This is a genomic window from Plantactinospora sp. CNZ320, assembly GCF_002846275.1.
In genome coordinates this window covers 2,758,162-2,813,338 of the sequence record NZ_PJMP01000001.1, presented here as the reverse complement: position 1 = coordinate 2,813,338, position 55,177 = coordinate 2,758,162, and the positions used below count along the sequence as shown (strand labels likewise).

Here is a 55,177-nt window from a genome sequence, read left to right as displayed (position 1 = left end):
CCCGGGCGCCGTGCTGCTCGCCGGGATCGCCGCGCTGCGCGCCGGTGCCGGGGTACTGCAACTGGCCGTCGCCGAGTCCACCGCCGCGGTGCTCAGCATCGAGGTACCCGAGGCGCTGGTCATCGGCCTCGGCGAGACCGGTGACGGGGCGGTCGCCGGCCGGGTGGACGACCGGCTGGCCGAACTGGCCAGCGAGGCGCAGGCCATCGTGGTGGGACCGGGACTCAACGACATCGACGAGACCCGTGCCCTGATGCGCGCCCTGCTCGCCGTCACCGACCCGAAGACGGCGCTGGTGGTCGACGCCTACGCCCTCGGGGCACTGAGCCACGAACCCGAACTGCTCGCCGGGCAGAACCGCCCGGCGGTGCTCACCCCTAACCTGACCGAGGCCGCACACCTGCTCGGCCGCGAACCCGGCCCGGACGTGGACGCGGAGGCGGTCGAGGTCGCCCGCCGGTACGACTGCGTGGTGTCCCTGCACGGGCACATCGCCACCCCGGACGGTCAGGTGTGGCGGGAGGAGAGCGGCGACAGCGGTCTCGGCACCTCGGGCAGCGGCGACGTGCTGGCCGGTGTCCTCGCCGGCCTGCTGTCCCGGGGTGCCGAACCGGCCCAGGCCGCCTGCTGGTCCGCCTGGGTGCACGCGGTGAGCGGGCAGCGGCTGGCTCCCCGGTACGGCCGGCTCGGCTATCTGGCCCGGGAACTGCTGGACGAGGTGCCGCACACCCTGGCCCAGATCTGACCCGGCCCGTCGCCCGTCGCCTCTACCCTCAGTTGACCAGGGCGGACACTCGAAAACAAGACTGGAATTCCGCCCGGAACGGGCACACGATTCTGGGCATGCGATGGGACCCTCTCAGCACCCTGCGGCGGGCGCTCTGGATCGGCGGCGGTCAGTGGGCCGGCAAGTCGACGGTGGCCGGAATCCTCGCCGAGCGGTACGGCCTGACGCACTACCACTACGACTACCACGACGCGCGCGGGCACGACGATCGCCGGATGGTGCGTCGGATCCGCAGTGGTGAGCCGCCGGAACGCGACTGGGAGGCGGTCTGGGTCCGTACGACGCCGGAGGAGATGGCGCAGCAGGTACTCGTGGACTTCGCCGAGCGGTTCGAGTGGGTACAGGACGACCTGCGTGCACTCGTCTCGCCCCGGCCCCTGCTCGCCGAGGGCTGGGGGCTGCGCCCCGATCTGGTGGCACCGGTCGCCGGCTCGATCCGGCAGATGGTGGTGATAGTGCCGACCGAGGAGTTCCGGCAGCGGCAACTCGACCGGCTGCCCCGAGCCGGCCGGCTTGGCCACCAGGTCAGCGACCCCGAACTCGGGCAGCGGAACAGGGTCCAGCGCGACCGCCTGCTCGCCGAGGACGCGGTGAGTGGTGCCCGGCGGCTGGGCATCCGGGTGATCGAGGTCGACGGCAGCCGGGACGCCGAAGGGGTCGCGGATCTGGTGGCCGAGCACTTCGCGCCGTTCCTGCCGTAGCCCGGCTGCGCACTGCCGGCAACCACAGCCACAGTCACAGTGCCGCGACGACTGCGTGCTCCGACGGTTGCCGTGCCGCGACGGCTGCCGGGCCTGGGGGGATTGTGGGCTGGGGCGGGGTGGGTCAGGATTCCGGGCCGGGGGAGGCGTCCAGGAGCAGCCGGCGGGCGGCGGTCCGGGATCTGATCCGGACGAAGGACAGGTGACGCCAGGCCGGATCGGTCGAGGCCGCGACGTAGCGTGTCCGGTAGAGCGAGTGCCGCTGCCAGGCCCAGACGATCACCGACTCCTCCGGATCGGTGGCGAAGAAGTTGCGCCAGCGTTCCCGGTTGCCGTTCCACAGTTCGACCCGGAACGCCGCCCGGCGGAACGTGCGCCAGGCGACCTGCCGCAGCACCGTGTAGCGGCCGGGGTCGACCCAGATGACGGTGTCGGCACGGCGCCACACCAGGTCCCGGACCGCCGAGTAGTTGCCGTCCACCACCCAGCCGTCGCTCGCGGTGAGCGTGTCGACCCTGGCCCGGAACTCGGTGGCGGGCAGCGGCCGCCAGCCGGGTTGGTGGTGGATGGCGTCGAGTTCGACGTACGGCACGCCGAGCCGGGCGGCCAACGCGCGGGCCAGGGTGCTCTTGCCCGAACCCGAGTTTCCGACCACCGACACCCGTCGCACAGTCTCCGACCGTAGCCCGACTGTCTCCGACCGGGTATCCCGGCAGACCGGGTGGCGGGTGGCGTCCACAATGAGAGCGATCATCGGAGGCACGATGGACATCGAGCAGGATCTGCCGGTCGTACCGGATCTGGCCCCGGTCTGGCTGCTGGACGTCGACGGTGTGATCAACGCCCGCAGGCCGGGTTGGGGCCGGCCGCCCCGGCGGGCCGACGTCTGGTCCCAGGCCGACCGGTGCGAGTACCCGATGCGCTGGGCGGGTGGGCTCGTCGACCGGATCCGCAGGCTGCACGAGTCCCGGGTGCTGGAGGTGCGCTGGTGCAGCACCTGGTGCCCGGAGGCGGACGTGTTGGAGCGGCTGTGGCGGTTGCCGGTGCTGGAACGGGCCCTCGCCTGCGATCCGGTGCCGGCCGGCGAGTTGGGCTGGCCGATCAAACTGGCCGCCGCACACGCGGTGCTGGCCGCCGGGCGTACCCTCGTCTGGACCGACGACGAGGCGATCCCGCAGGGGGACGGGAGGCTGGACCGGGCGGTGGCCCGGGGCCACGCCCTGCTGATCGCGCCCGACCCGGGGCGAGGACTCCGCCCCGCCGACCTGGACGCGATCGAGGCGTTCGCCTGGCGACACACCGTTTCGTGACGCCGTTTTGCACGGCTACTGACAGCTTCCCGCAGGCTCCCGGACGGCGCTGAACCGTCGGTCCGGGTTTACCCGGTGCCGGGTATGGGGACATTTGCCACTGTCGGCCGCGCGCCAGAATCTGCGGTCGCCGTCCCAGCACCCGAGGAGTAATCGAGGAGCAACCCGATGCCCGACCAGAAGGCCGAACCGCAGCAGCAGCCACCCGGCACCCTCGACGGCATGCGTTCCAAGCCCGATCACGGCGAGGACTCCTACCGGGGAGCCGGCCGGCTGACGGGCAAGAAGGCGGTCATCACCGGTGGCGACAGCGGCATCGGCCGTGCGGTCGCCATCGCGTACGCCCGGGAGGGCGCCGACGTGCTGATCTCGTACCTGAACGAGCACGACGACGCCCGGGAGACCGCGAAGTTCGTCGAGGACGAGGGACGCAAGGCCGTACTCGTCGCCGGGGACGTCGGCGATCCGGCGGTGTGCCGGGCGGTGGTGGACCGGGCGGTCGAGGAGTTCGGCCGGATCGACGTACTCGTCAACAACGCCGCCTACCAGATGACGCACGAGACCGTCGAAGAGGTCACCGACGAGGAGTGGCAGCACACCTTCGACGTCAACATCACCGCGATGTTCCGGCTGGTCCAGGCGGCACTGCCGCACCTCGGCGAGAACGCGTCGATCATCAACACCAGCTCGATCAACTACGACACGCCGCGTCCGACGCTGCTGCCGTACGCGACCACCAAGGGCGCGATCGCGAACTTCACCGCCGGGCTGGCCCAGATGCTCGGCGAGCGGGGGATCCGGGTGAACGGTGTCGCGCCCGGCCCGATCTGGACCCCGTTGATCCCGTCCACCATGCCACCCGAGCAGGTGGAGCAGTTCGGCAAGAACACTCCACTCGGCCGCCCCGGCCAGCCGAAGGAGGTCGCCCCGGCGTACGTGCTGCTCGCCTCGGACGAGGCCAGCTACATCTCCGGCGCGATCATCCCGGTCACCGGCGGCAAGCCGATCCTCTGACCGCATCGAATCTCGTTCACCTTCTCCCGGAAGGAGTTCCGTCATGCCCGCAGGGTCGAGTCCGAAGCGGGAACGCCAGTACAAGCACATCAAGGCCAGCGCCAAGAAGCGCGGCGAGTCGACCGAGCGCGCCGAGGAGATCGCGGCCCGTACGGTCAACAAGGAACGTGCCCGGGCCGGCGAGTCGAAGACCGCCAGCCGATCATCGATCAAGGATGTCTCCTCCGGGCACCGGGGCGGCAAGCGGTCGCACACCGGCGCACAGGGGCGTACCAAGGAGCAGCTCTACAACGAGGCGAAGAAGCGCAACATCAAGGGCCGGTCGAGCATGTCCAAGGCCCAGTTGGAGAAGGCGCTCGCCCGCTGAGCGGCGCGGTTCGGCGGCGGTCCGGCTCTGCCCGGCCCGCCGCCGAACCCGTTTCCGCCGCCGTTGCGCTCAGGTCCGGCCCGCCGCCGAACCCGTTTCCGCCCACCTCCGCCGACGAGCGGACGGCGCTTGCCACCGACCTCGCCACCGCCGCCGAGATCAAAGCCGAGGTCAGCCCCGGGACCAGGGCATAGGCCAGCCCGGGATCGCGGTCGAGGCCAGTGTGGAAGTCAGCGCCCGACCGGGTCGCCGGCCACGGCCGGGGCGGCGGCGAGCCGAGCCACCCGGCGTTCCCGGGGTGGACCGGCGAGCAGCCCGGCCAGCGCCGACGCGCCCGCCATGCCGAGGTTGAACGCCCAGAACTGGAGGTTGAACGCGCGGGAGCGGCGGTGCGGCGGCACCACGTCGACGATCGCCGCGACGAAGGCCGGACCCGGCATCGAGTGGGCGATCCCGACGAGCGCGGCGAGCAGGGCTATCGCCGACAGGCTGGTCACCACCGCCATGCCCGCCATCAGCGCCGACGCCGCCAGGTGTGCCCAGAGCAGGGTGCGGCGCCGTCCCCAACGGTCGGCGAGTACGCCGCCGAGCAGCACCCCGGCCACCCCGCCGAGCCCGTACGCCCCGACCACCAGGCCGGCGAGCGCCTCGCTGGCCCCACGCGCGTCGGTGAGGTAGAGCGGCAGGAACAGCATGGCGAACGCGCCGATCCGGTTGATCAGCAAACCCGACCAGAGGTACCAGAAGACCGCAGGCAACCCGCCAGCCGTGTCCCGCAACCACGCGCCTACCGCCCGCACCCGTCCCCCGGTAAAGCTTGTTTCCAGTAGCGCCGCAGTAGACGCTAGAGACCGGGCCGCCCCACTCGCCAGGTGTCCCTCGTCACCACGGGCGACATGTGCAGGTCCTCGGCACAGGCGCCCGGAACGGGCCGGAATATCGGTCGCGGTGCAGAGCGTTGGTGGCTAACGTGATCGTCATGTTCGGCACGGCTGGGTTCGGGTGGCTCGCGGGGTTCTGCCCGCTGAGCCCCGTCGCCGTGTCCGTGGCGTCGACCCTCCTGACCGTGCCGTCGATCCAGCCGAACCGGCTGGATAGCGGCGCGCGAGGCTGACCCTCCTCCCGCACCAGCAGAACCCACGGAGGAGGGTGGCCCGAATTCCGGTGCCGCCCTTCCTGGCGTACCGGATGCGCGGTTCTGGCGCGGCTTTCCCTCTCGCGGTCTGGCACCCGCCCGCGCTCGTCGTCCGCCGACCCGTCTCTCCAATGAGGACAGTCCGATGGCCAAGAGCCAGTTCGTACGCACCAAGCCGCATCTCAACATCGGCACGATGGGACACGTCGACCACGGCAAGACCACGCTCACCGCCGCGATCACCAAGGTGCTCGCCGACCGGGACCCGGCGGTCAACCGGTTCGTCGCCTTCGACGGCATCGACCGGGCGCCGGAGGAGGTCGCCCGGGGCATCACCATCACCATCGCGCACGTCGAGTACGAGACCGCCAACCGGCACTACGCGCACGTCGACATGCCCGGCCACGCCGACTACGTGAAGAACATGATCACTGGGGCGGCGCAGGTGGACGGGGCGATCCTGGTCGTCTCGGCGCTCGACGGCGCGATGCCGCAGACCCGGGAGCACGTGCTGCTCGCCCAGCGGGTCGGCGTGCCGTACCTGGTGGTGGCGCTGAACAAGGCGGACGCGGTCACCGACCCCGAACTGCTCGACCTGGTCGAGTTGGAGGTACGGGAGCTGGTCAGCGAGTACGGCTTCCCCGGCGACGAGGTGCCGGTGGTGCGGGTCTCCGCACTGCGGGCGCTGGAGGGCGACCCGAACTGGGTCAGCTCCATCGCGGACCTGCTCGACGCGGTCGACAGGTACGTCCCGGTGCCGCCGCGCGAACTCGACAGGCCGTTCCTGATGCCGATCGAGAACGTGCTGACCATCTCCGGTCGGGGCACCGTGGTCACCGGGGCGGTCGAGCGCGGCTCGCTGCGCGCCGGTGACCCGGTCGAGGTGGTCGGGCTGGCACCGACCCTGTCGACCGTGGCGATCGGGCTGGAGACCTTCGGCCGGTCGCTGGAGTCGGCGCAGGCCGGTGACAACGCCGCCGTACTGCTGCGCGGGGTCAAGCGCGACCAGGTGCAGCGGGGACAGGTGGTGGCCCTGCCGGGCAGCGTCACGCCGCACCGCAGGTTCACCGCGCAGCTCTACGCGCTGACCACCGCCGAGGGCGGTCGGCGTACGCCGTTCCACGCCAACTACCGGCCGCAGTTCTACTTCCGGACCACCGACGTGGTCGGCACGATGGACCTGGGCGGACTGCCCCAGGTCGCTCCCGGTGACACCGTGACGATCACGGTGGAGCTGGGCAAGCCGATCGCGATGGACGTCGGGCTCGGCTTCGCCGTCCGGGAGGGCGGCCGGACGGTCGCCGCCGGCACGGTGACCGAACTGCTCGACTAGGTACCCGCCTGGCGCACCGGGGTTTCCGACCGGTCGGTTCCCACACCGGGTCCCGACCGGTCGCACCCCGGCCGGCAACTCAGCCGGCGGTCCGCTCCTCGGACCGCCGGCTGAGCCGGACCAGCCGGTCACCGTCGGGGGTGCGGAAGTAGAGCACGTACCGACCGGAGCGGCGCCGCCGCACGAGCTGGGCGTCGAGGAGTACCCGAAGGTGCCCGCCGACCGAGCCCAGCCCGTGCCCGGTCGCGGCGACCAGCCCGGTGGTGCTGGTCGGCGAGTCCAGCCGGGCCAGGATCTCCGCCCGGACCGGGCCGAGCAGTCGGCGCAGGGCAGCCGGCGGGGCACTCCGGACCGGTTCGGCGAGCACACCCCGGCACGGGTACACCACCGCGTGCCGGTGGTGACTGTCGGAGCCGACCCAGCCCCGGGTCGACGTACTCGGCACGAAGAGCAGCTTGGCGTCGCCGAGGTCCTGCGCCGGCAGGTCGTACGTGTTGACCTGGAGCCGGCCGTGCCCCAGCCAGCGCATCCCCGGCCGCATCCCGTCCAGGGTGGCCGCCCAGCCACCCGAGCTGAGCAGGTGGGTCCGGGACACGATGTCGGCCTCGAAGAGCCGTTGCCGGCGCGGCCAGTCTGGACGCAGGGTGCGCTCCCAGACCCATTCCAGCAGCTCGGTGACCCGATCCGGCAGGTCGGCACCGTACAGCTCGGCCGGGAGCGGCCTGCCGAGCCCGGCCACCAGTTCGGCCCGGACCGTCTCGGCTGGCGTCCCACGGATCCGGCGCAGCTCACCGGCGAACGTCGCCTCGGCGTCGCCGGCCGACGGACCGAGGAAGTCGGCGGGCGTGGCGAGGAAGTCGGGCAGCCAGCGCGGTGGGAAGGCGGCCCGGACGAAGGCCGAACCGATCGGGTCGCCGGCCAGCCGGGACCGGTACGCGGCCGAGTGCGCGTCGAGCCAGTCCCGCTGGCCGGGCAGCGTCGGGTGCCCGGCCAGCGCCTTGAGGGCCGCGACGGTCTCGACCAGCGGGGAGACGGCGAACCGGCTGCGGGCCAGTACGTCCGCGTCGAGCAGCCAGAGCCCCACGACCGACCACCTCCGGTTTCGTCTCGAGATGAAAAGGTAACGGCTCGCCGGGCGGCACACCCAGACTGCCGTCCGTGCGTACCTATCGGGATTTGTTCCGGGTCACCGAATTCCGTCCCCTCTTCCTGGCCACCGCCGCCCAGGTGGCGGCCGGCACCGTCAACGGGCTCGCCCTCGGCACCCTGGTGTACTCCGCCACCGGGTCACCGCTGCTCGCCGCGCTGAGCCTCTTCGGCCCTCCTTCGCCCAGATGCTCGGCGCCACCACCCTGCTCTCGATGGCCGACCGGGTGCCGCCGCGCGCCGCGCTGGTGAGCGTCAAACTCCTGCTCTGCGCCGGTACCCTCACGATGGCGCTGCCCGGCATGCCGATCTGGGCCATGTTCGTGGTGATCGGGCTGATGGGGCTGGCCGGCTCGATGGGTGGCGGGGTCCGCTGGGGCCTGCTCGGCGAGATCCTGCCGGACGGTGGCTACCTGCTCGGCCGCTCGGTCATGAACATGTCGGTGGGGGCGATGCAGATCACCGGGTTCGCGCTCGGCGGCGTCCTGCTCACCGTCGTCGCACCGCGCCAGGTGCTGCTGATCGGCGCCGGCCTGCATCTGGGCGCCGCGCTGGTTGCCCGGTTCGGCCTGTCCCGCCGCCGGCCGAGGGCGTCCGGCCGGCCGTCGATCCGGCGGACCTGGCAGGTGAACGCCACGCTCTGGGCGGCACCCGCCCGACGGTACGTCTACCTCGCGCTCTGGCTGCCGAACGGGCTCGTCGTCGGCTGCGAGGCGCTGTTCATCCCGTACGCCCCGGAATCCGCCGGGGTGCTCTTCGTCGCCGGTGCCCTCGGGATGCTCGCCGGGGACACAGGCGTCGGCCGGTTCGTTCCGGCCCGGTGGCGGCAGCGGCTCGTCACGCCGCTGCAACTGTCGCTCGGGCTGCCGTACCTGCTCTTCGCCCTGCCGATCCCGCTGCCGCTCGCCGCGCTCGCCGTCGCGGTGGCCTCGGCCGGGTTCGGCGCCGGGGTGCTGCTCCAGCAGCGTCTCGTCGACCTCACTCCGGCACAGATGCGCGGGCAGGCGCTCGGGCTGCACTCCTCGGGCATGTTGACCATGCAGGCGGTGTCGGCGGCACTGGCCGGTACCGTCGCCGAACACCTGCCGGTCGGTGCCGCCATGGCCGTGATGGCGGTGCTCTCCCTGCTCGTCACGCTCCTGCTCCGCCCGGGGTTGCGCAGCCGGGTCGAGCCCCGGATGCCCGAACCGGTCACGCTCGATCCGGCCCGCCGCTAGCCATCGCCGGGCGACCCGTTCCGGGTGGTGTTCAGGGAAGGGCGTGCACCCGCCGCTCGGCAAGATCCGGCAGGTTCCGCGCCGCTGCCTCAAAGTCGGCGTCGTCGTGCAGTACCACCAACCCCCGGACGGCCGCGCATGCGCAGACCAGCAGGTCCACGCAGGACAGTGCGCGATGCGCCCCGGCCCGCAGCAGCCGGTACTGCGCCGACTCGATCCACTGCCAGGCCGTCTTGGGTACCGGGACGTCCGGGTACAGATCCGTGAACATCGAAGTCATCTGCTCGTACTCGGCGAGATTGCGGGCTGAGCGACGAAACTCGGTGCGTTGGGGCTGGCACGATCCGATCGCGTGATCGGAGATCACGTCGGCCCAGCCGGCACGCACCTCGGGGTCGCGCAGCAGCCGCCACAGCGCCGACGAGTCAGCCAGGTAGCGGATCACGCCGCAGGCGACTTGCCAGCCGAACGCATTTCCTGCCATCCCTCGAAGTCCCAGGACCGCGCAGCGGTCACATAGTGATCGAGCGCCGCGATGCGGCGATGGCGGGCCGCGTACTCCCGCAACGCGAGGTTCACCGTCTCCTTCTTGCTCCGGGCGCCGGACAGCCGCATCGCCTCGGCCAAGGCGTCGTCGTCAAGGTCGATCTGTGTGACAGCCATGGCGCCTCCTGTTGCTGATGTATGAACCCACGATACATCGCCAACATGGCGGGGATCGGCGCCACTGGCGGGTACCCCGCCTGCCGGGTGTCGTGGCCGGCCGGCACTTGGTGGCGCGGGCGTCCGGGCGGGCCGTCCGGCGGCGGCTCGTCTAGGGTGGGAACCCCGTTCTGGTGGAAGGAGCGCGATGGTCGGCGTACGGCGACGGGTGGTCGGCGTGGTCGCGGTGCTGGCGACGGTGCCGCTGGGCCTGGCCGGCTGCGGCCCGTTCGACGGGCTCGTCGGGCAGGGCGCCGAGCCCACTCCCACCCCGGACGAGGGGCCGCAGCGGGCCCGGGAGCGGGTGCAGGCATATCTGGACGCGATGCAGGCGAAGAGCGTCGCCGACGGCCGGGAGCAGTTCTGCGAGCCGCTGCGGGAGTCCTTCGACCAGGCGGCCACCGGCCCGAACGGCGACTTCGCCAAGCACTTCTCGGTGCCGGCGGCGACGATCACCGACGTCCGGGCAAACGGCGCCGACCAGGACGTGAGTACGTCGATCACGGTCAAGGTCGGCGGCAAGTCCACCCCGACCAAGGTCCTCTTCACGGTCGCCCGGGCGGACGGGCAGTGGTGCATCGCCAAGACGACGATCGGCGGGCACACCCCGGCCCCGTCCGGCTCACCGACCGAGCCGACCTGATCATCTCCGCCCGGTCCCGTGATCCGGGACACCGCCGGGTGGCGCCGGCTGCCGATCGAAGGGCTCCCACGAAGCGGACGGGCGTACCTCGCTCCCGGCACCGTGCGGATCCCGCCGTACGCTTTCTGACATGCGCCATGAGTGGCATCAGTTGAGCTACCCCGCAGTGGGCAACACCGCGTTGCAGACCAGCCGGCCGACCGAGGACTCCGCCGAGGACGAGGCGCTCGGCCTGGACCGCTGGCGGGAACTTCCCCGGGCCCAGACGCCGCCGTGGCCGGACCAGGCGGTGGTGGACGGGGTCTGCAAGATCCTCCAGAACGTGCCCTCGATCGTCGCGCCCTACGAGGTCGACCAGCTCCGGCAGCGGCTGGCACTGGTCTGCGAGGGGCGTGCGTTCCTGCTCCAGGGCGGCGACTGCGCCGAGACCTTCACCGACAACACCGAGAGCCACCTGCTGGCCAACGCCCGGACACTGCTCCAGATGGCGGTGGTGCTGACGTACGGGGCGTCGCTGCCGGTGGTGAAGGTGGCCCGGGTCGCCGGGCAGTACACCAAGCCGCGCTCGCTGCCGACCGACGCGCGAGGGCTGCCGGCGTACCGGGGCGACATGATCAACTCGCTGGAGGCGGTGCCGGAGGCCCGGGTCGCCGACCCGCAGCGCATGATCCGGGCGTACGCGAACTCGGCCGCCGCGATGAACATGCTCCGGGCGTACCTCGCCGGTGGGCTGGCCGACCTGCACGCCGTGCACGACTGGAACAAGGGCTTCGTCAAGAACTCCCCGGCCGGTGAGCGCTACGAGGCGATCGCCCGGGAGATCGACAGGGCCCTCGCCTTCATCCGGGCCTGCGGGCTGACCGAGGACGAGGCGCTGCGCACCGTCACCCTCTACTGCTCGCACGAGGCGCTGGCCCTGGAGTACGACCGGGCACTGACCCGGGTCTCCGACGGCCGGGCGTACGGCCTCTCCGGGCACTTCCTCTGGATCGGCGAGCGCACCCGGCAGCTCGACGGCGCTCACCTCGACTTCATCTCCCGGATCGCCAACCCGATCGGTGTCAAGCTCGGCCCCACCACCACCCCGGACGAGGCGATCGAGCTGTGCGAGAAGCTGAACCCGGAGAACATCCCGGGCCGGCTCACCCTGATCAGCCGGATGGGCAACGGCCGGGTCCGGGAGGTGCTGCCGCCGATCGTGGCGAAGGTCACCGCCGCCGGTGCCAAGGTCGTCTGGCAGTGCGACCCGATGCACGGCAACACCCACGAATCGTCGAACGGCTACAAGACCCGGCATTTCGACCGGATCGTCGACGAGGTGCTCGGCTACTTCGAGGTACACCGGTCGCTGGAGACCCACCCCGGCGGCCTGCACGTCGAGCTGACCGGCGAGGACGTCACCGAGTGCCTCGGCGGCGCCCAGGCGATCGAGGACATCCACCTGCCGGACCGCTACGAGACCGCCTGCGACCCCCGGCTAAACACCCAGCAGTCGCTGGAACTCGCCTTCCTGGTAGCGGAGATGCTTCGTGGCTGAGGACCCGATCACCCGGCTCGTTCCGTTCGGTGCCCGCAACGCGTCGCCGCCCCCGGATCCGGACCGCCCGGTCGACCTCCGGTCGGACACCGTCACCCGGCCCACCCCTGGGATGCGCGCCGAGATGGCCGCGGCCGAGGTCGGCGACGACGTGTACGGCGAGGACCCCACGGTCAACGCCCTCGAGGCCGAGGTCGCCGCGCTCTTCGGGCACGAGGCGGCCCTCTTCGCCCCGACCGGCTCGATGGCCAACCAGATCGCCATCCAACTGCTGGTGCCCCCGGGCGAGGAACTGCTCTGCGACGCCGACGCGCACGTGGTGACGTACGAGATCGGTGCCGCCGCGGCGATCGGCGGCGTCTCGACCCGGACCTGGTCGCCGGTCGGCGCCGACGTCGACCCCGAGGTGGTCGCGGCGATGATCCGGCCGGACGGGTACCACGCGGTGCCGACCCGGGCGATAGCCGTCGAGCAGACCCACAACCGGGGCGGTGGCGGGGTGATCCCGCTGGCCACCCTCGCCGAGCTGCGTCGGGTCGCCGACGACGCCGGGATCGGGCTGCACTGCGACGGCGCCCGCATCTGGCACGCGCACGTCGCCGACGGGGTGCCGCTGGCCAGCTACGGCGCGCTCTTCGACACCCTGTCGGTCTGCCTCTCCAAGGGGCTGGGCGCGCCGGTCGGCTCGCTGGTGATCGGCAGCGCGGAACGGATCGCCCGGGCCCGGGTGATCCGCAAGCGGATGGGTGGCGGGATGCGCCAGGCGGGGATCCTCGCCGCCGCCGGCCGGTACGCGCTGCGGCACCACGTCGAGCGACTCGCCTCCGACCACGCCCGGGCGGCCCGGCTCGCCGCCGCGCTCGCCCCGTTCGGGGTACTCGCCGGCCCGGTACGCACCAACATCGTTCCGCTGGACCTGACCAAGTGCGGGTTCGACGCCCCCGAGCTGGGTGCGGCGGCCCGGGAGCGGGGCGTACTCGTCTCGGTGCTCGGCCCGCGCATCGCCCGACTGGTGACCCACCATGATCTCGACGACGACGGAGTGGACCGGGCCGTCGAGGTGCTCACCGAGATCTTCCGACGCTGACCCGGGCGGCCTCTGCTGCCTGTCGTCGTGGGTCAGCCGCCGGTGCGGGTGAAGTGCTGGTAGTCGGGGGAGCGCCACCGCCCGCCCCACTCCCAACCGGCGGTGGCGAACGCCTCGACCAGTACGCCACCCGGCACGGCCATCCCGGGGCGGTGGCCGGAGCGGTCCCGGTACGCCGCCCCGGCCGGTGGCAGTACCCGCCCGTCGAGCAGGTACGGATTCTCCACCGGGTTGACGTCGATCGCCTTCCCGTAGGCGTGCGCGGACCACTTCACCCTGCCCGTGGAGACCGCCCTTCGGCAGTTGAAGCCGGAGGTGTTGTCGTCGGCCATGGATCGGTCGTCGCTGCCGGCGTACGCGTCGACAGGTTGTAGCCGCCGGATCGGGAAACGTTCCCGGTAGAGGGTGCCGAAGATCTCGACCACCTCGGCGGTGACCGACCGGTGCACGACGATGGTGCCGACCTGGGGTCGTCCCTCGAAGTCCCAGTAGCCGAGCCGGATCCGCCGGAGCTGGTCCGGGCCCACCGGGCAGCCAGATCGCCAGCTCTGGCCGAGGTCGGCGGCGGTGACCGGGGAGATGTCGTGCGCGAATGCCGGGGCGGTGGTCGACGGGTCACCGGGGCGGCTCGTCGTCGGCCCGACGGGCCCGCCCGACGGGTCCGCCCTGCCGGCCGGGTCACGCGCCACCCCGCCGCAGCCGGCCGCCGCCACCAGCGCGGTCAGCAGCCCGACCAGCAGCAACACACCCCGTACACCCCGGCTCACCGCCGCCACGCTACGCCGCGCCGACCCGCCGCCCCAAACGGAGATCCGGACGGAGATCCCCGAGGAAGCAGGGGCCGAGGTCAGGGGCGGAGGCGCTTGAGGGTGGCGATGTCGTCGGCGTGCCCGTGGTTCTCGCTCGGCGTCTCGACGACCACCGGGATGCCGGCGGTCGCCGGGTGGGTCATCAGCTCGGCGAAGGCGGACTCGCCGATGCTGCCCTTGCCGATCGTCTCGTGCCGGTCCCTGGTCGAGCCGCAGAGGTCTCGCGAGTCGTTGGCGTGGACCAGCCACAGCCGATCCCCGACCGCGTCGACCAGGGTGTCCAGCGTCTCCCGCATGCCACCCTCCCGGGCCAGGTCGTGCCCGGCCGCCCAGGCGTGGCAGGTGTCGAAGCAGGCACCGAGCCACGGGTGCCAGTCGACGGCGGCGAGGTACGGCTCCAGGTGTTCGACCCGGGAGGCCAGCGATCGCCCGCCACCGGCGCTCGGCTCCACCAGCAGTTTCGGTCCGCCGCTGGCCGCCGCCGAGTCGAGCAGTGGCAGCAGCGCCTCGCGTACCTGTCGCATCGCCGCCTCGGCGTGCCCGGCGTCGACGGCGCTGCCGGCGTGGAAGACCACCCCGGCGGCACCGATCGCGGCGCCCCGGTCCAGTGCGTGCGCCAGGGTCGCCACCGACCTCTCGACGGTTGCCGGGGTGGGCGAGCCGAGGTTCACCAGCAGCGACGCGTGGACGTACGCCAGCAGCCCGCGTTCGGCACAGCCGGCCCGGAACGCCGTGTCCTGTCCGGGGTCGCCCGGCGGCAGCGCCCAGCCCCGCGAGTTGCCGACGTAGACCTGCACCACCTCGGAGCCGATCGCGTCGGCGTAGGGCAGGGCCGCCCTGGCCAGCCCGCCCGAGGTGGGCGTGTGCGAGCCGACGGGCCGGCCGCCCGAGCGGGCGACGGGGCCGGTGGCGTGGTCAGAGGCAGGTGATGACAACCTGGGTCCCTGGCGGTACCGGGGTGTTCTCGGGTGGGTTCTGGAACCGGACCGTCCCGTTCGGGTTGAACTGCACCCCGACGGGCAGACCCTGGCTCTCCAGGATCTGCTTCGCCTCCTGGCAGGGCCGATCGATCACCCGGGGTACGGGGATGGCCGGCGGGCCGTTGCTGACCTCGACCTTGATCTGCGCGTTCTTCTCGACCCCGGCGCCGTCCTGCGGGGTCTGCGCGATCACCTCGTCCTTGGGCTTGTCGGAGTCCTTGTACTCCTCGCTGAGCTTGAGGCCCAGATCCCTGATGATGTTGCGTACCTCGTTGATGTTCTTGCCGACCAGGACCGGGACGCTGATCGGCGCCTTGCCCTTGCTGACGATGACAGTGATCTTGTCGCCGGGCTTGACCTCGGCACCGACCTTCGGGGTGGTCGCCATCACCACGCCCTTGGGCAGGTTGTCGTCGTAGCGGTCGGTACCCCTGACCAGGACCAGGTTGGCGTTCTCCAGGTCGAGCTGGGCCAGGTCAAGCGTCTTGCCGACGATGTCCGGCAGCGGGAAGCGCTCCGGGCCGAGGGAGAGGGTGAGGGTGATGGTCCCGCCCCGCAGGATCCGGCTCGTCGACTCGGGGTCCTGGGCGAGCACCTTGTCCTTGGCGACGTCCTCGCTGTAGCGGGGGTCGGCGTACTTCACCACGAAGCCCGACCGTTCGGCCTGCGTCTGCGCCTGCGAGCCGGTCAGCCCGGCCAGGCTCGGCGTCTCCGTGTAGCGGCCGAACCCGAACCACCAGCCGGTCATCGCGACGACCAGGGCGAGCGCGACCACGGTCACCACCACCGAGGCCCGGCCGGCGAAGAGCTGCCCGCCGATCTCGCGGACCCGGTCGAGGAAATCGGAACCCGGGCCGGCGGCCGCGCGGCGGCGGTGCGGGGTGGTGTGTTCCCGTGGCTGGTCGGGCAGGCGGGCCCAGGCGGGACGGGCGGTGGATTGCACCGAGGAGACGACCATGGTCGGCTGCTGCACCACCATGGTCGGGTGGTCGGCGGCGGGGATCTGCCGCAGCACGGTCGTGTTGGCGTTGGCGACGGTGCCGAGGTCGTCCCGGACCACCTGGACCTCGGTCTGGAACGCGCCCGCGTCCGTCGGCCGGGCTCCGGGATCGCGCCGGGTCGCCCGGCGGACCAGCTCGTCGAGGACCGGCGGCAGGCCGGGGACCAGCCCGGAGGGCGGGGGTACGTCCCGGTCGACGTGCTGCCAGGCGACGTCCACGGCCCGGGCACCGTCGTACGGGACCCGGCCGGTGAGCATCTCGAAGAGCACGATGCCGGCGGCGTAGACGTCGGTACGCGGATCCGCCCGGCCCTCGGTGACCAGCTCCGGCGCCACGTAGGCGACCGTTGCCATCAACTGGTTGCCGCCGTCGGTGTCGGTACTCGCCTCGACCGCACGGGCGAGCCCGAAGTCGGCGACCTTCACCACACTGTCGACCAGGTTGCCCGCGCCACCGCTCGGCGCCTCGGCGACCAGCACGTTCTCGGGTTTCACGTCCCGGTGCACCAGCCCGGCCCGGTGCGCGGCACCGATCGCGGCGAGCATCTGCTCCAGGATCGCCAGCGCCTCGCTCGGGTTGAGCCGCTTACGCTCGGTCAGGATCTCACGCAGGGTCCGGCCCCGGACGTACTCCATGACGAGGTACGGCAGGCCGCCGTGGGTGCCCTGGTCGTAGACGGCCACCACGTTCGGGTGGGTCAACCGGGCGATGGTCTTGGCCTCGTCGGTGAACCGCTCCAGGAAGTCGGTGAGCTGCACCTGCGCGGCCTGTGCCTGGTTCGGGTGGATGATCTTGATTGCGACCGTACGGTCGAGCCGCTCGTCGATGGCGGTGTAGACGGTCGCCATCCCACCACGGGCCACGCGACCGCGGATGCGGTAGCGCCCGTCGATCAGCGAGTTCAGCAGCGTGTCGGCGACCTGTATGTCCATCGGCAGGCAGTCTATGTCTCCAGGGGGCAGCGGCAGAACAGGATGACACAGCCGACGCCGAAGCGAAAAGTTCGTGTCGCCCGCCGCACGCTTACGGAGATCACTTCGGCAGGATTTGCCGGTGTCGTCCCGCCCGGCCGCCGGAAACTGCCTCCTTTTCCGGTCGGCCGGAGCTGGCAGGGCTCGCGGGGGAGCCGTTCGTCGGGGTCGGCGGCGGCGTGGCAAGGTGAGCGGGTGACCGAATCCTCACCCGCCGACCCGCAGCCGACCGAGCCGTCCGGCTGGCTGAGCCTTCCGGACGTCGCCGAACGGCTGGAGGTGTCGATCAGCAAGGTGCACCAGATGATCCGGGACCGGGAACTGCTCGCGGTCCGTCGGGACGGTACCCGGGTGGTCCCGGCCGAACTGGTGGCGAACCGGACCGTACGCAAGCACCTGCCGGGCATCCTCACCCTGCTGCACGACGCCGGGTACGACGACGAGGCGACGCTGCGTTGGCTCTACCTGCCCGACGACACCCTGCCGGGCGTCCCGGCGGAGGCACTCGGCGACGACCGGGCCCGGGAGGTCAAGCGCCGGGCCCAGGCCACCGGCTTCTGAGCCGGGTCCCGCCGATGGAGCGATTCGCCTACCTGACGGTGCTCACCGGGTGCCTCGGTGCCGCGCTCTGGCTGGAGCCGGTACTGCGGGTCAACGTGCTGCGCCGGTGGCGGCGGCTGCTGCTCACCCTGCTGCCGGTGGTGGTGATCTTCGCGCTCTGGGACCTGGCCGCGATAGCCGCCGGGCACTGGACCTTCGATCCGGAGCAGACCACCGGCGTACTGCTGCCCGGCGACCTGCCGCTGGACGAGCTGCTCTTCTTCGTCGTCGTACCCTGCTGCGCCATCCTCGGCTTCGAGGCGGTACGCGCGGTGCTGCGCTGGCCGGCCGGCGACGAGTCACCGTGAACGTCGACGAGTCGTCATGAGTTACACGGTGGCCGCCCTGCTCGGAGTGGTCGGCGCGGTGCTGGTCGACCTCTTCGTGCTGCGTACCCGGCTGGTCCGTCGGCCGGTGTTCTGGGCCACGTACCCGATCATCGTGTTCTTCCAGCTGATCTCGAATGGCATCCTGACCGGCCGGAACATCGTCCGGTACGACCCGGACGCGATAATCGGCTGGCGGCTGGTGTACGCACCGGTGGAGGACCTGCTCTTCGGCTTCGCCCTGGTGCTGCTGACCCTGAGCGTCTGGGTCAGGCTCGGTCGGGCCGGCGTACAGCGGACCCCGGCGGCAGGCGAGGGCTCCCTGTTGCTCCGGCTGCTCCGCCGGCAACGATCGAACCGCTGACAGCTGGCACCGTTGACGGTCAGCCTCGAGGGCGGGCGCGCCACCTCCGGTACGCCAAGCCGGCCAGCACCAGCACCAGGAGCACGTCGAAGAGCGCACCGGGCAGCTTGGTGATCACGGCCAGTCCGAAGCCGTTGGGCAGGACCAGGAAGCTGAGTACGGTCACCGCGACGGCGACCCGGTTGACCTGGCGCCACGTGTGCAGGCCCGCCGCGAGCACGGCGACGGCGACCAACCCGTACCAGGGGTAGAAGATCGGGGAGAGCAGCGCCAGGGCGGTGAAGGCCAGGCCGGTCAGGGTCACCAGTCGACGGCGGGCGCCGGTCCGGTCGGGTGCCGGGACGGCCCGACCGGCGCGGACCAGCAGCACCGCGATCGTCCCGGCCAGCGCGACGAGGCCGAGGAACCGGGCCACGGCCACGGCGGCGTCGACCGCCTCCGGGTGCCCGGCGAGCCGCAGCAGGTATCCGGCCGCCATGCCCAGCCCGGTCGGGACCGAGGTCCACTGCACCAGCCGGCCGGTGTCGGAGAGCGCGGAGATCCAGCCCAGGTCCAGCCCGCTGGCCAGGGTCACCCCGGCGAAGGCCAGGCCCGCACCGGCGGGCACCGCGACCAGCCGCCGATCGAGGAGTACGCGTGCCACGCCCGCCCGCCAGGCACCGCCGGAGCCGGAGGTGCCCGGGATGTCGGCCCGCCGGGCGCCGTCCGAGCTGCCCGGGACGTCGCCGCCCGGGACGTCGGCCTGCCCGCCGTCCGAGCCGTCCGGGGCGTCGTCCTGCCCGCCGTCGCGGTGCCCGGTGCGGCGGCTGGAACCGGGCTGGACGATCGTGAGCAGCATGGCGAACGGCAGCGCCACGATCGCGGTGACCTTTATCGCGACCGCCAACCCGAGCAGTGCCCCGGCGGCGAGCCCGGCCCGACCGGCGCCGAGCGCCGACGGCCGGCCGGCAGCCAGGGCCAACGCGGCGACGACCAGCCCCAGCACCAGGGCGTCGTTGTGTGCACCACCCAGCGCGTGGACGCCGACCAGCGGGGAGACCAGCCCGAGCCAGGTCGCCCGGACCGGATCGACCCCGGCCGACCGGGCCAGCCGGGGCAGGCAGGCGACGGCGAGTACGACGCCGGCCAGCGCCGCCGCCCGGAGCAACCCGATCGCGACCAGCAGTTCGCCGTCGATGGTGGTACCGGCCAGCCGGGCCAGCGCCACCGCCCCGCCGGCCAGGGCCAGCGCCAGCGGGCCGTACGGGGTCGGAGTCTCCTGCCACAGCGCGGGTACCGTGCCCGACCAGACACACCCGCCCGGCAGTACCCCGACCGAGTACGGGTCGACCCCGTCGAGCCAGAGGGCGCCCTGGCAGGCGTAGGCGTACGCGTCCCGGCTGCCGAGCGGAGGTGCCAGCAGCAGCGGAGCCGCCCAGAGCAGCCCGGTACGCAGCAGCCATCCCAGCGGTACGCTCGCCGGCCGGCGTCGTATCCGTACCCCGAGCCGCCACCAGACGACCGTCAGCGCCACCAGCCCGGCGATCCAACCGGTGAGGCCGAGCCAGTCTGCCCAGTTGTCCGGCAGCGGCTCCGCCTCGGCGGCACCCGTCGGCAGCGCCCCGACCCGGTAGGCGCTGACCGCCAGAGTGGCGCTGGCGGCGAGCCCGGCGATCCGCAGCCAGGTGGGCCGGTCCGGGGCGGGCAGCTCTGCGGCGGGTCGCACCAGACCAGCATCCCCAGCCGCCGGTACCCCGGACCGCCGGTTCCGGCTCAATCCTTGCGGCGGGTGGCCACGATGGCGAGGTCCACCAGGACCTCGCGCGCCTCGGCCTCCAGGTCGGCACCGACCAGCGCGGCCAGGGCGGTGTCGGTGAGCGTGGCTATCCGCCGCTCGGTGCGGTCCAGCGCCCCGCTGCTGGTGATGACCTCGCGCAGGGCCTCGATGCCGGCCTGGTCGAGTCCGGGGTCGCCGAGCCGGCGCTCCAGCAGCTCCCGTCCGGCCGGAGTGGTCGCCTCCAGCGCCGCCGCCACCAGGTAGGTCCGTTTGCCTTCCCGCAGGTCGTCCCCGGCCGGCTTGCCGGTCTGGCCGGGATCACCGAAGACACCGAGTACGTCGTCCCGGAGTTGGAACGCCTCGCCCAGCGGCAACCCGTACCCCGAATAGGCGGCCCGCAGCTCGGCGGGCGCGTCGGCGAGCGCGGCGCCGAACAGCAGCGGTCGTTCGACCGTGTATTTGGCGGACTTGTACCGGGCGATCTTGCTCGCCCGCTCGACCGAGGTGTCCCGGGTCGCCTGCGCGAGTACGTCGAGGTACTGCCCGAGGGTGACCTCGGCGCGCATCTCGTCGAAGACCGGCCGGGCCCGGCTGACCACGATCGGGTCGATCCCGCTGCCGTGCAGCAGTTCGTCGGACCAGACCAGGCAGAGGTCGCCGAGCAGGATGGCGCTGGACTCGCCGAAGCCGTCCGGTGCACCGCTCCAGCCGGCGGCCCGATGCTGGGCGGCGAACCGGCGGTGGATCGACGGTTCGCCGCGCCGGGTGTCGGACCGGTCCATCAGGTCGTCGTGGATCAGGGCGCTCGCCTGCACGAACTCCAGCGCGGCCAGCCCGCTGACGATCTCGTCGGAGTCGCGCCCACCCGCACCCCGGTAACCCCAGTAGCCGAACGCCGGCCGCAGTCGCTTGCCGCCGCCGAGTACGAACGCCTCCAGCGCGTCGGCGACCGTGCCGAGCCCGTCGTCGACGCTGGTCATCCAGGCGCGCTGTCTGACGAGGAACCGGGCCAACGAGTTGTCGACCCGCTGGCGTAGGCCAGCGCGGTCCACCGGTGGGACGGGGGCGGATTCGGTCACGTCATGACGCTAGTGGATCGACCAACCGAGTGCTCGGTACGGCCAGGCCCCCAGCTTTCGGAGACGGCTGGTATCGGGCCGCTCGTCCGAATATCCGCCCTGGTCAGCGCAGCGTCGATCGACTCGAACCGCCGTTTGGTGGGCGTTCCAGGAAGAGAAACTTGTCAATGACCGAAGGAGGGCTAGGCTACGTGACATGTCGTAAAGGGTGGCCCGTCGGAAGGTCTGCCGGTGACCGAGGAAGTGATGGCGATGGCTGAGATTGCCGACTTCCTCGGTATCTCTCGGCAGCGGGCCAACGCCCTGGCGGACCGGGACGACTTCCCAGCGCCGATCGCACACCTGACGGTCGGCCGTGTCTGGGCTACGAAGGATGTCCGCGTGTGGGCCGAGAAGCGCCGTAAGGATCTTGAAGGCGAGCACGGCTGACCGTAGGTAGTGCCAGGGGTTCCGGCAGATAGCAGTACGCGGACTGCTCGCGGCATCGCCGGAGTCCTCAGCGCGGCGGTGACCGCTGGATGGGACCGAAAAGCGGACTCCTCGCCGCTAACCGGACCCAATGGTGCGGGAGCGGGCCCGGCCGACCGGTAGAGTCGCGGCGTGGCGCTTGGTCTTCCCTCCGTCCTCCCCGACTCGCGGCCGTCGATCGGGGACCTGGTTCGTGGTCCCTCGCCGACCTTCTCCTTCGAGTTCTTCCCGCCGAAGACCGAGAAGGGCGAGCGGCTGCTCTGGCAGGCGATCCGCGAGCTGGAGTCGCTGCGTCCCTCGTTCGTCTCGATCACCTATGGCGCCGGCGGGACGACCCGGGACACCACCGTCGCGGTTACCGAACGGGTTGCGACCGAGACCACCCTGCTGCCGATGGCGCACCTGACCGCGGTCAACCACTCGGTCGCCGAGCTGCGCAACGTGATCGGCCGGCTGGCCGGCGCCGGGGTGCGCAACGTGCTCGCGGTGCGCGGCGACCCACCGGGCGACCCGATGGGTGAGTGGGTGCAGCATCCGTCCGGCGTGCTCTACGCCGAGGAACTGGTCCGGCTGGTCCGCGAGGCGGGCGACTTCAGCGTCGGTGTGGCCGCGTTCCCGTACAAGCACCCCCGTTCGCCGGACATCGCCACCGACACGCAGTACTTCATCCAGAAGTGCCGGGCCGGGGCGGACTTCGCGATCACCCAGATGTTCTTCGACGCCGACGACTATCTCAGGTTGCGTGACCGGGTCGCGGCGGCCGGCTGCGACACCCCGATCCTGCCCGGCGTCATGCCGGTGACCCAGCTCAGCACGATCGAGCGCTCCCAGCAGCTCTCCGGGGCACCGTTCCCGCCCGCGCTGGCCGCGCAGTTCGAGCGGATCGCCGACGACCCGGAGGGGGTCCGCCGGCTCGGTGTGCAGCAGGCCAGCGAGATGTGCCGCCGACTGCTCGACGAAGGTGTGCCGGGGATCCACTTCATCACTCTCAACCGGTCCACGGCGACCCGGGAGGTCTGGCAGAGCCTCCAGGCCGGCGTCGGAGTCTGAGCGGTGCGGCCCGAGCCGGCCCGGGGACGCTGGCGGCGCCCTCCGCCGCCGCGCCTGCCGCGCCAACGACCCGATCGGGAGCCGCAGGCGCGACCTGGCCCGCCGTCCGGCGGTTGAGCCAGCGTGGGTAACCGGTTGACCTGGGACGAGTACGCCAACAAGTGGGCGCGGCTGCACGGCGGCTTCGACCCCCGGATGGCGACCACGTCGGTGCGCCGCTGGCTGCGGATGTCGTACGTCCTGGGTTGTTTCCTCGCCCGACTGCACGTGTCGCCGACCGCGGTGACGGTACTCGGGGTGCTGCTCTGCGTCGCCGTGCCCGTGTCGGTCGGCCAGTCCCGCCCGGGGCCGGTCGGGCCGCTCCTGGCGGCCGGTTTCGTGCTGCTGGCCGCCGTGGCGGACAGCATCGACGGCGCGGTCGCCGTGGTCACCGGCCGGACCACCCGACTCGGGTACGTCTACGACTCGCTCGCCGACCGGATCGGCGAGGTCTGCTGGCTTGTCGCCTTCTGGCTGGTGGGCGCCCCCGGCGTGCTGGTGGTGGCGGCCGGTGGGCTCTCCTGGTTGCACGAGTACACCCGGGCCCGTTCGGTCTCGGCGGGGATGAAGGAGATCGGCACCGTCACCGTGGGGGAGCGGCCGAGCCGGGTGAGCGTCGCCGTGGTGGGACTGCTGGTCGCCGGGCTGGCGCATCTGGTGATGCCGGAACTGGCGGCCGGCACGATCACCGTGGCGACCGCGATCTGGGTACTGCTCGGCTTCTTCGGCATGGTCCAGTTGCTCTCGGCGGTACGCCGGTCGCTGGACACCGGCAAGGCGCCGGACGGTCGCGAGGCGGGCGGTGCCGGGCCGGCCGGGCAGCCACCGCCCGCGAACCGGCCGGTGGCCGGGGAGTCCTCCGGCCGGCAGTCGATCGGGGAGGAGCCGACCGGCAACGATGCGCCGGGCCGGGAACTGGCCCGCCGCGAGCCGACCGGAGTGGAACTGAGCCGCCGCGAACCGCCCGAGTGACCGTCGCGAACCGCCCCGGATGATCGCTGCGAACCGCCCGGGTGATCGCTGCAAACCAGCCGAGTGACCACTCGCAGGGTCGGGTGAGCTGGTCGGGCGTCGACGGTGATGACCGACTTTGGTCGACCCCGAGACCGACCGAAGCACGATGAGATCCGACAGCGCGCCTTGGTTGGCTGTCGGCATGACAACCCTCCGCCGGCCGGACGCGACGGACGACCACCCCCGGACCGTCCCGGATGCTCCCCGACCGGGTCCGGTGTCGACCCGTGCGCTGGGCCCCGATCTGGCCCGTGGCTTCATGCTGCTGTTCATCGCCTTGGCCAACTCGCACTACTTCCTGCGCGGCGCGTCGGTGCTCGGTGGCTACCCGCAGGACGGCTCGACCCTCGACCGGGCCGTCACCTGGCTGATCGCGGCCTTCGTCGACGGTCGGGCGTTCCCGATGTTCGGGCTGCTGTTCGGGTACGGGGTCGCCCGGATCGCGCACCGGCAGGAGGCACTCGGGCCACGGGCCGTACGCCGGCTGCTCTGGCGGCGCAGCCTGGTACTGGTGGTGGTGGGCTTCCTGCACGCGGTACTGCTCTACGTCGGCGACATCCTGGCCGCGTACGGCGTACTGCTCTTCGTGGGCGCCTGGTTGGTGCACCGCCGGGACCGCTGGCTGCTGTTGACGGCCCTCGCCTTCTTCCTGCTCAACGCGCTGCCGGGCGATGACTCGCTGGCGGTCAGCAGTACGCCGCCGCAGCTCTCGATGCTCCCGCCGGACCTGGCCGCCATGGTTGTCGAGCGCCCTCCCGTCTCGCTCCAGGTCGCACTGCTCGGACCGCTCGGCTTCGCCTGTCCGTTCGCGCTCGGGCTGTGGGCGGGGCGCCGACGTGTCCTGGAGGAGCCGCAGCGGCATCGGGCGCTGCTGATCGTTACCACGGTGCTCGGAATCGGTGCCGCCGTGCTCGGTGCCCAACCGGTCTCGCTGATGCTTGCCGGGGTGGTGCCGATCCCGGACCGCAGCACGCTCGAACTGCTGGGTTCGCTGCACGACACGACAGGGCTGCTCGGCGGTCTCGGGTACGCCGCGCTGCTGTCGCTGGTCGCGGCCCGGCTCCAGGCCCGGCAGCCCCGGCCGGTGGTCGACGCGATCGCCGCGGTCGGCCAGCGCTCCATGACCTGCTACCTGGCCCAGTCGATCGTCTGGGCCGTCGCCTTCACCCCGTTCCTGCTCGACCTCTCCGGCACCCTCACCATCGCCGGTACGGCGTTGCTGGCCACCCTGACCTGGCTGAGCACGGTGCTGCTCGCCGACTGGATGCGTCGGACCGGACGCCGTGGACCGTTCGAGATCCTGATCCGGCGGGTCACCTACCGGCAGCCCCCGCGCTAAGCGGCCCTGACCGCGTACCGGAATCGCGCACTCGCAGGAGGAGGCGCTCGGACGGCGGCGCCGCTGCCCGGGTCAGCGCGGCGCGGCCTCCCAGACGAACCCGTCCGGGTCGGTGAAGGTTCCGGCGTCGCTGGCGATGGCGAGCCGGTGCGATCCGGTGCCGTCCGGGGAGACGCCCGCGACCTTGGCGAGGGCGCGGCGCTTGTAGAGCGTCAGCTTCACCGGACCCGTGGCGAACTCGACGTACTTGGAGCCGAAGCTCTTCGCCACGGCGAGACCGTGGTCAGCGTAGAACCGCTTGGTCGCGCCCACGTCCGAGACCCCCAACTGGAGCACGAGGTCGTCGATCTGCCGGGTGGCCGGGCCGGTGTCCTTCTTCGACGACGACGCGAGCGTCACAATCGTGCCGTCCGGTGCCTGTACAACGCCGCCGTAGCCCCAGAGCGACTTCGTGGCCGGCTTGAGCACCGTACCGCCGGCGTCGAGAGCGCTGTCGACGAAGCCGTTGACGGTGGCGGGCTGGGACACGATGAGCGAGAGCGTGAACCCGCGGAAGCCGGTCGTCGGTGCCTCCGATGCGCGCAGGCGCACCCGGGTGCCCAGACCGAGCGCCTCGGTGTAGAAACGATCGGCGACCGTAAGGTCGGTCACCTCGATGGTAGCGAAGTCGATGGTAGCCATGACCTCACGCTAGTAGCGGCCGGGGAGCACATACTTCTTGATTCCTGACCAACTCCGCCGGCTCCGATCGCCGGACGCCTCAGTGGAGTGAGCACGGACGCGCCCGGCGGGAGCGGACCGATCAGGCCCGGCCGATCTGGCCCGCGACGATCTGCGCGGAGAGCGCCACCATCGGGAGGCCGCCGCCGGGATGGGTGGAGCCACCGACCAGGAACAGGCCCCGGGCCGGACCCCGGTTGGCGGGTCGCAGCAGCCCGCCGACGCTGCCGTGGATCGCCCCGCCGGGGGCGCCGGCCGTGCCGACCAGGTCGGCCGGGGTGAGCACCTCCCGGAAGAGCAGCCGGTCCCGCACGTCCACGCCACGCTCGGCGAGCACCTCGAGAACCCGGTCGGCGTAGGCGTCCGCCAGCCCCGGCCGCCGCCAGTCGACCCCGCTCAGCGTTCGCCCGTGCCGGGGGGCGTTGACCAGCACGAACCACGCCTCGTGCCCGGCCGGCCGGACCAGCGGGTCGTCGGGCACGCTGACGAAGACCGTCGGGTCGGCCACCGGGCGGGCCGGTACGCCCCGACCCGGGTCGCCGAAGACCGCGTCGAACTCGGCGTCGTAGTCGGTCGGGAAGAAGACATTGTGGTGGGCCAGTCCGGAGTCGCCACGCACCCCGAGCAGCAGTACGAAGCCGGCCAGGCTGCGGTCGGTCAGCCCGGCCAGCCGCTCCGGGGTCGGCAACAGGTCCCGGTAGAGGGTCAGGGCGTCGGTGTTCGCCACCACCACGTCCGCCGGTACCGGACGTACGGCACCGGCCAGGCGTACCCCGTGCACCCGGCCACCGGCCGCCTCGATGCCGGTGACGGTGCTGCCGGTCGCCACCACCACACCCAGGTCGAGACAGCGGGAGAGCAGCGCGTCGGCGATGGTGCCGAGCCCACCGCGCGGGTACCACCCGCCGAAGGTCAGCTCCGCGTACGGGATGGCGGCGAGCGCGGCCGGCGCCCGGCGCGGATCGGCTCCGGTGTAGGTGGCGTACCGGTCCAGCAGCATCCGGAGCCGGGGTTCGCGCAGGTAGCGCCGGCCCAGGTCGCGCAGGGTCCGGCCGGGGGCGATCGCGGCCAGGTCACCGAGTCGCCAGGCCAGCCTCGCCAGATCCCGGGGCGAGTCGACGGGCCGGCGCAGCACGTCCCGCCAGGAGGCCACCCAGATCCGCTCGGCGCGGCGCCACAGCCGTCGCCAGTCGTCGGCGGCCGGCCCGCCGAACCGCTCGGCGATCCGGGCCGCGAAGACCTCGGGATCGGCACACGAGTCGAGCACCGCCGCCGGGGAGGTGTCCGACGGTGCGAAGACGTGCCGGACGATTGTCGGGTCCAGCGGCATCAGGTCGAGGTACTCGTCGAGTTTGGCGCCGGTCGCCTCGAACAGGTCGGCGAAGACCTGGGGCAGGGTGAGCAGGCTCGGGCCGGTGTCGAACCGGAACGCACCGACAGACGTCTCCCGGGCGTACCGGCCGAGCTTGCCGCCGACCACGTCGGAGCGCTCGTAGATGGTGACCTCGTGGCCGAGCGCCGCTGACCGGGCCGCGGCGGCCAGCCCGCCCACCCCGGCACCGATGACGACCACCCGACTCACCTACGTACGCCCCCTCGTCAGCGCACCGGTCGGCCCCGCCAGCTGAGCCGTCCCCGCCTCCGCAGATGGTACGACCGGATGGTGAGCCAGCCGAGGACCGCGACCGACAACGGATGTGTCAATGCGTCAGGCCAGCCCCGGCCACCTGTCGCACGGGCGCTGACCAGGCGCCCGAGCACCCCGAGCAGATAGCCGAGCAGCGCCACCAGGGCGAGCGTCGGCGCGCCGGCAAGCGCCGCACCGACGGCGAGCAGCGGCGGCACGACGTAGAGCAGGAACAGCAGGAGCACGACGGCGGCGGCCCCGGCCGGCGACCCGAACGCCGCCCAGAGCGACTTGGAGTAGCCGTCCCGCAACTCCGGCCAGGAGCCGTACATCCGGCACCGGGCCAGCCGGGAACCGTCGGCGAGGGCGATCCGGCCGCCGGACCGCTTCACCGCCCGGGCCAGCTCGATGTCCTCCAGCACCCGGTCCCGGACCGCCGCGTGCCCACCGGCCCGCCGGTAGCCGGCCCGGTCCAGCACCAGGAACTGGCCACCGGCGGCGGCCAGGCTCGGCCGGGGCGAGCGCTCCATCGCCGCCAGCGGCAGGAAGGTCAGCCAGAGCCACTGCAACAGCGGCTGGACCAGCCGCTCACCCGCCGAGCCGGCGACGATCCGGGGGTACGCGGAGAGCAGCACCGCCTCCGCCGACCGGAGCGTGTGCACGGCGGCGGCGACCGCGTACGGGTGCAGCGTCACGTCGGCGTCCACGAAGACGAGTACCCGTGCTCGCGGCCCGGCCCGGTCGGCGAGCTGCTGGCAGGCGTACGGCTTGCCGAGCCAGCCCGGCGGCAGCGGCGCGCCGTCGAGCAGGCGTACCCGCCGATCACCGGCCGCGACCGCCCGGACCACCTCGGCGGTACCGTCGGTCGAACCGTCGTCGAGCACCACGATCTCCAGTTCGGGTACGCCCCGCTGGGCGAGCAGTGCCCGCAGGCAGGGCCCGACCCGGGTCGCCTCGTCGCGTACCGGCAGCAGCACCGTGACCGGCTCGTCGACGTCGGCCGGGCCGGCGGGCGGGCGGCGCAGCCAGCGGGAGGCGTTGAGCCAGGCATGCCCGGCGAGCACCCCGACGACCCCCACCAGCACCCAGCCGCCCAACACCCCCCACATCACTCAGCCGACCGGTCCGGGTGTAAGGAAGGGCCCCTTCTTATCGTTTTCTGTTGTAGAAGGGCCCCTTCCTTGCAGGCGAGCGGGATGGCGACGACTGCCATGACCAGCCCGCCCCAGCCGGCCGACGCGGGCAGGTCGAGGAAGACCGCGTGCGCGAGGACACTGCCGACGTAGGTCCAGAGGTAGAGGGCGTACATCGGGGCGTCCCGGCGGGTGGCGAGCCCGGCGGCCCGGCCGGCGACCGGCCCGAGCAGCGCCATCAGGAGTACGGCGAAAACCAGCCAGCCGAGGTAGTTGCTGACCGGTACGTCCGGCACCCCCGGCAGGGCCGGATCCGGGTCCCGCCAGCTCCAGTAGCCCTCGGCGACCATCTGCGGGTCGAGGAACAGGTCCCAGGCGGCCAGCCCCAGCGCGGCCAGCGCGATCCGACCCGCCCCGGACCGGGTCAGCCGGACCGCGGCGAGCCAGGCCGGCCAGGCCATCCAGGTCCAGGCCAGCGGGATGATCAGCGGTACCCCGACCAGCTTCGGACCCAGCTCGCCGGAGTAGGCGTACCCGCCGAACGGCACGCCGGTGGCCACGCCGAGCGCCTCGACCGCCAGCCCGCCGCCGGTGGTGACCAGTACCAGCCCGGTGGCGACCCGCAGACCCCGGGTGAGCAGGGCGTGGCTCACCGACAGCAGCCAGCCGAGGCAGACCGTGGCTACGGTCAGCCGGGCCCGGTCGACGCCCCCGGTCAGCGGATAGCCGATCTGCGCCAGCACCAGTACGCCGAGCAGCAGCCAGCTCAGCCGGCCGGCGGCCGTACCCGCGCCGGGGGCGCCTCCGCCGCTCATCCGCCGCTCATCCGCCGCTCATCCGCCGCTCATCCGCCGCTCATCGGGTGCTCATCGGGTGCTCATCGCTCGGGCGGCGGCAGTGGCAGCTCCCGACCGAGTACCGCGAAAGACCGCTCGTCACCGGGGAAGTGGAAGTTCCGCAGCACGTCGACGAAGCCGAACCGGCGGTAGAGCCGCCAGGCCCGGGAGGTCCGCTCGTCCGCCTCCGGAGTGGAGAGCAGCGTGGTGCTGCCCTCGGCCATCCCGAGCAGGGCGCGGAGCTGGCCGGCGCCGAGCCGGTGCCCCTGGGCGGCCGGGCGGACGTGCAGTTCGACGACCTCGAAGCAGTCCGCGAACCAGGTCTTGCGGGCGTCGCCGGGCAGCGCGTTGAACACCTGGTCGTGCCACCACTGCCCGGGGGCGGAGAGGTATCCGTAGCCGAAGCCGACCAGGTGACCGTTGGTGCTCAGGGTCGCCACCGCGCGGAACCCGGGCCGGCGTACGTGGGTCGCGATGTAGCCGCGGCGGGCCTCCAGCAACTCGGCCCGGTATCCCATCGCCTCGCCGTAGACCGACATCACCTCGTCGAGCCGCCGGGCGAGATCGTCCGGTTTCCACGGCACCAGCCTCATGGTCGTCCGCTCCTCACTACCTGCCGGTGCCGGGCTCCGGGGCACCGCCGGACCCGACCCAGCCGAGCACCGCCGGGTCACCGGCGAGATTGCGTACCTCGAACCGCGCGAAGAGTTCCTCGGCGTACCAGCGTTGCTGGGGCGTACGGGTGATCGCCGCGCGGTGCTCGGGGGAACGGTACGCGAACTGACGCAGGTACGTCGCGTTCCGCCACACGCTTACCGTTCCCTGCCAGCCGAGCGGCGCCTCGCCGATGCCGAACCGGGCCAGCAGGCCGGATGCGTCCCGCAGCGCGGCGGCGACGGGCGGGACGGCCCGCCAGAAGATACCCGCGCGCAGCGGCCGGAGCCGGGCCCGGGTGAGCGCCAGCACCGGCCGGTCGGGTGCGGTGCCCGCCGCGGCGCGGTCCGGCCCCGACGAAGGTACGCCGAACGGCTCGACTCCGGACCACCGGCCCCGGCTGGCCAGTGGTCGCAGGTCGAGCCGGGCGCCGGAGCGCGCCACGCGGCGCCAGGCCCGTCCCACCGGGGACTCGTCGAACGCGGCGGCCCGCTCCGGGTCGGTCCAGACCACCAGCGCGGCCCAACGGGTCAGGTCGGCGTCGGTGGGCCCGAACCCGGTGCCCGTACCGGTACCGAGCAGCTTGCCGAACCGTACGCCGGGGACCGCCCGCAGCCGGCGCCGGTCGACGGCCATCCGGGTCAGCGCCCGGGGCAGGGCGTGCGGCGGCACCCGCCAGACGTGCAGGGTGACCAGCGGCGCCGGGGTCGGCTCGCCGGGCGGTCCGGGCATGGCGCGCCCGGCCGTGTCGCGGTCCGGCCCGCTCACGCCACCTCGGCAGGACTGCCGGCGGTGATCCGCAGCAGTTCGGTGAAGGTGGTCGGGAAGACGGCCCGGGGCACGCCGCCGGCCGCCCAGATCTCCGGGAAGTCGGCGAGCGCGGTGTCGACCAGGGTACGGATCGGCTTCGGGTGCCCGAGCGGGGCGACTCCACCGATCGGCTGGCCGGTGTGTTCCCGGACGAACTCCGGGGTGGCCCGGCGCAGTGCCGGCAACCCGAGGTCGGCGGCGACCCGGGCGGTGTCCACCCGGTGCGCCCCGGAGGTGAGCACCAGCAGGGGCTCGCCGCCCGCGTCGAAGATCAGCGAGTTGGCGATCTGGCCCACCTCGACGCCGAGGGCCGCCGCCGCGGCGACGGCGGTGTGCACCGCCTCGGGCAGGATCCTGACCCGGCTGGGCGTGCCGGAGCCGTCACGGCTGCCCGCGTTGTCCAACGCGTCCTGCACCGCCTGCACGTTCGGATGTGGCTGCATGAGCTCTATCTTGCCTCCCGGGCCGACGGCCTCCGGCCTGCCGGGTCCCGGTCGCTGGTGTGCCGGCGGTGACTTCTGCCGTCGACCGCGTTCGCGGTTACGGGCGACCGTCACCTCATGGCGCGGCCAGCTCGCCCTGGTGGTCGGCGGCCCACCGGGCCAGGTGCGCCAGGGGCCCGTGGACGAACGACTCGCCCAGCGCGGAGAGCTGATAGACCGCGCCCCCGGGCGCCGCCTCGCTGCCGCGAGTCCTGGTGACCAGTGCCCGTGCCTGGAGGCGGCGCAGGGCCTCGGTCAGCACCTTGTCGCTGATGCCGCCGATGCGCATCAGCAACTCGTTGCGTCGGGTCGGCCCCGATCGCAGGGCCGAGAGTACGACGGGATCCCAGGCGTGGTGGAGAAGTTCCGTTGCCGCTCGCACCTGGCAGTCCGACACGAAGGTCTGGCAGTCGCCGTCGATCACGTGGCTTAGTGTCGCAGCGGTCTCCTACCAGTTGGTAGGAATCGCCTTCGTAGCGTTGCCGGCGTCACCGTATCCGGGATGAGGGAGGACGCTGTGCGGATAGGAATCGTGGGTACCGGCAACCTGGCCGAGACGCTCGGCCGGGCCTGGGCGGGCGCGGGTCACTCGCTGCTGGTGACCGGGCGCAACCGGCAACACGCCGTCGGGGCCGCCGGACGGATCGGCGCCGCCGCCACGGCCGTCGACCCCGCCGACCTCGCAGCTCGGGCCGACGTGCTGGTGGTGGCGGTCGCCTGGGACGGGCTGGTGGCGGCCCTCGACCTCGTCGGCGGGTCCGCGGGCTCGTTGGCCGGCAGGACGGTCATCGACTGTACGAACGCGGTCGACTTCGCGACCGGCGCGTTGAAACCGGCCACCGGCTCGGCGGCGGAACTCGTGGCCCGCTCGGCCCGTGGCGCACATGTGGTGAAGGCGCTGCACCTGTTCGCGGGAGCCTCGTGGCCGTACGCCGGGCCGCCGGAGGCCGCCCCGGTCGTGGCCATCTGCGGCGACGAGCCCGCCGCACTCGAACACAGCACGGCACTGATCCGCGATCTCGGCGGTCGGGCTGCCGTGGTCGGTGGCCTGGCCAGCGCACGGCAACTGGAGGAGGCTGCCGGATTCGTCATGCGGGTGGTCGCATCCGGGCACAATCCCCGGTTCGCCGTCCCGGACGTGGATCCCGCCCTGCTGCCCGCCGCGCAGCCCTGACGAAGGTCGTCCGGCCGAGGCGACCTTTGACGGTATTGCCCAAGGGTGGAACGAGTAAGTTGATCTACTATGACTGTGTTGCGGCGGATTCTGCTGGTGGTACCGATGCTCCTGATCGCCGGGGTGGCGGTGGCCCTGCTGGCTCCCGGGGGAGTGGGGGATCCGCGACCGCTGGTGGTGACCGAGGGGCCGTCCGCCGAGGCGTACCGGGGGATGGCCGGACGCGCCGGCGAGCTGCCCGACTGGCTGCACACCCTGGCGGAGTACGGCGCCGCCGGTGGGCTGCTCGTCCTCGCCGGGCTGCTGGCCTGGGTCGGCTGGCTCGGCTGGCGGCGCCACCGTATCCCAGGCGCGCTCGGCGTGCTGCTGGTGGGCGTGGGCACGGTGTTGGCGTACCTGGTCAGCGAGGGGTTGAAGCTGGTCGTCGACCAGGAACGGCCGTGCCGGGCCTTTGCCGACGCGGTCACCTGGGTCTCCTGCCCACCGGTCGGCGACTGGTCGTTCCCGAGCAACCACTCGACGGTGGCCGGTGGGCTGGCGGCCGGCCTGGTGCTGCTGGCTCCCCGGCTCTGGTATCTGGCGGTACCGGTGGCCGGGGCGGTGGCGGCGCTGCGGGTGCTGGCCGGCGTGCACTATCCGCACGACGTGCTCGCCGGGCTGCTGCTCGGCGCGGCGGCCAGTGCCGCACTGCTGATCGCGGTGCGGCCCGCTCTCCGCCGCTGAGCGCCGGGGACCGTTCCGGTTCGGCCGGGGACCGTTCCGGTTGCTGTTCGGCATCGTGGCCCGCTTGCTGGTTCGGCGCCGGTACCGTTCCGGTTCGGCCCGGCCGGTCAGCGGGGTGCGGCGACCACCTCGGGGGCGGGTAGCGGCGGGGTTCCGGCCGGCGGCTGGGCGATCCGGGCCGTCTCGGCGAGGGCGACGCCGGCCAGTACCAGCAGGCCGCCGCCGAGCTGGGCGGCGTTGAGCGCCTCGCCGGCACCGAGGGCGATCCAGGCGACCGTCGCGGCGAGTACCGGCTCGATCATGCCGAGGATGCCGACGCTGGTCGCCGGCAGGTGCCGCAGCGCGCCGGCCACCAGCAGGAAGGGCAGGATCGAGCCGAGCAGGACGACGTACCCGCAGAGCAGCGCAACCGGCACGCCGCCGCTGGTCCCACCCAGCGGCGCCCAGCCGCCGGTGCCGTCGGTGACCGCCCGGGTGAGCAGCCCGGCCACGGCCGAGGCGCCGAACGCCCAGGTGGTCAGGGAGAGCGTGTCGCGCTGCTGTACGCCCCGGGCGCCGAGCAGGTAGTAGCCGGCCAGCAGTACGGCGGCGCCGAGGCCGGCGAGCACCCCGATCCCGTCGAGTTTCAGTTCGCCCCAGACCTCGGCCACGCAGGCCAGGCCGACCAGGCTGAGCGCGAGCCCGCCCCAGAGCCGGGGGCGTACCCGCTGCTGCTGCACGAACCGGGCCCAGAGCGCCACCAACAGCGGCGCGGTGTACTCGAACAGCAGCGCGATGCCGACCGGCATCCGGGAGATGGCGACGAAGTAGAGCATCGGGGTCAGGAAGAACCCGGCCAGGCCGTAGGCGACCAGCAGCGGCAGTTGTCCCGGGGTGATCCGGAGCCGGCGGGGGCCGGGCCGGAGCAGCAGGCTCAGCGCGAGCAGCCCGGCGAACGCTCCGGCGGCCCGGATCAGGGTGAGCTGCGCGGCGTCGATGCCGGCCCGGAGCACGAGCTTGGAGACGGTGCCGTTGACGGCGAACAGCGCGCCCGACGAGAGCACCATCACCACGCCCAGCGCAGGTCTGCGAGTCGTCACCGGAAGAGGGTAGCCGGCGATCAGTCAGGAGCCGAATCGCTTTTGGTCATTACCGCGCCGGTCGTCTCGACGTCGAGCGCGGAAAAGTACCGGTCGAGCGGCATGAGCCATCGATGGCGTTGACTTGATTGAAACGGTTCGATACGTTGCCGACGTCGGGGAAAGGCCTTTCTGAAACCGGTCCTGTCCCGCTGGCGCGTCGCCTCGGCGTACCGGCTCCGGTGGTAGTCCTGGCGAGCCCTCCCGGCCCGTCGCCCGGCACCGAGCCTTCCCCGGCCCACCGTTCCCCCAGCTCAGGAGGACCAATGACGCTCACCACCACCGACCGGAGACCTCCCGGCCGCAGCCCGCGACGACGCGGCTGGCGAGCCGGTCTGGTACTGGCGCTCACGACCGTGCTGGCCGGTGCCGGTACCGCGGTCGGGCTGCCACCCGCGGCGGCGGCCACCATCGACACCAGTGCCTACTACGTCTTCGTCTCCCGGCACAGCGGCAAGGCGCTCGACCTCTACAACCTCGCCACCGGCGACGGCGCGCCGATCGTGCAGTGGGCCCGCAACGACGGCAACCAGCAGCAGTGGCAGTTCGTCGACGCGGGCAGCGGCTATTACAAGATCAGATCTCGGCACAGCGGCAGGTTCCTGGAGATGCCGAACGCCTCCGACGGTACCCAGTTGATCCAGAACGCCGACAACGGCACCACCCGCCAGCACTTCGGGGTCGCCGACTCCGACGGCGGGCACGTACGCCTGATCAGCCGGCACAGCGGCAAGGCGCTCGACGTCTGGGAGTGGTCCACCGCCGACGGCGGGATCATCGCCCAGTACCAGGACCTGGGCGGCTACAACCAGCAGTGGCAGATGATTCGGATCGGCTCCGGTGACGGCAGCGGCAGCGCCGACTGCGGCAGCGGCTCGTACAACGCCGAGGCGGTGCTGAGCGGCAGCACCTGGACCGCCCGCAACGGCGGCAGCACGGTCTACACCGGCAGCGACATGCGCTCGGCGGTGCAGGCCGCGGTGAACAGCCTGTCGTCGGGGCGTACCTCCAAGCAGCGGGTGGTCGTCCGGGGATCGGGCTCGGTGAGCGCCAACTCCCGGATCTCGCTGCCGAGCTACACGATCCTGGACGTCTGCGGCACGATCAACGTGACCGGCTCGGGCTCCGGCGACCAGGCTCCGGTGTACGCCCGGGGCGCCACCGACATCGAGGTGCAGCACCTCAACCTGACCGGGTCGCCGCTCTACGGCATCTTCATGCGCAACGTGAACAACCTGACGCTGGGCCAGATCGACATGCGGCTGAACGGCGGCCTCGGGGTGCGGATCGACAACCACGGCGGCGACCGGGCGGTGAAGGTCCGCAACATCCGGATCGACAACGTGTACGTGCAGGGCACCAGCAGCCAGGGCGTGGAGACGTACGGGGTGGACGGGCTGACCGTCGGCACCGTCACCGCCCGCAGCGTCGGCGAGTCCGGGCTGCTGCTCAACGACACCATCAACGCCACCGTCGGTACCGTCGACGCGGACAACGCCGGCGCCGGCACCGGGTACGCGGCGTTCCGGATGGCCAACCGCAACGGCCGGGTGGGCAGCAGTTACCCGACGAACATCCGGGTCGGCAACGTGATCGCCCGGGGTGGCGGGCGCGGCATCTTCTGCGTCTCGGAGAGCGGCGGAGCGGTGATCGACCGGGTGACCATCTCGAACACCGGCAACAACTCGATCCTGATCGAGAACTGCTACAACGTCACCATCGCCGGGCAGTCCGGGACGGTGACCGGTGGCGGCGAGGTCCGGATCGCGGCGCGCAGCGAGTTCCCGCTCTCCTCGAACATCACCCTCCAGAACCTGACGGTGACCAACACCAACATCCGGCAGAGTCCCTGCGGCGGCGCCAACAACGTGATCCGGAACGTCACCCGGAACAACTCCACGCTGACCTGGTGCTGACCCGTACCCCCGGCAGCTTGCGTTTTTGTCGGTCCGGGGGTGTACTCTCTCCAGTAGTTAGAACGAGTGTTCGATTGGGTAGGGTTCGATGCGAGTCGGCCCGCCGACCGGGTGCTCGGCTGACGCCGGGGGTGGCGTTCGCGGCGTAACCCCCGAGTGCGGTTTCGCGGACCGCACGGGCTCCGGAACCGCGAGTCCGGGCCCAACCAGGCAGGTCGTCGTCCGCCGCCCACGACCCCCGGGCGGCGGACGACGGACCCGCCGGTAGGCCGGCCGGGTGTGGTGTGGGGAAGCGTCCACATCCGGCCGGCCACACACCGGTGCGTCTTCCTCCGCAGCCGGCCAGTTCAACGTGGTGAACGAATCTTTTCAACCTGGACCGCGCGGCGCTCACGCACCGCGGCTGACCTTGCGGCCCACCGGACCGCAAGTGGAGGTTGAAAAGGTTCAATGGGTGACGCGGAGGAGACAGTCCCATGCCGACCAGCCAGGCGCCGACGGTGCCGTCGCACGTGCTGCCGCACCGCACCCCGGCCCAACTACTGACCATCGCCCGGATGGGGCTGGCGGAGGCCGCCGAGACCCGCCCCGACGGTCTGCGGTACGCCGCCGCGCACCTGGCCGCGCTGCGGGCCGCCGCGGCGATGCTCGCCGCCCGGGCCCGTCCCGCACCCACCCGCCGAAACCGGGTCACCAGCGTCTGGGCGCTGTTGGTGGTCGTCGCCCCCGAGCTGGGGGAGTGGGCCAACTACTTCGCCACCGGCGCCACCAAGCGGGCCGCCGCCGAGGCGGGCATCCCCCGGGTGGTGACCGCCCGGGAGGCGGACGACCTGCTCCGCGCGGCCGAACAGTTCGTCGCGGTGATCGAGGTGGCGCTCGGTGTGGCACACCAGCCGGTGCTCGACGGGATGGCCGCCTGAGTTAGGGAACACGGGCTACGTAATACGAGGCCTACGGAACACGGGCTACGGAACACGGGGGTTGTGGTCACGATGGCGGGGCGGATGGTGCTCGGTTCCACCGCTCTGGCCGGGCTGGTGCGACCGGCGAGCGGTCCGGCGACCACCGATCCGCACCGGACTCTGCCGGTGCTGTCGGAACTGGCCGGGCTGTTGCCCCAGCGCGGGTTACGGCGCGGCAGCACCGTGGCGGTCGGCCGTCCCGGCTCCAGTGGTGGCACCTCGCTGATGCTGGCGCTGCTCGTCGAGGCTTCCCGGGGCGGGGCCTGGTGTGCCGTGGTGGGGATGCCCACACTCGGCGCGGTCGCCGCCGCCGAACTCGGCATCGCGTTGGACCGGCTCGCTCTCGTCCCGCATCCCGGCCCGGAGTGGGCGACAGTGGTCGCCGCTCTGATCGACGGAGTCGACGTCGTGGTCGCGGCGGTACCCGGTACGGTCTCCGCCTCGGTCGCCGACCGGCTCGCCGCCCGGGCCCGGCAGCGCGGCAGCGTCCTCGTGCCGTACGGCCGCTGGACCGGGGCCGACCTGACTCTCCAGGTGCTGCGTGGCCGGTGGGAGGGCCTGGAGCAGGGGCGCGGCAGGTTGCGGCGACGGGAGGTGACCATCTCGGCCCGGGGCCGTGGCGCGGCGGTACGCCCCAAGGAGATCCGGGTGTGGTTGCCGGGTGACCGGCGGACGGGGGCGGCGGCACCGGTTCCGACCCCTGTCGGTTCCGCCGCGCGGCGAAGCGCGCTCACCGTCGTCCGGACAGGATGAGCGCCCCGGCAGAGTGAGCCGTCCGGGGAGGGTGAGCCGTCCAGCGGCGTGAACCGTCCGGGGAGGGTGAACCGTCCGGGCAGGGTGCACGGGTCCACGCCGGGCCCTCCGGCGTGTCCCGCCCGTCCGTCGGTGACGACCGAAGCGGGCGGAACAACACGCCGGAGGGGTTCGGGTGAGGCGGCTCAGCCGGTGGGCAGGCCCTCCAGACCCTTCAGGCCCTTCAGCATCTCGGCGAGATCGGCGGTCTCCGACGCGGCCGGAGTCTCGATGTTCACCGGCTTGCCGTAGTCGGTGTAGTCGATCTTCATGTCGCTCATCGTGCCCATCACCATGTGCGCCCGACGCGGCAGGTACTGCTCGTCGACCCAGAGGTCGATCTTGACCTCCTTGACGCCGTTCTTGGTCAGCTCCTGCTCGACCGCCTTGCGCGCCTCGGCGTCGAGCTGCCCGAGGTAGGTCGCCATCGGGGCGGTGACGGTGTAGTGGACCGTGGGTACCCCGTTCAGGGTCTCCTCGCCGACGATGGTGGTCCCCTCGGTGGCCAGCAGGGTCTTGACCTGCTTGGTGGGGTCGACATCCTCGAGCTGCTTGGTGAAGTCCATGCCCGCCTGGTCGCTGGCAGCGCTCAGGTCCATCTTGAACCAGCGCTTCCCCTCCAGGTCCGCGCGGTTCGCTTCGGGCACCTCGACGTAGACGACGGCACCGATCATCCGGACGGTCATCGGAGCGCCGTCAGGGCCCTCCATCTTCATTTCCATCTTGACCGGGTCGCGCAGGTCCAGGGCGCCCTGCATCTTGATCTTTTCGCCGGCAGCCGTGCCCTCCACGACCATGGTCACGGAATCGGTCGAGTCGGTCTTGTCGACGACCTTCTGCAGCGAACCCTTGAGGTCGCTGGTGAGCAACTCCAGTACGCTCGGCTGCTTCGACTCGCCGGGCGTGCCGGTGTCCGAGCCGCAGGCGGTCAACGCCAGAGCGGTGAGCCCGGAGACGGTCAGGACCGCGGCGTTCTTCCAACGTGACAAGTGACAGCCTTCCCTGAGAGGTGGGTACTTTCCTAGAACGGGCGACACGGTATCCCGCCTGCGCAACCGCGCGACGGGTGGCCGGTGGGAGCGGGGGCGGACGCGCGGGTCGGCTCGAAAGCGGCAGCCGGGGCAACGTGACTCGAACACACGTTCTAAGATCTGCTCAACCGCAGGTCAAGGGAGGTGTGGATCGACGTGTCGCCGCAGCACGCCGTGCGCACCATGCTGATCTGGTGCCCCGACTGGCCGGTGGTCGCGGCCGACATCGTCGACGGGATCTCCTCCGCCGCCCCGGTCGCGGTGCTGCACGCCAACCGGGTGGTCGCCTGTTCCGAGGCCGCCCGTGCCGACGGGGTGCGAGCGGGGCTGCGCAAGCGGGAGGCGCAGAGCCGCTGCCCCCGACTGACCGTCGTGGAGCACGACCCCGCCCGGGACGTCCGGGCCTTCGAGCCGGTGGTCGCCGCCGTGGCGGAGATGGTCGCCGGGGTCGAGGTGATCCGTCCGGGAACGTGCGCGGTCGCCGCCCGGGGGCCGGCCCGCTACTTCGGTGGCGAGGAGCGGGCCGCCGAACGGATCGTCGAACACATCGCCGAGACCTGCGAGGTGGAGAGCCAGCTCGGCGTCGCCGACGGCGTCTTCGCCGCCGGACTGGCCGCCCGGTCCGGGCGGATCGTGCCGCTAGGCGGCAGCCCCGAGTTCCTCGCCGGTCTGCCGATCGCGGCGCTGGGCCGGCCGCCCCTGGTCGACCTGCTGCGCCGGCTCGGCCTGCGGACTCTGGGCGACTTCGCGGCCCTGCCCGCCGGGGACGTACTGGCCCGGTTCGGCTTCGACGGGGTGCTGGCGTACCGGCTGGCGGGTGGTCGGGACCACCGGCCGCTCGCGGTCCGGCACCCACCGCCCGACCTGGCGGTGACCGAGACCTACGACGAGCCGCTCGACCGGGTCGACGCCGCCGCGTTCGCCGCCCGGGCGCTCGCCGAACGGCTGCACGACAGGCTCGCCGGGCACGCCCTGGCCTGCACCCGGCTCGGCATCGAGGCGGTCACCGCACACGGTCAGGAACTGCACCGGGTCTGGCGGCACGACGGCCTGCTGACCGCGGCGGCGATCGCCGACCGGGTGCGCTGGCAGCTCGACGGCTGGCTCTCCGGGACCAGCCGGCGGCCCGGCGCCGCCCGGCCCGGCCCGGCCCGGCCGACCGCCGGAATCATCCGGCTGCGGCTGGTCCCCGAGGGGGTACTCAACCACCTTGGCCTGCAACCAGGGCTCTGGGGCGAGACCGGGGAGGAACGCGAGCGGGCGCGCCGGGCACTGAGTCGGGTGCAGGGACTGCTCGGCCCCGAGGCGGTGGTCACCGCCGTGCTCGGCGGCGGACGGTCCCCCGCCGAACAGGTCCGGTTCGTGCCGTGGGGCGACGAACGGGTGCCGCTCCGGCTGCCCGCCCCACCCTGGCCGGGCCGGCTGCCGGCACCGGCCCCCGCGGTCGTACTGCCCGAACCGATGCCGGCGGCCGTCCTCGACGCCACCGACGAACCGGTCCGGGTCACCGCCCGGCTGGAGGTGAGTGCGCCGCCGGCCCGACTGGAGATCAGCGCGCCGGCCGGCATCGGTCCGGCCGCTGCCGCCGGCCGGACCGGCGAGGCCGCCGTCTGGACCGGCGAGATCGTCAGCTGGGCCGGCCCGTGGCCGGTCGACGAACGCTGGTGGGCTCCGGCCGAGGCCAACCGACGGGCCCGGTTCCAGATCGGGCTGGCCGACGGCGCCGCGATGCTGCTCTCCCTCGCCGGTGGACGCTGGTGGGTGGAGGCGATCTATGACTAGGGCCAGGTCGTCCAGGGCGACAGCCACCGGCATCGAGTGGGGCACCGCCAGTGACGGCGAACAGGCGGCAGCGGTCCGATGAGTTTCCACAACCCCGAGATGCCCTGGTCGGAGCTGGAACGAGCGCTCTCCGGCAGGCCCTCCCGCCGGGGCGGACACCTGCGCGTGGTGGACCCGCTCGCGGTCGACGCCGACGGCGGCGACTCCCCGGCCTGGTCCCGCAAACGCCCCGGCTACACCCCGGCCGAGCTGCCCGCCCCGGTCGAGGGCGCCGTGCCGTACGCCGAACTGCACGCGCACACCAACTTCAGCTTCCTCGACGGGGCCAGCCATCCCGAGGAACTGGTCGAGGAGGCGACCCGGCTCGGCCTGACCGCGCTGGCGGTCACCGACCACGACGGGTTCTACGGGGTGGTGCGGTTCGCCGAGGCGGCCAGGGCGCTGCGGCTGCCCACCATCTTCGGTGCGGAACTGTCGCTCGGGCTGCCCGGCCCGCAGAACGGCGAACCGGACCCGCTCGGTCGGCACCTGCTGGTGCTCGCGCACGGCCCCGAGGGGTACGCCCGGCTGGCCAGCACCATCGCCCGGGCGCAACTGCGCGGCGGGGAGAAGGGCCGTCCGGTCTACGGCGAGCTGGAAGAGGTCGCGCACGAGCTGAAGGACCACGTACTGGTGCTGACCGGTTGCCGGAAGGGAACGGTACCGGCGGCGCTGCTCACCGAGGGGGTCGAGGCGGCGGCCCGGGAACTGGACCGGTTGGCCGCACTCTTCGGGGCGGAGACGGTGGCGGTGGAGTTGACCGACCACGGCGACCCGTACGACGGCGACCGCAACGACACGCTCGCCGAGCTGGCCGCCACTGCCGGGCTGCCCACCGTGGCCACCAACAACGTGCACTACGCCACCCCGTCCCGCCGCCGGCTGGCCACCGCACTGGCGGCGGTACGCGCCCGGCGCAGCCTGGACGAGATCGACGGTTGGCTGCCGGCGGCCGGTACCGCCCACCTGCGCAGCGGGGCGGAGATGGCGGCCCGGTTCGCGGCCTATCCCGGCGCGGTGGCCCGGTCCGCCGAGTTCGGTGCCGAGCTGGCCTTCGACCTCAACCTGGTGGCGCCGAGGCTGCCGGACTACCCGGTGCCGCCCGGGCACACCGAGATGAGCTGGCTGCGTGAGCTGACCATGGACGGCGCGCTGCGGCGGTACGGTCCCCGCGAGGCGCACCCGGAGGCGTACCGGCAACTCGACCACGAGCTGGAGATGATCGAGGCGCTCGGCTTCCCCGGCTACTTCCTGGTGGTCTACGACATCGTGAAGTTCTGCCGGGACAACGACATCTACTGCCAGGGCCGGGGCTCGGCGGCCAACTCGGCGGTCTGCTACGCGCTCTGGATCACCAATGTGGACGCCGTACGGCACCGGCTGCTCTTCGAGCGCTTCCTCGCCCCGGAACGGGACGGTCCACCGGACATCGACGTCGACATCGAGTCCGACCGCCGGGAGGAGGTGATCCAGCACGTCTACGCCAAGTACGGCCGGGAGCACACCGCCCAGGTCGCCAACGTCATCTCGTACCGGCCCCGGTCGGCGGTGCGGGACATCGCCAAGGCGTTCGGCTTCTCGCCCGGCCAGCAGGACGCCTGGAGCAAACAGATCGACAGGTGGGGCAGCGTGGCGGCGGTCGACGTGGACGACATCCCCGAGCACGTGATCACCTACGCCAACGAACTCCAGACCTTTCCCCGGCATCTGGGCATCCACTCCGGCGGGATGGTGATCTGCGACCGGCCGGTCATCGAGGTGTGCCCGGTCGAGTGGGGGCGGATGCCGGGCCGCACCGTGCTCCAGTGGGACAAGGACGACTGCGCCAGCGCCGGGCTGGTCAAGTTCGACCTGCTCGGCCTCGGCATGCTCTCCGCGCTGCACTACGCGTACGACATGATCGAGTCGACCCTCGACCTGAGCTCGATGTCGCTTGACGACCCCGAGGTCTACGCGATGTTGCAGCGGGCCGACTCGGTCGGGGTGTTCCAGGTGGAGAGCCGGGCCCAGATGGCCACCCTGCCCCGGCTCAAGCCCCGGGAGTTCTACGACCTGGTGGTGGAGGTGGCGCTGATCCGGCCCGGTCCGATCCAGGGCGGCTCGGTGCACCCGTACATCCGGCGCCGCAACGGGCTGGAGCCGGTCACCTTTCCGCATCCGCTGATGCGCAACGCGCTGGAGAAGACCCTCGGGGTGCCGCTCTTCCAGGAGCAGCTGATGCAGCTCGCGATCGACCTGGCCGGCTTCGACGCAGGTGGCGCCGACGAACTGCGCCGGGCGATGGGGTCGAAACGCTCGGCCGAGCGGATGGCGCAGATCCGGGACCGGCTCTACGCCGGGATGGCCGAGCGGGGCATCACCGGCGAGGTCGCCGACGACGTCTACCTGAAGCTCTCCGCCTTCGCCAGCTTCGGCTTCCCGGAGAGCCACGCGATGAGCTTCGCCTACCTGGTCTACGCCAGCTCCTGGCTCAAGCGCTACCACCCGGGGCCGTTCCTGGCCGCACTGCTGAACGCCCAGCCGATGGGCTTCTACTCGCCGCAGACCCTGGTCGACGACGCCCGCCGGCACGGCGTCGAGGTACGCCGCCCGGACATCAACGCCAGCGGCGCCAAGGCCACCCTGGAATCCACCTCCCAGACCCGGTGGGGGAGCGCACCCGGTGAACCGCCGCACCGGTGGGGGCTGGGTGGCCCGGCTGTCCGGCTCGGCCTGTCCGGGATACGTACCCTCGGCGACGACCTGGCGGAGAAGATCGAGCGGGAGCGGACCGCGCACGGGGCGTACCGGGACATGGCGGATCTGGCCCGCCGGGTCGGACTCTCCACCGCGCACCTGGAGGCGCTGGCCACCGCGGACGCCTTCGCCTGCTTCGGGCTGACCCGGCGGGCCGCGCTCTGGGCAGCCGGCGCCGCCGCCCAGGACAAGCCGGACCGGCTGCCCGGCACCATCGCCGGAGCCGAGGCGCCGACCCTGCCCGGGATGGACGCGGTGGACCGGCTGGTCGCGGACGTCTGGGCCACCGGGCTCTCCCCGGAGAGCCACCCGGCCCAGTTCATCCGGGGCCAGCTCGACACGGCCGGCGCGGTGCCGATCGCCCGGCTGGCCCAGGTCGAACCCGGCACCCGGGTCCGGGTCGGCGGCATCGTCACGCACCGGCAGCGTCCGGCCACCGCTGGTGGGGTCACCTTCATCAACCTGGAGGACGAGACCGGCATGCTCAACGTCACCTGCTCACCCGGGCTGTGGCAGCGCTACCGGAAGGTCGCCCGGACCAGCACCGCGCTGATCGTGCGGGGGATGCTGGAGAAGCACGACGGGGTGACCAACCTGGTCGCCGACCGGCTCGACGTGATCACCCCACCGGTCACCCCCGCCTCCCGCGACTTCCGCTGAGGTGTAAGGAGCTGAGGGTAGGGAAGTGCGCTATCTGGCACCGGGGCCGATCCGGGCACCTCGGCGTAGGTAGCCGGCCACGCCGAGAACGAAGATCACGGCGACCGTCAGCCAGGAGGCGGCCACGCCGGACGGCTGCAGCGGCCAGGCCCACACGCCGGCGAACCCGCCGATCTGCCGGGGAGTCGCGGCGTAGACGGCGCAGGCGTACCCGAACGCGGGCAGCCAGGCCAGGCGGGCGCCGAGGAGCACTGTCGCCGCAGCGACCAGTCCGGTGTAGCCGAGGGTGTTGCGGATCAGGGCGTACGCCCCGAACACCCCGGGCGCGCGCAGCCCGGTCAGGGCCAGTGCCGCGCCGATCGACACGACCCCGAGCAGGATGTGGCTGAGTCGCCAGCTGGGCCAGTGCAGCGGGGTACCGCGCTCCAGTTCCTCGTCGACCCCGCCGAGGGTGGGTGCGAGTAGCAGTACAGCGAGCAGCGGCGCGAGCGCGACGACCGGTATCCGGGCGGCGGGTCCGTCGAAGTAGGGCCGGCTGGCGAGCCAGTTCCCGGCGATCCAGGCCAGTGGCGCCACGACAGTGATCCCGAGCACGAATGCCGGGCCACCTCTGGCCCGGGCGTGCAGCAGCAGGAGTCGGCCGTTCACGGCAGCTCCCCCAGTTCGATCAGGCGCGGAACGTCGCAGTGGTGTGCGGCGGCGAGGAACGCGGCGAACCAGGCGCGTTGGTCGTCGAGGGACAGCGTGTAGAGCCGCCCGACGTGGGCGTCGCGGGCCGGGTGTTCCTCGAACAGCCACGCCCGAGCGACCTCGAACGTCGGGTAGATGCGCTGGTCGGGCCTGCGGTGTCGGTGGTGGCAGTTCGCGGTGACGACCTGGCGCAGGTCGGCGTGGAGCCAGCCGAGGTTGGCCAGGCCCTCGCCGGTCGCGGTGGGCTGGCCTCCCAGGTACAGCCAGAGCGTGCCGTCCGCCGGCCCGCTCGGCTCACCGTCGCCCTGCAGCACCGCGTCCACCGCCCGGGTCGGTGCTCCGGGGATGCCAGCCATCCGGCGCAGCACCGGCTGGACGATCGGTGTCAGGTCGTCCAGTAGGAAACCGTTGATCCGGGCCACGCATACCTGCGGCCCCTCCGTGGTGCAGGTCGGCTTGACGGCACCCGGGTCGGCGCGGAGGTCGTCGGGGCCGGCTCCGGTGGCGATCGGTACCGCCACGGCGGCGGCGAGAACGCCGGATAGCAGGGCGGTCCGACGCAGCCGGGCCGCCAGCGCGAGGAGCGTGCCGGTCAACGCCAGCAGCCAACCAGCCTGCAGGGCGTGCGTCCCGGCCGGCAGCAGCCGCTCGGGGCCGGAGCCGGGGTGGACCGGGGACAGCCAACTGACGCCGCTGGTGTCCCAGTAGCTGAGGACGGCGAGCCCGAGATAGGTGCCGAGGCCGGCTATGGGGGCGACCACCCGCAGCGGGACGAGACGCCCGATCAGTACCCCGAACGCGGCGGCCGTGCAGAGCGCGAGGATGCCCACCGCCAGGGTCCACCACCATCCGCCGCCGGCGTAGGTGGCGACCCTGCCGACCAGCACCGCCGCGCCGAGGAAGGCGGCGAGCAGCCCGGCGGTGCCGGCGAGCGAGACCGCCAGCCAGGCCACCACCAGCGGTTGCCAGCCCGGCCGGGCCGTCGAGCCGAGCAGTTCGGCCGTGCCTCGGCGCCGCTCCCGACCGGCCTGCCAGGCACCGGCGGCGACCATCAGCGCGCAGAGCACCAACAGCGACGTCCGCAGGTATCCGGCGAGGCCGGCCCACCGGCCGCCCCAGTCCTCCGGATGTACGGCCAGCAGCCACCCGCCGACACCCAACATCAGCAGAGCCGCTCCCGGTGCCGTACCCCGCCGCAGTTCCACCCGTAGCGGACGCCTCACTGTCGAGCCATCCGGGCACTGCGCAGCACGGCGGTGTAACCGCGCTCGACCGCCGTGTCGCCGCTGTCGCCGTCCACACCCGTGGCGATCAGTTCCCGGGGCGTGCCGGTGAAGATCAGCCGACCGCCCTCGACCAGGCTGACCCGGCCGCACGCCGTACCGATGTCCTCGACCAGGTGGGTGCTGACCAGTACGCAGGCATCGACGCCCAACGCCCGCAGCAGTGCCCGGAAGTCGACCCGCTGCTCCGGGTCCAGACCGGCGGTCGGCTCGTCCAGCAGAATCACGCGTGGGTCGTTGACGATCGCCTGCGCGATGCCGGCCCGGCGCAGCATTCCACCCGACAGGTGCTTCATCCGCTCGTCGGCCCGGTCCAGTAGTTCGACGCGTTCCAACGCCCGCTCGACCGCGAGCGGCACCCGGGATCGGGGCATCTCCTTCAGCCAGGCGAAGTACTCGACGAACTCTCGGACGGTGAACCGCGGATAGTAGCCGAACGTCTGCGGCAGGTAGCCCAGTTGTCGGCGCACCTGCCGGAGCGCGGTCCGGTCCGCGATGTCGTGACCCAGCAGTCGTACCCGGCCACGGTCCGGTCGGGCGACCGTGGCAAGCACCCGCATCAGGGTCGTCTTGCCGGCGCCGTTGGGGCCGAGCAGCCCGTGTACGCCCACCGTCAACTCCAGGTCGAGGTCGTCGAGTACGACCCGTCTGCCGTAACCGACCCGCAGACCCTCGACGCTGACCGTCATCGTGCCTCCCAGCTCTCTGATGCTTCCGGTTTGTCGCCCCCACATCAGGGAGCCACCTCTCCGCTCAGCCGACTCTGCCGAGCCAGCAGCAACGCCACCGCCGCCGCGATGACGGCCAGCCACACCGGTACGGCCGCCGGAGCGACCAGCCAGCCGTCGCCGCCCGGTGGGACTGGTGGTGCGTCCCCCTGCGGCAGCAGCACCAGCACGGCCCATCCGGCCGCCACCACCAGACCGGCCCGGGTTGGCTCGATCAGCGAGCCGAGCGCGAGTGTCGAACCGGTCAGTGCGAGGCAGGGCAGCAGCCACATCGCTGGCGTACCGATCCCGGATACCGCGCCTGCGAGGAACGCGACCGGAACGGTGACCGCCAGGACCGACAACGTCCGCCACAGCATGATCCGCAACCCGGCGTACGGGCTGGCGGCGACCAGTTCGTGCAGCGGGTCGGCGTGCCTGCCGTAGGAGACGGCAACGCCGAGCACCGGCAGCAGCGGCGCGACCAGCAGGAGTATCCACTGCCGGGCCGGCAGTGAACCGACCTCCACCGCCACGGCCAGCGCCAGGGTGACGACGACCGAACCGAGCCAGCCGATCCGGGCCGCCGGTCCGGCGCCGAGCAACACCTCGACCTGCCGCCGTCGGGTACCCGGGCGGGTCCGTCCCTGGCTCGGCAGGCGCGCCGCGAGCGTCCTGCCGACCACCGCGACGAGTCGTCCGGTTGGCTCGTCCAACCGCAGTCGGGCCCGGCAGGTTTCGCATCGGTCGAGATGTGCCTCGACCGACCACGCGTCGGCATCGGCGAGCCGGTCCTCGGCGTAGGCCCGCAAGGCGACCTGGGTCACGTGGGGCGTACTCACGACAGTGCCGCCCGCAGTTCCCGCCGGGCCCGCATGGCCCGGGTCTTGATCGTCCCCTCCGGCAGCCCCAGCAACAGGGCGGCCTCCCGCACGGTGAAGCCGTCGAGGACGGTCGCCTGCACAACGGCCCGCAACTCGGGCGACAGCCGGTGCAGGGCATGCTCCAGCCTCGCGTCGTAGGTGTCCAGCATGGCTTCCTCCTCTGCCGACGGCGACCAGGCGAGAAGGGTCTCGTCGGCCGTGGCGGCGGTCCGTGGGCGGGCGAGGGCCCGACGACTCGCGTCGACGAGGCGGTGCGCGGCGATGGTCCACACCCAGCCCACCACCTCACCGCTGCCCCGGTAGGTGCCCGCCGCCCGCCAGACCGCCAGAAAGGTCTCCTGCAACAGATCGGCGACGAGTTCCGGGTCCCGGCAACGGCGGCGCAGCCGCAGGGTCAGCCAGGGCGCGTGTCGGGCGTAGAAGACCTCGAACGCCCGCCGGTCCCCGGTACCGACGAGGCGCAGCAACTCCTCGTCGCCAACCTCCATCACGTGAAGGTAGGACGCGCCCCGGCCGGAAACGGTTCTCCCTGGCCGGACGCGCCGCCGGAACCGCCGAGCGCGAGACCGGCAGACCGCGTACACCCGGGTCGGCCGGTGCGGCAGCCGGCGATCAGGTCGGGGCCGGGTGGCTTAGGCTCGTCGGGTGGAGCGAACCCAGAGCCGTCCGACCGGCCCGCGGACCGCCGTGGTCTGGACCGTGCTGCGCCGTGAGCTTGCCCGGCAGCAGGGCAGGACGCTCACCGTGCTCGACGTCGGCGGCGGGACCGGCGGCTTCGCGGTGCCGCTGGCCGAGGCCGGTCACCGGGTGACGGTGGTGGACGCCAGTCCGGACGCGCTCGCCGCGCTGACCCGGCGGGCCGCCGAGGCCGGGGTCGCCGATCGGGTACGCGCCGTGCAGGGCGACGGTGACGCCCTCGCCGGACTCGTCGAGCCGGCCAGTGCCGACCTGGTGCTCTGCCACGCCGTACTGGAGGTGGTCGACGATCCGGCCGGAGTGGTCGGGGCGATCGGCACCGCACTGCGCCCCGGCGGCGCGGCGAGCGTACTTGTGGCGAACCGGGCCGCCGCGGTGCTGAGCCGGGTCACGAACGGGCACCTGGAGGTCGCCGCCACCCTGCTGCGTGACCCGGACGGGCACGCCGGGCCCCGGGACACCCTGCGCCGGCGTTACGACGCCGACGGCGCCACCGCGCTGCTGGAGGTGGCCGGGCTGGCGGTCGAACAGATCCACGGGGTACGCGTATTCGCCGACCTGATCCCGGCGGTGGCCGCCGAGGCGGATCCGCCGGCCCTGCTGGAGCTGGAGTTGGCCGCCTCGGCCCTGCCGCCGTACCGGGACATCGCCGCCCAGCTGCACCTGTTCGCCCGCCGTCCGGCATGACGATTCCACTCCACCCACTCGACCTGGTCCGCCCGCACTACTTCGGCGGCAGCCTCTCCGACGTGCTGCCCAGCGCACTGTCGGTGCTCGGCGTACCCGCCGGGGCGGCGGACCGGTCAGATCCGCTCGGACTGGCCGACCAGCTCGCCGGGGTACGCCGGATCGCGGTGCTGCTCGTCGACGGGCTCGGCTGGTACCAGTTGCCGACCGCCGCCCCGCACGCACCGATGCTTACCGACCTGGCCGCCCGGTTCGGACGCCCGCTCACCTGCGGGTTTCCCTCCACCACCCCGACCAGCCTGGTCAGCTTCGGCACCGGGGCCGCACCCGGCGCACACGGGGTACTCGGCTTCCACGTCAACGTGCCCGGCACCGACCGGATACTCACGCACATCGACTGGCCCAGGTCGACGGTCGACGGTCCGACCTTTCCCGGCGGTGGTCCGGGCTCACCCGTCGGCGGCGACCGCCCCAGTGGCTCCTGGTCGACGCCGGGCGGCCCGGTGCCCAGCCCCGCCACCGGGTCCGGCGACGACCCCGATCCGCACCGTTGGCAGCCGCTGCCGACCCAGTTGCAGCGGGCCGAGGCGGCCGGGGTGGCGGTGACCGTGGTGAGCAGGTCGGCACTGGCGAACACCGGGCTGAGTGTGGCCGCCTACCGCAGCGGGACGCACCGGGGAGCGGAGGACGCCGACGCGCTGGCCACCGAAATGCTCGGCGCGCTCACCGCCGGGGACGGCCCGACCCTGGTCTACGGCTACCACCCGGAGGTGGACCGGCACGGCCACGTCAGCGGCATCGACTCGGCCGGCTGGCGTTCCGCCGTCACCGAGGTCGACGCGCTGGTGGGCAGGTTGGTCGACGGACTGCCGCCGGACGCCGCACTGCTGGTCACCGCCGACCACGGCCAGCTCGACATTCCGGCGCAGGGCCGCCACGACCTGGACACCGATCTCCGGCTGTGGGCCGGGCTGCGGTTGGTGGCCGGCGAGGCGCGGGTCCGCTACCTGCACACCCTGCCGGGGGCGACCGCCGACGTGGTGGCCGCCTGGTCGGAGGTGCTCGGCGAGCAGGCCTGGGTGACGACCCGGGAGGAGGCGATCTCAGCCGGCTGGTTCGGTCCGGTACCCGAGGCGCATCTGCCGCGTATCGGTGACGTGGTGGTCGCCTGCCTGGCCCCGACCGTCGTACTCGCCTCGAAGACGCACAACCCGATCGAGACGACGCTCGTGGCGTACCACGGTTCGTGCACGGCGGCCGAGATGACCATTCCACTGCTGACCGTACGCGCGCCTCGCGGCTAGCGCGTTCCGGGGCGAGAAAGACCCGGTCGCGTCGCGCGTATCCCCGGGGTGGACATACCCGGAATGGATGCCGTCCGGCAATTGTGACCGCTCGGCGTGCGGCGAACTGCCGCTCGATTTCCTGTGTGGAGCGCCACGGTAAGCATGGCCGTACGGGTCCATGATTTGTCAGATCTGGCCCGGTCGATACGGGATGATGAAGATCACAAAATGCAGTGAGGCATGCTGCCCAAAATGACGTGCATGAGCGAGCGGGGGATCGGAATGCACGAAAGAACGGGGTTTTCGGCCACAGTTCATCTACTCGGGCCGGTCGATGTCGAGACGGCTGACGGGTGGTCCAATGGCCTCCCCGCCCAACTGCGCAAGGTGCTGGCCGTCCTTGCCGTGCACCGGGAGGTGTCGCTCTCTGCCGACCAGATCGTGAAGCGGGTCTGGGACGGCGATCCGCCGGAGAGCGCGATCCAGATGGTCCGCAACCAGATCCGGGCGCTGCGCAGACTCTTCGAGGCAATCGAGGGAGAGGCCGTCGAGCGCAGCCACGGCGGGTACCGCCTCACGGCGGTCGGGTTGGCGGTCGACGCGGAGCTGTTCAGGACGCTGGTCCGGGAGGGGCGGTCGCGGCACGGCGCCGACGACGCGGCCGGCGCGGTGCGGACCCTCACCCGGGGGCTCGAGCTGTGGCGCGGCCCGGAGGCGCTCGTCGACGTGCGGGACGTGCCGGACCTCCAGGTGGAGGCCGCGGGCCTGGACGAGCTGCGGTTCCAGGCCGAGGAGATGATCGCGGAAGGGTATCTCCGGCTGGGGAGTCCGGAGGACGCCCTGGGCATTCTCCGGGCGCTGACCACACTGCACCCGTCCCGGGAGTGGCCCTGGGTGCAGTTGATGGCGGCGCAGACGCTGATCGGCCGGCGGATCGAGGCGACGGACGAGACGTACCGGCGGGCGAGGCACCATCTGGTGGACAGGAGCGGCCTGGACGCGCCGCTGATCGCCCAGGTGCACCGGGCGTTGCTTCTCGGCGTCGACGGGAACGAACTGGTCGCCATGATCCGGCGGGGGCCCGGAGAGCATTCCGATCGTTTGTCCCGATGGGGAAATGCCGGGCCGGTCCGGGACATGTAAAGGGTGTACCCCGCCGAGGGAGAGGGGCACCTGCCCATGGACGAGGAGCGGAAGAGTCGCTTCGAGGCGATCTATGCCGCCACGTTTCACCGCATCCTCGGCTTCGCCGTGCGTCGATGTGACAGCCCGGAGGACGCGGCCGACGTGGTGGCGGAGACGTTCGCCATCGCCTGGCGCCGGATGGACGTGGTGCCAACCGGTGACCAGGCCCGGCTCTGGCTGTACGGCGTCGCCCGCAACGTGCTGGCCAACCAGCGGCGCCAGGCGGCCCGACGGCACGACCTGTCGGTGGCGCTCGCCGCCGAGGTCACCCCGCTGTACCAGCGGAGCGCGGAGGAATGTGCCGAGTTGGGCACGATCGGTCAGGCGCTCCGCGGTCTGCCGTACGACGACCGGGAGCTGCTCTCACTGGTCGCCTGGGAGGGCCTGGACCACGGCGAGATCGCCAAGGTGCTGGGGTGCTCGCGCAACGCGGTGCGGATCCGGCTGCACCGGGCCCGCAGACGTCTCGTCCGCGAGCTGGCGACGGCCGGCGTCTCGACAGACTGGCCGGCGATGTCAGGGAGGGAGACCCGATGACCGACTCGACACGGGCAGAACGCCAGTTGGCCAGGTTGTCCCGGGTACGGGACGAGGAGCTGACCGGGATCGCGTCCGGCCCGGCCGCCCGGACACTGCTGGCCGCGCTGCTGACCGAGCAGGCCCGGCCGGAACGTCCGGCGCCGTCGTCGGACCGTCCGGCGCGTCCCGTGCCGTCGTCCGGGGGGTCGGCGCGGCCGGTGCCGTCCTCGGGGCGTCCCGAGCGTCCGGTGCCGGGTTCCCGGTGGCGCGGCCGGCCGATCCGCAGGTGGGGGCTGGCGACGGCCGCCCTGGTCGCCGTGACCGCTGCCGTGGTGCTCGGCCCCAGCCTGCTGTCGGACGGGACGGGCACCGCCACCTCCTACGCCAACTCCGCGATCGAGATCCGGCAGGAGGGGGAGTTCTTCGTCGCCCGGATCAAGGACCCGCTCGCCGACCGCGCCCGGTACGTGGAGGCGTTCCGGGCGGTCGGCAAGGACGTCGAGATCGAACTGGTCCCGGTGTCCCCGAGGCTGGTCGGCGTACGGATCCAGGCCGGCGGCAACGGAAGCGGGCAGGTCCGTGCCTCCAGCGAGATGGTCGGTACCGGGCCGACACCTGTCGACTGCGCAGTGGTTCCGGCGAGTTGCACGCTGGTGATCCGGATATCCACCGACACCACCGGGCTGGTCCGGTACAAGGTCGGCAGGGCGGCTCTGCCCGGCGAGGCGTACCAGGATCCGGTGTCCACCCCGGGCGTACCGCCGGCACCCGGAACCGGGGGCGACGGTGGAACGGGGGACTGACGCCACGGCCGCCCGGGAGTTACGCGGCAGTTGCGTCGACAGTTATGACGCTGGTCGATGCTTCTCGGGGAGGCGAGGTGGCCCAAGCCGAAGTTGGGCCACCTCACTCCCCACTGTAGAGGCGCCGTGGTCCCGGGAGGCCGGGGCGGCGCCCGACGAGAGGAGCACGGGATGTCGACGACATCGGTCAACAGGGGCCTCCGGACGGGGCTCCGCACCAGGGTGGCAGGGGGGCTTGGCGCGGCCGGCCTGCTGGTCGCGGGCAGCCTCGCGCTGGCCAGCCCGGCGCAGGCGGCCTGCGCCTACGACTACACCACCCACGGATTCAACTCCTCCTACGCGGAGGCGGAGACGGCGGACTGCTCGTACTCGAGCAACTCCTACGCCCAGCACGGCGGCGACAGCGTCTACTCGGGCTGGTACACCGTCTCCTCGTGGGCCCGCGCGGACAGCGGTGTCTCGTTCAGCCACAACGCGGACAACTTCTTCTCGTAGGCCCGGCACCGCCGGCCATGGCCACGCGAGAGCCGTGGTTGCCACGGATCTCCGTGGCCATGGCCGGCGGTGTAGGGGAAAACCAGATTGGAGCGGGAGATGAGGTCAGCCAGGATCTGGCCGGCGGTACTGATGGCGGCGCTGATCGGCCTCTCGGCCTGCGCGAGCGAGTCGAAGACGACCGACGGCCTGCCCCACCGTGGCACGGACGAGCGGATGAAGCCCCTGGTGGAGCAGTTCAAGGACGCCCGCACCCGGGCCAGGTCGGACTTCGAGCGGGCGGCGCTGGACCGGGCCATCAAAAGCGGCAAGATCGACCCGGCGGACTACGAGGAGGCGTTCAACCGGTACCGCCAGTGCGCGCAGGACGCCGACCTCGACGAGACGTACACCAAGCTGCCGAACGGGACCTACCGGGTCACCCCGCCGTCGGGCATCGAGGACGTCGACGCCTACGGCAAGGTCATGACGAAGTGCGCGCAGAATGCCGGCCTGGCCACAATCGAAGCGCTCTACCGGACCCAGGTCGACAACCCCGAGCTGCTGGCCGATCCGAAGCTGGTGGTGGTGCGCTGCCTGATCAAGGTAGGTCTGGTGCCGCCCGACTACACCGTGGAGAAGCTCACCACGTTCCTCCAGGCCGATGTCGAGGACATGACCGATTTCGACCCGATGAACGCCGAGGCGCAGAAGTGCCTGACCGCCGGCGGGATCGCGCTCGTGATCAACAGAACCCCGCAGAGCGGCGGCTGAGGTGGCGAGCGGTCGGACCCTGGGCACGGCCCTGCTCGCGGGGGTGATCCTGGCCAGCACGGCCGGCGCGACGGGTTTCCTGCTCCGGCCGGCCACCGCACCGCGGACGCTGCAGGCAGCGACCGAGGTGACGTCGGCGCCGGTCGGCCGCGAGGAACTCGTCGACGAGCGTACGGTGAAGATCTCCCTCCGCAAGGCGGCGGCTCCGCCGCTGGTCGTGGGAATCGCCGGCCGGGTCACCACGACATCCTGCGCGGTCGGCCGGCCGCTGCGCTCGGGCCGGGCGGTCGCCCGGATCGACAACACCCCGATCCTCGCACTGGCCACCTCGACGCCGCTCTACCGCGACCTGGGGCGCGGCACCCGGGGCGGTGACGTCAAGGCGCTCCAGCGTGAGCTGGTCCGGCTCGGTCACCGGGTCGGCACGGGCGGGAGGTACGACCGCCGGACGGCGACGGCGGTGAAGAAGCTGCAGAGGGCCGCCGGAGTATCCCGGCCGGACGGCGCGATCACGGTCGGCGAGATCCTGTGGCTGCCCGCCAGCTCGGTGGTGCCGGAGTCCTGTGAGCTGGTGCAGGGCGCGTACGTGTCGTCGGGCCAGACGTTCGCCAAGGTGGCGGCGCGGCTGACCTCGGTCGTCGTCGAGTCGATGCCGTCCACCGGCGCCCCCGGGGCCCGGGTGATGGCCCTGATGGGTGTCACCGGACCGTTGAACGAGGACGGCACCGCCACCGACGCCGCGTTCCTGGCCAAGGTGGCCGGCACCCGGGAGTACCGCCTGGTCGAGGCGAGCGACGAGGAGCCCGAACTGACCGCGGTCATCTCGTTGCGGGAGGGCCTGCGGACCCTGAAGGTACCGCCGGGGGCGCTGTTCGGCGTCGAGGGGGATCGCGGGTGCGTCCAGTCCGGCCCGGAGGCGTACCCGGTGACGATCGTCGGGTCGAAGCTCGGTGCGACGCTGGTGGTGCCGGCGGCCGACGGGCCCGGGACCGACCTGCCGGCGCACGTCGACCTCGGGTCGTCGATCACCCTCGACTCGTGCGGGTGAGGCCGGTGACGGAGGCCCGGAAACTCGTCACCGGCGTCGGGCTCGGGCACCGCTTTCCCGGCACGGCCCACCTGTTCACCGATCTCGACTTCGAGTTGCGCCCCGGGCAGATCGTCGGCCTGTGCGGCCCGTCCGGCTCGGGGAAGTCGACGCTGCTGTCGATCCTCGCCA

Annotated in this window: 58 protein-coding genes and 2 pseudogenes (2 of these 60 running past the window's edge); 35 read left to right on the top strand and 25 right to left on the bottom strand. The window is 72.4% G+C overall.

Features of this window, described 5'->3' with window-relative positions:
• On the top strand, positions 1-745 hold the 3' portion of the coding sequence (locus tag CLT71_RS12285) for an NAD(P)H-hydrate dehydratase (protein ID WP_101367213.1). 125 nt of this gene lie to the left of the window's left edge; 745 of the gene's 870 nt are visible here — the last part of the coding sequence; its start codon lies beyond the left edge, outside the window; the stop codon is at positions 743-745.
• 98 nt (positions 746-843) lie between these two features.
• On the top strand, positions 844-1,488 hold the full coding sequence (locus tag CLT71_RS12280) for a hypothetical protein (protein ID WP_101367212.1): 645 nt from the start codon (positions 844-846) through the stop codon (positions 1,486-1,488).
• Positions 1,489-1,612: 124 nt separating this feature from the next.
• On the opposite strand, the gene CLT71_RS12275 is transcribed toward CLT71_RS12280, so the two are convergent.
• Positions 1,613-2,158, bottom strand: a complete 546-nt coding sequence (locus tag CLT71_RS12275) for an AAA family ATPase (protein WP_486483225.1) — start codon at positions 2,156-2,158, stop codon at positions 1,613-1,615.
• 70 nt (positions 2,159-2,228) lie between these two features.
• On the opposite strand from CLT71_RS12275, the gene CLT71_RS12270 reads away from it, so the two are divergent.
• From CLT71_RS12270 to CLT71_RS12260, 3 genes are all read left to right on the top strand, one after another.
• Positions 2,229-2,798, top strand: a complete 570-nt coding sequence (locus CLT71_RS12270; protein WP_143743445.1) for a hypothetical protein — start codon at positions 2,229-2,231, stop codon at positions 2,796-2,798.
• Between the two features lie 168 nt (positions 2,799-2,966).
• On the top strand, positions 2,967-3,812 hold the full coding sequence (locus CLT71_RS12265) for a glucose 1-dehydrogenase (protein ID WP_101367210.1): 846 nt from the start codon (positions 2,967-2,969) through the stop codon (positions 3,810-3,812).
• A gap of 43 nt (positions 3,813-3,855) precedes the next feature.
• Positions 3,856-4,179, top strand: a complete 324-nt coding sequence (locus CLT71_RS12260) for a plasmid stabilization protein (RefSeq protein WP_101367209.1) — start codon at positions 3,856-3,858, stop codon at positions 4,177-4,179.
• A gap of 305 nt (positions 4,180-4,484) precedes the next feature.
• Here CLT71_RS12260 and CLT71_RS12255 read toward each other — a convergent pair.
• Positions 4,485-4,979: pseudogene (locus CLT71_RS12255) on the bottom strand (MFS transporter); the annotation flags it as partial.
• Positions 4,980-5,149: 170 nt separating this feature from the next.
• Here CLT71_RS12255 and CLT71_RS36950 point away from each other — a divergent pair.
• Together CLT71_RS36950 and tuf are read left to right on the top strand one after the other, a co-directional pair.
• Complete coding sequence (locus CLT71_RS36950) at positions 5,150-5,293, top strand: hypothetical protein (protein WP_158242216.1); 144 nt, start codon at positions 5,150-5,152, stop codon at positions 5,291-5,293.
• A gap of 166 nt (positions 5,294-5,459) precedes the next feature.
• Positions 5,460-6,647: an elongation factor Tu gene (gene tuf, locus CLT71_RS12250; protein ID WP_101367208.1), complete on the top strand. Its 1,188-nt coding sequence runs from the start codon at positions 5,460-5,462 to the stop codon at positions 6,645-6,647.
• A gap of 79 nt (positions 6,648-6,726) precedes the next feature.
• Here the strand turns inward: tuf and CLT71_RS12245 are convergent, their stop codons facing one another.
• Positions 6,727-7,731: a winged helix-turn-helix domain-containing protein gene (locus CLT71_RS12245; RefSeq protein WP_101367207.1), complete on the bottom strand. Its 1,005-nt coding sequence runs from the start codon at positions 7,729-7,731 to the stop codon at positions 6,727-6,729.
• Between the two features lie 74 nt (positions 7,732-7,805).
• Between CLT71_RS12245 and CLT71_RS37950 the strand changes: the two genes are divergently transcribed.
• Together CLT71_RS37950 and CLT71_RS12240 are read left to right on the top strand one after the other, a co-directional pair.
• Positions 7,806-8,045, top strand: a complete 240-nt coding sequence (locus CLT71_RS37950) for a hypothetical protein (protein WP_486483224.1) — start codon at positions 7,806-7,808, stop codon at positions 8,043-8,045.
• On the top strand, positions 8,009-9,010 hold the full coding sequence (locus CLT71_RS12240) for an MFS transporter (protein WP_486483223.1): 1,002 nt from the start codon (positions 8,009-8,011) through the stop codon (positions 9,008-9,010). The genes CLT71_RS37950 and CLT71_RS12240 overlap by 37 nt, the downstream gene beginning before the upstream one ends.
• A 31-nt stretch (positions 9,011-9,041) precedes the next feature.
• On the opposite strand, the gene CLT71_RS12235 is transcribed toward CLT71_RS12240, so the two are convergent.
• Positions 9,042-9,494: a PIN domain-containing protein gene (locus tag CLT71_RS12235; RefSeq protein WP_199187580.1), complete on the bottom strand. Its 453-nt coding sequence runs from the start codon at positions 9,492-9,494 to the stop codon at positions 9,042-9,044.
• Complete coding sequence (locus CLT71_RS12230; protein WP_101367205.1) at positions 9,452-9,673, bottom strand: type II toxin-antitoxin system VapB family antitoxin; 222 nt, start codon at positions 9,671-9,673, stop codon at positions 9,452-9,454. The genes CLT71_RS12235 and CLT71_RS12230 overlap by 43 nt, the downstream gene beginning before the upstream one ends.
• Positions 9,674-9,860: 187 nt before the next feature.
• Here CLT71_RS12230 and CLT71_RS12225 point away from each other — a divergent pair, with 187 nt between their 5' ends.
• From CLT71_RS12225 to CLT71_RS12215, 3 genes are all read left to right on the top strand, one after another.
• Complete coding sequence (locus CLT71_RS12225) at positions 9,861-10,355, top strand: Rv0361 family membrane protein (RefSeq protein ID WP_101367204.1); 495 nt, start codon at positions 9,861-9,863, stop codon at positions 10,353-10,355.
• A gap of 130 nt (positions 10,356-10,485) precedes the next feature.
• On the top strand, positions 10,486-11,892 hold the full coding sequence (locus CLT71_RS12220) for a class II 3-deoxy-7-phosphoheptulonate synthase (RefSeq protein WP_101367203.1): 1,407 nt from the start codon (positions 10,486-10,488) through the stop codon (positions 11,890-11,892).
• A 7-nt stretch (positions 11,893-11,899) separates the two neighbouring features.
• The gene (locus CLT71_RS12215; RefSeq protein WP_486483671.1) at positions 11,900-12,979 is read left to right on the top strand and encodes a threonine aldolase family protein; all 1,080 of its coding nucleotides are present in this window, start codon (positions 11,900-11,902) and stop codon (positions 12,977-12,979) included.
• A gap of 32 nt (positions 12,980-13,011) precedes the next feature.
• Here CLT71_RS12215 and CLT71_RS12210 read toward each other — a convergent pair whose 3' ends face one another.
• The 3 genes from CLT71_RS12210 to pknB form a co-directional block, all read right to left on the bottom strand.
• Positions 13,012-13,746: a M15 family metallopeptidase gene (locus CLT71_RS12210; protein WP_143743444.1), complete on the bottom strand. Its 735-nt coding sequence runs from the start codon at positions 13,744-13,746 to the stop codon at positions 13,012-13,014.
• An 80-nt stretch (positions 13,747-13,826) separates the two neighbouring features.
• On the bottom strand, positions 13,827-14,723 hold the full coding sequence (locus CLT71_RS12205; RefSeq protein ID WP_101367201.1) for a deoxyribonuclease IV: 897 nt from the start codon (positions 14,721-14,723) through the stop codon (positions 13,827-13,829).
• On the bottom strand, positions 14,704-16,701 hold the full coding sequence (gene pknB / locus CLT71_RS12200; protein WP_101367200.1) for a Stk1 family PASTA domain-containing Ser/Thr kinase: 1,998 nt from the start codon (positions 16,699-16,701) through the stop codon (positions 14,704-14,706). The genes CLT71_RS12205 and pknB overlap by 20 nt, the downstream gene beginning before the upstream one ends.
• A 234-nt stretch (positions 16,702-16,935) precedes the next feature.
• On the opposite strand from pknB, the gene CLT71_RS12195 reads away from it, so the two are divergent.
• The 3 genes from CLT71_RS12195 to CLT71_RS12185 are packed head-to-tail and all read left to right on the top strand — an operon-like array spanning position 16,936 to position 18,030.
• Positions 16,936-17,301, top strand: coding sequence for an Rv2175c family DNA-binding protein (locus tag CLT71_RS12195; RefSeq protein ID WP_101367199.1), 366 nt, complete (start codon positions 16,936-16,938; stop codon positions 17,299-17,301).
• A 14-nt stretch (positions 17,302-17,315) separates the two neighbouring features.
• A complete protein-coding gene (locus CLT71_RS12190; protein WP_101367198.1) occupies positions 17,316-17,648 on the top strand; it encodes a lycopene cyclase domain-containing protein in 333 nt (110 codons plus the stop codon).
• 16 nt (positions 17,649-17,664) lie between these two features.
• Positions 17,665-18,030: a lycopene cyclase domain-containing protein gene (locus CLT71_RS12185; protein WP_101367197.1), complete on the top strand. Its 366-nt coding sequence runs from the start codon at positions 17,665-17,667 to the stop codon at positions 18,028-18,030.
• A 19-nt stretch (positions 18,031-18,049) separates the two neighbouring features.
• Here the strand turns inward: CLT71_RS12185 and mptB are convergent, their stop codons facing one another.
• Both mptB and CLT71_RS12175 read right to left on the bottom strand, forming a co-directional pair.
• Positions 18,050-19,735 (bottom strand): polyprenol phosphomannose-dependent alpha 1,6 mannosyltransferase MptB, encoded by a 1,686-nt coding sequence (gene mptB / locus CLT71_RS12180; protein WP_101367196.1) that lies wholly within the window; start codon positions 19,733-19,735, stop codon positions 18,050-18,052.
• A 47-nt stretch (positions 19,736-19,782) separates the two neighbouring features.
• Complete coding sequence (locus tag CLT71_RS12175; RefSeq protein ID WP_101367195.1) at positions 19,783-20,865, bottom strand: polyprenyl synthetase family protein; 1,083 nt, start codon at positions 20,863-20,865, stop codon at positions 19,783-19,785.
• Between the two features lie 231 nt (positions 20,866-21,096).
• Here CLT71_RS12175 and CLT71_RS12170 point away from each other — a divergent pair, with 231 nt between their 5' ends.
• The 4 genes and pseudogenes from CLT71_RS12170 to CLT71_RS12155 all read left to right on the top strand — a co-directional run bounded on the left by CLT71_RS12170 (position 21,097) and on the right by CLT71_RS12155 (position 24,775).
• Positions 21,097-21,294 (top strand): helix-turn-helix transcriptional regulator, encoded by a 198-nt coding sequence (locus CLT71_RS12170; protein ID WP_486483222.1) that lies wholly within the window; start codon positions 21,097-21,099, stop codon positions 21,292-21,294.
• Positions 21,295-21,465: 171 nt separating this feature from the next.
• Positions 21,466-22,383: a methylenetetrahydrofolate reductase [NAD(P)H] gene (gene metF / locus CLT71_RS12165; protein WP_101367194.1), complete on the top strand. Its 918-nt coding sequence runs from the start codon at positions 21,466-21,468 to the stop codon at positions 22,381-22,383.
• A gap of 123 nt (positions 22,384-22,506) precedes the next feature.
• Positions 22,507-23,187: pseudogene (locus CLT71_RS12160) on the top strand (CDP-alcohol phosphatidyltransferase family protein); the annotation flags it as partial.
• 391 nt (positions 23,188-23,578) lie between these two features.
• Entirely contained in the window at positions 23,579-24,775 is a 1,197-nt protein-coding gene (locus CLT71_RS12155; RefSeq protein WP_101367193.1) for a DUF418 domain-containing protein, read from the top strand.
• 72 nt (positions 24,776-24,847) lie between these two features.
• Here CLT71_RS12155 and CLT71_RS12150 read toward each other — a convergent pair whose 3' ends face one another.
• From CLT71_RS12150 to CLT71_RS12115, 8 genes are all read right to left on the bottom strand, one after another.
• Positions 24,848-25,456, bottom strand: coding sequence for a VOC family protein (locus tag CLT71_RS12150; protein WP_101367192.1), 609 nt, complete (start codon positions 25,454-25,456; stop codon positions 24,848-24,850).
• 121 nt (positions 25,457-25,577) lie between these two features.
• Positions 25,578-27,077: a phytoene desaturase family protein gene (locus tag CLT71_RS12145; RefSeq protein WP_101367191.1), complete on the bottom strand. Its 1,500-nt coding sequence runs from the start codon at positions 27,075-27,077 to the stop codon at positions 25,578-25,580.
• Positions 27,078-27,094: 17 nt separating this feature from the next.
• Positions 27,095-28,231, bottom strand: a complete 1,137-nt coding sequence (locus tag CLT71_RS12140) for a glycosyltransferase family 2 protein (RefSeq protein WP_101367190.1) — start codon at positions 28,229-28,231, stop codon at positions 27,095-27,097.
• Positions 28,231-29,070, bottom strand: a complete 840-nt coding sequence (locus CLT71_RS12135) for a carotenoid biosynthesis protein (RefSeq protein ID WP_101367189.1) — start codon at positions 29,068-29,070, stop codon at positions 28,231-28,233. The genes CLT71_RS12140 and CLT71_RS12135 overlap by 1 nt, the downstream gene beginning before the upstream one ends.
• Before the next feature lie 62 nt (positions 29,071-29,132).
• Positions 29,133-29,684 carry a GNAT family N-acetyltransferase gene (locus CLT71_RS12130; RefSeq protein WP_101367188.1) on the bottom strand — a complete coding sequence of 184 codons (552 nt, stop codon included), beginning with the start codon at positions 29,682-29,684 and terminating at the stop codon, positions 29,133-29,135.
• Between the two features lie 16 nt (positions 29,685-29,700).
• The gene (locus CLT71_RS12125; protein ID WP_101371382.1) at positions 29,701-30,477 is read right to left on the bottom strand and encodes a monooxygenase; all 777 of its coding nucleotides are present in this window, start codon (positions 30,475-30,477) and stop codon (positions 29,701-29,703) included.
• 32 nt (positions 30,478-30,509) lie between these two features.
• A complete protein-coding gene (locus tag CLT71_RS12120; RefSeq protein ID WP_101367187.1) occupies positions 30,510-30,998 on the bottom strand; it encodes a YbaK/EbsC family protein in 489 nt (162 codons plus the stop codon).
• Positions 30,999-31,113: 115 nt separating this feature from the next.
• Positions 31,114-31,461 (bottom strand): winged helix-turn-helix transcriptional regulator, encoded by a 348-nt coding sequence (locus CLT71_RS12115; protein WP_101367186.1) that lies wholly within the window; start codon positions 31,459-31,461, stop codon positions 31,114-31,116.
• A 78-nt stretch (positions 31,462-31,539) separates the two neighbouring features.
• On the opposite strand from CLT71_RS12115, the gene CLT71_RS12110 reads away from it, so the two are divergent.
• Positions 31,540-32,211, top strand: coding sequence for an NADPH-dependent F420 reductase (locus CLT71_RS12110; RefSeq protein ID WP_486483221.1), 672 nt, complete (start codon positions 31,540-31,542; stop codon positions 32,209-32,211).
• Between the two features lie 78 nt (positions 32,212-32,289).
• A complete protein-coding gene (locus tag CLT71_RS12105) occupies positions 32,290-32,934 on the top strand; it encodes a phosphatase PAP2 family protein (RefSeq protein WP_486483220.1) in 645 nt (214 codons plus the stop codon).
• 107 nt (positions 32,935-33,041) lie between these two features.
• On the opposite strand, the gene CLT71_RS12100 is transcribed toward CLT71_RS12105, so the two are convergent.
• Positions 33,042-34,013, bottom strand: coding sequence for an EamA family transporter (locus CLT71_RS12100; RefSeq protein ID WP_199187579.1), 972 nt, complete (start codon positions 34,011-34,013; stop codon positions 33,042-33,044).
• A 305-nt stretch (positions 34,014-34,318) separates the two neighbouring features.
• Here CLT71_RS12100 and CLT71_RS12095 point away from each other — a divergent pair, with 305 nt between their 5' ends.
• The 3 genes from CLT71_RS12095 to CLT71_RS12085 all read left to right on the top strand — a co-directional run bounded on the left by CLT71_RS12095 (position 34,319) and on the right by CLT71_RS12085 (position 37,683).
• The gene (locus CLT71_RS12095; RefSeq protein ID WP_101367184.1) at positions 34,319-35,968 is read left to right on the top strand and encodes an RICIN domain-containing protein; all 1,650 of its coding nucleotides are present in this window, start codon (positions 34,319-34,321) and stop codon (positions 35,966-35,968) included.
• A gap of 476 nt (positions 35,969-36,444) precedes the next feature.
• Positions 36,445-36,888: an SAV_6107 family HEPN domain-containing protein gene (locus CLT71_RS12090; protein ID WP_101367183.1), complete on the top strand. Its 444-nt coding sequence runs from the start codon at positions 36,445-36,447 to the stop codon at positions 36,886-36,888.
• A 72-nt stretch (positions 36,889-36,960) separates the two neighbouring features.
• The gene (locus CLT71_RS12085; RefSeq protein WP_486483219.1) at positions 36,961-37,683 is read left to right on the top strand and encodes a hypothetical protein; all 723 of its coding nucleotides are present in this window, start codon (positions 36,961-36,963) and stop codon (positions 37,681-37,683) included.
• 185 nt (positions 37,684-37,868) lie between these two features.
• Here CLT71_RS12085 and CLT71_RS12080 read toward each other — a convergent pair whose 3' ends face one another.
• Positions 37,869-38,711, bottom strand: a complete 843-nt coding sequence (locus tag CLT71_RS12080; RefSeq protein WP_101367182.1) for an SCO4651 family lipoprotein — start codon at positions 38,709-38,711, stop codon at positions 37,869-37,871.
• 225 nt (positions 38,712-38,936) lie between these two features.
• On the opposite strand from CLT71_RS12080, the gene CLT71_RS12075 reads away from it, so the two are divergent.
• Both CLT71_RS12075 and CLT71_RS12070 read left to right on the top strand, forming a co-directional pair.
• Complete coding sequence (locus tag CLT71_RS12075; RefSeq protein WP_101371379.1) at positions 38,937-40,535, top strand: Y-family DNA polymerase; 1,599 nt, start codon at positions 38,937-38,939, stop codon at positions 40,533-40,535.
• Positions 40,536-40,613: 78 nt separating this feature from the next.
• Positions 40,614-43,970, top strand: coding sequence for an error-prone DNA polymerase (locus tag CLT71_RS12070; RefSeq protein ID WP_101367181.1), 3,357 nt, complete (start codon positions 40,614-40,616; stop codon positions 43,968-43,970).
• A gap of 30 nt (positions 43,971-44,000) precedes the next feature.
• Here the strand turns inward: CLT71_RS12070 and CLT71_RS12065 are convergent, their stop codons facing one another.
• From CLT71_RS12065 to CLT71_RS12045, 5 genes are read right to left on the bottom strand one after another with little or no spacing between them, the layout of a single operon-like run.
• Positions 44,001-44,618, bottom strand: coding sequence for a hypothetical protein (locus tag CLT71_RS12065; protein ID WP_101367180.1), 618 nt, complete (start codon positions 44,616-44,618; stop codon positions 44,001-44,003).
• A complete protein-coding gene (locus tag CLT71_RS12060; protein ID WP_101367179.1) occupies positions 44,615-45,883 on the bottom strand; it encodes an ABC-2 transporter permease in 1,269 nt (422 codons plus the stop codon). The genes CLT71_RS12065 and CLT71_RS12060 overlap by 4 nt, the downstream gene beginning before the upstream one ends.
• Positions 45,880-46,632 carry an ABC transporter ATP-binding protein gene (locus CLT71_RS12055; protein ID WP_101367178.1) on the bottom strand — a complete coding sequence of 251 codons (753 nt, stop codon included), beginning with the start codon at positions 46,630-46,632 and terminating at the stop codon, positions 45,880-45,882. The genes CLT71_RS12060 and CLT71_RS12055 overlap by 4 nt, the downstream gene beginning before the upstream one ends.
• Positions 46,633-46,676: 44 nt before the next feature.
• The gene (locus CLT71_RS12050; protein WP_486483218.1) at positions 46,677-47,477 is read right to left on the bottom strand and encodes a zf-HC2 domain-containing protein; all 801 of its coding nucleotides are present in this window, start codon (positions 47,475-47,477) and stop codon (positions 46,677-46,679) included.
• An 11-nt stretch (positions 47,478-47,488) separates the two neighbouring features.
• Positions 47,489-48,022: an RNA polymerase sigma factor gene (locus CLT71_RS12045; RefSeq protein WP_486483217.1), complete on the bottom strand. Its 534-nt coding sequence runs from the start codon at positions 48,020-48,022 to the stop codon at positions 47,489-47,491.
• A gap of 157 nt (positions 48,023-48,179) precedes the next feature.
• Between CLT71_RS12045 and CLT71_RS12040 the strand changes: the two genes are divergently transcribed.
• From CLT71_RS12040 to CLT71_RS12000, 9 genes are all read left to right on the top strand, one after another.
• Positions 48,180-48,917, top strand: a complete 738-nt coding sequence (locus CLT71_RS12040; RefSeq protein WP_101367175.1) for a methyltransferase domain-containing protein — start codon at positions 48,180-48,182, stop codon at positions 48,915-48,917.
• Positions 48,914-50,221: an alkaline phosphatase family protein gene (locus tag CLT71_RS12035; RefSeq protein WP_101367174.1), complete on the top strand. Its 1,308-nt coding sequence runs from the start codon at positions 48,914-48,916 to the stop codon at positions 50,219-50,221. The genes CLT71_RS12040 and CLT71_RS12035 overlap by 4 nt, the downstream gene beginning before the upstream one ends.
• Positions 50,222-50,443: 222 nt before the next feature.
• Entirely contained in the window at positions 50,444-51,346 is a 903-nt protein-coding gene (locus CLT71_RS12030) for an AfsR/SARP family transcriptional regulator (protein ID WP_101367173.1), read from the top strand.
• Positions 51,347-51,382: 36 nt separating this feature from the next.
• Positions 51,383-51,925, top strand: a complete 543-nt coding sequence (locus tag CLT71_RS12025) for an RNA polymerase sigma factor (protein WP_101367172.1) — start codon at positions 51,383-51,385, stop codon at positions 51,923-51,925.
• Entirely contained in the window at positions 51,922-52,710 is a 789-nt protein-coding gene (locus tag CLT71_RS12020; protein WP_101367171.1) for a hypothetical protein, read from the top strand. The genes CLT71_RS12025 and CLT71_RS12020 overlap by 4 nt, the downstream gene beginning before the upstream one ends.
• A 171-nt stretch (positions 52,711-52,881) precedes the next feature.
• Entirely contained in the window at positions 52,882-53,205 is a 324-nt protein-coding gene (locus CLT71_RS12015; RefSeq protein WP_143743443.1) for a hypothetical protein, read from the top strand.
• Positions 53,206-53,304: 99 nt separating this feature from the next.
• A complete protein-coding gene (locus CLT71_RS12010; RefSeq protein WP_101367169.1) occupies positions 53,305-53,958 on the top strand; it encodes a hypothetical protein in 654 nt (217 codons plus the stop codon).
• 1 nt (position 53,959) lies between these two features.
• Positions 53,960-55,006 (top strand): peptidoglycan-binding domain-containing protein, encoded by a 1,047-nt coding sequence (locus tag CLT71_RS12005; protein WP_101367168.1) that lies wholly within the window; start codon positions 53,960-53,962, stop codon positions 55,004-55,006.
• A 5-nt stretch (positions 55,007-55,011) separates the two neighbouring features.
• On the top strand, positions 55,012-55,177 hold the beginning of the coding sequence (locus CLT71_RS12000; RefSeq protein ID WP_101371378.1) for an ABC transporter ATP-binding protein. It continues 512 nt past the right edge of the window; only the first 166 of its 678 coding nucleotides appear in the window; the start codon lies at positions 55,012-55,014; the stop codon falls past the right edge of the window.

Excerpts from the sequence above, each read along its gene's own strand:
- CLT71_RS12280 (WP_101367212.1), top strand. The coding sequence starts at position 844 with ATGCGATGGGACCCTCTCAGCACCCTGCGGCGGGCGCTCTGGATCGGC.
- CLT71_RS12270 (WP_143743445.1), top strand. The coding sequence starts at position 2,229 with ATGAGAGCGATCATCGGAGGCACGATGGACATCGAGCAGGATCTGCCG.
- CLT71_RS12265 (WP_101367210.1), top strand. The coding sequence starts at position 2,967 with ATGCCCGACCAGAAGGCCGAACCGCAGCAGCAGCCACCCGGCACCCTC.
- CLT71_RS12260 (WP_101367209.1), top strand. The coding sequence starts at position 3,856 with ATGCCCGCAGGGTCGAGTCCGAAGCGGGAACGCCAGTACAAGCACATC.
- tuf (WP_101367208.1), top strand. The coding sequence starts at position 5,460 with ATGGCCAAGAGCCAGTTCGTACGCACCAAGCCGCATCTCAACATCGGC.
- CLT71_RS12240 (WP_486483223.1), top strand. The coding sequence starts at position 8,009 with ATGGCCGACCGGGTGCCGCCGCGCGCCGCGCTGGTGAGCGTCAAACTC.
- CLT71_RS12235 (WP_199187580.1), bottom strand. The coding sequence starts at position 9,494 with ATGGCAGGAAATGCGTTCGGCTGGCAAGTCGCCTGCGGCGTGATCCGC.
- CLT71_RS12230 (WP_101367205.1), bottom strand. The coding sequence starts at position 9,673 with ATGGCTGTCACACAGATCGACCTTGACGACGACGCCTTGGCCGAGGCG.
- CLT71_RS12225 (WP_101367204.1), top strand. The coding sequence starts at position 9,861 with ATGGTCGGCGTACGGCGACGGGTGGTCGGCGTGGTCGCGGTGCTGGCG.
- CLT71_RS12220 (WP_101367203.1), top strand. The coding sequence starts at position 10,486 with ATGCGCCATGAGTGGCATCAGTTGAGCTACCCCGCAGTGGGCAACACC.
- pknB (WP_101367200.1), bottom strand. The coding sequence starts at position 16,701 with ATGGACATACAGGTCGCCGACACGCTGCTGAACTCGCTGATCGACGGG.
- CLT71_RS12190 (WP_101367198.1), top strand. The coding sequence starts at position 17,316 with ATGGAGCGATTCGCCTACCTGACGGTGCTCACCGGGTGCCTCGGTGCC.
- CLT71_RS12185 (WP_101367197.1), top strand. The coding sequence starts at position 17,665 with ATGAGTTACACGGTGGCCGCCCTGCTCGGAGTGGTCGGCGCGGTGCTG.
- CLT71_RS12155 (WP_101367193.1), top strand. The coding sequence starts at position 23,579 with ATGACAACCCTCCGCCGGCCGGACGCGACGGACGACCACCCCCGGACC.
- CLT71_RS12150 (WP_101367192.1), bottom strand. The coding sequence starts at position 25,456 with ATGGCTACCATCGACTTCGCTACCATCGAGGTGACCGACCTTACGGTC.
- CLT71_RS12140 (WP_101367190.1), bottom strand. The coding sequence starts at position 28,231 with ATGTGGGGGGTGTTGGGCGGCTGGGTGCTGGTGGGGGTCGTCGGGGTG.
- CLT71_RS12135 (WP_101367189.1), bottom strand. The coding sequence starts at position 29,070 with ATGAGCGGCGGAGGCGCCCCCGGCGCGGGTACGGCCGCCGGCCGGCTG.
- CLT71_RS12130 (WP_101367188.1), bottom strand. The coding sequence starts at position 29,684 with ATGAGGCTGGTGCCGTGGAAACCGGACGATCTCGCCCGGCGGCTCGAC.
- CLT71_RS12125 (WP_101371382.1), bottom strand. The coding sequence starts at position 30,477 with ATGCCCGGACCGCCCGGCGAGCCGACCCCGGCGCCGCTGGTCACCCTG.
- CLT71_RS12120 (WP_101367187.1), bottom strand. The coding sequence starts at position 30,998 with ATGCAGCCACATCCGAACGTGCAGGCGGTGCAGGACGCGTTGGACAAC.
- CLT71_RS12110 (WP_486483221.1), top strand. The coding sequence starts at position 31,540 with ATGAGGGAGGACGCTGTGCGGATAGGAATCGTGGGTACCGGCAACCTG.
- CLT71_RS12095 (WP_101367184.1), top strand. The coding sequence starts at position 34,319 with ATGACGCTCACCACCACCGACCGGAGACCTCCCGGCCGCAGCCCGCGA.
- CLT71_RS12090 (WP_101367183.1), top strand. The coding sequence starts at position 36,445 with ATGCCGACCAGCCAGGCGCCGACGGTGCCGTCGCACGTGCTGCCGCAC.
- CLT71_RS12085 (WP_486483219.1), top strand. The coding sequence starts at position 36,961 with ATGGCGGGGCGGATGGTGCTCGGTTCCACCGCTCTGGCCGGGCTGGTG.
- CLT71_RS12075 (WP_101371379.1), top strand. The coding sequence starts at position 38,937 with ATGCTGATCTGGTGCCCCGACTGGCCGGTGGTCGCGGCCGACATCGTC.
- CLT71_RS12070 (WP_101367181.1), top strand. The coding sequence starts at position 40,614 with ATGAGTTTCCACAACCCCGAGATGCCCTGGTCGGAGCTGGAACGAGCG.
- CLT71_RS12055 (WP_101367178.1), bottom strand. The coding sequence starts at position 46,632 with ATGACGGTCAGCGTCGAGGGTCTGCGGGTCGGTTACGGCAGACGGGTC.
- CLT71_RS12045 (WP_486483217.1), bottom strand. The coding sequence starts at position 48,022 with ATGGAGGTTGGCGACGAGGAGTTGCTGCGCCTCGTCGGTACCGGGGAC.
- CLT71_RS12035 (WP_101367174.1), top strand. The coding sequence starts at position 48,914 with ATGACGATTCCACTCCACCCACTCGACCTGGTCCGCCCGCACTACTTC.
- CLT71_RS12030 (WP_101367173.1), top strand. The coding sequence starts at position 50,444 with ATGCTGCCCAAAATGACGTGCATGAGCGAGCGGGGGATCGGAATGCAC.
- CLT71_RS12025 (WP_101367172.1), top strand. The coding sequence starts at position 51,383 with ATGGACGAGGAGCGGAAGAGTCGCTTCGAGGCGATCTATGCCGCCACG.
- CLT71_RS12020 (WP_101367171.1), top strand. The coding sequence starts at position 51,922 with ATGACCGACTCGACACGGGCAGAACGCCAGTTGGCCAGGTTGTCCCGG.
- CLT71_RS12015 (WP_143743443.1), top strand. The coding sequence starts at position 52,882 with ATGTCGACGACATCGGTCAACAGGGGCCTCCGGACGGGGCTCCGCACC.
- CLT71_RS12010 (WP_101367169.1), top strand. The coding sequence starts at position 53,305 with ATGAGGTCAGCCAGGATCTGGCCGGCGGTACTGATGGCGGCGCTGATC.